Raw genomic sequence first — 49,599 nt, forward strand, 5'->3', positions numbered from 1 at the left:
CTTATCGGTGCCCTTTGTTTTTGGATCAGCACAAAGTTTGACCGACTTCGCTTTTTGATGATGTTGTCATCGCCATCTTTGATTTAAAGCAAATCTATCTTGGTTAGTGTTCGCACCGCGGCGAATTTCTACTATTCATATAAGCAGGCTCTAATTTAAAGCGATTCGTAAACGCTTAGAGCATAGATTCAGTTGCACATCAGGAGCCGTAACACATGTCAGCAACGTAAAGCCACAATAAAACCAATAACATAAAACAAGGAAGCCATTATGAAAGTCGTTCTTACCTCGCTGAGCTTAGCGATATCCCTCTCCTTCGCTGGGTATGCTTTGGCGGCATCGCCAAGAAGCGAACCTGTTTCCCCCATTTTACCTGCGCAGGAAATCCACATTGGAAAAGCCGAGTTGGGTAAAAAACTGTACTTTGATCCGCGCTTATCCAAATCAGGGTTTATCTCGTGTAACTCATGCCATAACTTGAGCATGGGCGGCAGTGATAACTTAAAAACGTCCATCGGTCATAACTGGCAACAAGGTCCAATCAACTCACCGACTGTGCTCAATTCCAGTTTGAATATCGCCCAATTTTGGGATGGTCGAGCGGCCGATCTGAAAGAGCAGGCGGGTGGGCCGATTGCCAATCCGGGTGAAATGGCTTTTACGCATACGTTAGCCATTGATGTGTTGCAATCAATCCCAGCTTACGTGAGTGAGTTTCGTCTAGTGTTTGGTAAGCCAACCCTCGATATCGATCAAGTGACCGAAGCGATTGCGGAGTTTGAAAAGACCTTAGTGACCCCATACTCACGTTTTGACCAATGGTTAATGGGGGATGATAGCGCGATAACGGCTCAAGAGCTGGCAGGCTATGAGTTGTTTAAAAACTCGGGCTGCGTGGCTTGTCATAACGGTAGTGCGTTAGGTGGTAATTCGTTCCAAAAAATGGGTTTGATTGAACCGTATCAAACCAACAATAAAGTCGAAGGACTCAGTGCGGTAACCGGCGCTGACGCCGATCGCTTTAAATTTAAAGTCCCGACACTGCGCAATGTGGCGTTAACGTATCCCTACTTCCATGACGGAGAAGCGGCCACGCTTAAAGACGCAGTGGATATCATGGGGCGTTTACAGCTAGGGCGTAAATTTACCGATGATGAAAACGGTAAGATAGTGGCTTTCTTGCATACCTTAACAGGAGAGCAACCAAGCTTTGCTTTACCCATTTTACCGCCATCCAACGACAATACACCTAAGCCTCAGCCTTTTGATTAGTTGAGGTAAGCGCCTGCTGGCTCGGTGTTTCACCTGCCAGCGGGCTTTACTATGTTTCGGGATGGCGATATCTAAACGGCTGCTACTTAAACGATCGGAGGTGGTTTAAATGGAAAAGCGAGCTGGTAAAAAAGTCCCCGCGCGCCATTGAGTATAAAAGGTAGCCCCTAAGGTAAAACCACGCAGTGCCATAAAGCTGAGCATGGCTAGCCACAGGGCGTGATTACCGTAGTGGGTCATGAACCCGTAAATGGCAAAGAAGGCGACGGCCGAAATAGCCATGCTATTTCGCATCTCTTTGCCTTTGGTCGCGCCGATAAACACACCATCCAATAGAAAACACCACACGGCGATTAATGGCATGGCGACCAGCCAAGGTAGATAATGTTCCGCCGTTGCTTGAACGCTCGGAATGTTAGTGATCATCTGGATCAGATCCGATCCAAAACCTAAGAAGATCAGGCTTAACAGCAAACAGATCATGGTAGCCCAAAAGGTACTGCTAATCATGGCAGTACGCAGTTGGCGATCATCCCTGGCACCTATTGCTTTACCGACCATGGCTTCCATCGCATAGGCAAATCCATCCATGCCATAGGAAATCATCATCAAAAAGCTCATCAGCACCGCATTAGCAGCGACGATGTCATCTCCCAACGCTGCGCCTTGAAAGGTCATAAAGCTAAATACGGCTTGCAGACAGAGTGAGCGGAGGAAGATGTCACGATTGAGCGCCACTAAACGGGAAAGCTCTTTGCTTAGAGAGGGGATAAAAGAGAAAGGGGCTGGGAGCTGATGCTGCCGCCAGTAACGCACCACGCACAGGAGGCCAAACAAGAGACCAGCATAATCGGCGATAACCGACGCAATGGCGGCTCCTTCGACTTTCAGCCCAAGCCCGAGTACCAACAGTAGATCGAGCACAATATTGGTCAGGTTAGTAATGATCACCATCCACATCGGGGCGCGGGCATTTTGCGTACCGAGTAACCAGCCCAATAGCACAAAGTTAAGGAGTGCGGCTGGAGCACTCCAAGCACGAAGGTAGAAATACGTTTCAGCGTAGGTTTTGACTTCGCTGCTGGCATCGCTGAAGTGAAAAATCAGTTCGGCGATAGGGCGATGAAACAGCAAAAACAGTGCGGCTAAACCCAGTGCAATGACGCTGCCTTGCAGTAAAACTCGAGCAAGCTGCTGTGAATTTTGCGCACCGTGCGCTTGGGCGGTTAAGCCTGTGGTCGACATGCGTAAAAAACCGAGCAGCCAGAATGTCACGCTAATCATAGTGCTGCCGAGTGCCACGCCGCCTAAATACCAAGCGTGTTCGAGATGACCGATCACCGCGGCATCGACTAAGCCGAGCAGTGGAACGGTAATGTTAGACAGCACCATAGGCAGCGCGATCGCCAGCACTTGGCGATGCACGTTCGGTTGTTTCAACGTTTGCAAAATCAGTGACACACAGAAAACCTCAGTAACGACTTGCGGTTAGTGTAACTGAGTGGGGATAGTTGGGCTATGACATGACCGAGATGGCGAGTTACCAATCCAGGTTAACAACAACAGGGGTTAAGCGTGTTTTGTAAATGCCGGAGCGTGCAATCGCGCGTTGCCAAAATTTCCAGCGATCACAATGGCGATCCAGTGGTGAGAAAGTGCGTACTGATTTCGCCCACGGCAAGCAATTGATGATGGCATCACCTGCGCAGGTAAACCCGTGGGCATAAGCTTCACAGCCCAGTTTTTGGCCTAGATAGCTGGAGGTTTTATCTCCCGCCACCACAAGGCAGGCGCTGGCTTTGGCAAAATGCAATCCGATAGAGCGCACGAAACGCGCCACTTGCTGAGCATCGCAATCGAGCAAGGCATGTTCACAGACCAACAGCACAGGAGCGAATTCAGGGATCGGCAGTTCGGCAAGTCCTTGTGGTTGCATCACATCACCACACACCAGTTGATAACGCTCACTGCGGTGAAATAGCTTCTCACGCCATAACAGGTTTTCAGTAATATCCCACTCAATCCAGTGGCAGCGGCCGTTATCAACCCGATAAAAGCGGGTGTCGAGGCCTGCGCCGACATTAATGATCCAGCCATCAGGATGAGTATCAAGAAAGTGGCGAACTTGTTGGTCACAAAGTTGAGTCAAAGTGACGTGGAGTAACTGCTTTTGAGCGATATCGCCCGTCAGGCAGTCTTGGGCTAAAGCGCAACGACGACAAGCATTGGCGGCAATCGGATCATACACCAAGCCATTATCGACCAAGCTTTCTCGGCTGCGCAGCCAAAGTGGCTGAACCAAATTCGCAGGAACTTGGTATGGGTCTGAGGTGGGTGAATCTGAGTGACGCATGCTCATCTTCCTATGCTGGGATAGGAAGATGATAATGAATCTCAAATAAGAAGGCAAGTTGTTGAGAATTTATCTCAACAAATCTTACATCCAAGTGCTGTTGCGAATGACGCCGACTGCAATGCCTTCAATGGTGAGCGATTGCGCGGCTAAATCGACTTCGATTGGCGCAAACTCTTCATTCTCCGCATGCAGGAAAACTTTGGAACCTTTGCGCTCCAGACGTTTCACAGTGACGTCATCTTCTACGCGCGCCACCACGACTTGGCCGTTGCGTACATCTTGCGTTTTGTGCACAGCAAGTAAGTCACCATCGAGGATACCGATGTTCTTCATACTTTCGCCATGTACACGCAGCAGAAAATCGGCTTGTGGGCGGAACATGCTTGGGTCTACTTGGTAGTGTGCTTCCACATGCTCTTGAGCAAGAATCGGTTCACCCGCGGCAACGCGGCCAATCAAAGGCAAGCCTATTTCGGCTTCTTCTTCGTTCGCGGCGTTATCGATGAGGATGCGGATCCCGCGTGAGGCTCCGGGCACCATTTCAATCACTTGTTTACGAGCCAGCGCTTTGAGGTGTTCTTCAGCCGCATTGGCCGAACGAAAACCCAGCTCTTTAGCAATTTCGGCGCGGGTTGGGGGCATTCCGGTTTCATCGATCTTGCTTTTGATCAGATCAAACACTTCTTGTTGGCGAGGGGTTAACGGCTTCATGAGTCACCTGTCTTTTTATACAGTTGACTGTGAGTATATCCAGTGCAATGAGAATTGCAAAGCCAATTGCTTGTTTTTTGTGTGATTGTGAAGTTAGCCACTGGATTGCGTTCTCCGTAATGGCTTCAAGGACGGTGTGGCAGCCACCCATTTCACTCGGAAATGCTGCGCATGTAAGCAATTAAATTAAAAGGTTTGACCAGTTTCTGGTATTCTTGGCGCGCAAAAAACGATACCGCACGATGGTGAGCTCTCACGTTGGCCGTGAAAGCAGACGTACTGTCGCGCTTATTTCAAGAATCTTGAGGCTTTGAACTCTATGTCTTCAGGACACCTATTATCCCGTTCACTACTGAAGTTGCCGATGTCGGTGCTGGTGAAAGGGACGGCGATTCCGTCTAATCCGATCCAAGATCTGGATATCGATACTCATAAACCGGTGATTTACGCCTTACCGTTTCGCTCCAACGTCGACCTGCTGACGTTGCAAACACATGCCAAAGAAGCTGGGCTGCCTGACCCTTTAGAGCCTTTGATGCTGAATGGCAAAGCTTTCCAGCGCTATGTGTTTATTGCTTCGCGCCCAACGCTGCTGAGTAGCGATCAGCATGTGCCGAGTGACTCTATTGCGCTGTTTTCTGAGCTGCTGACCGAACATAAGCTCGACAGTGAGTTGGATGTGCAGGTGATCCCAGCAACGGTATTATGGGGACGTAAACCGGGCAAAGAAGGGCAAGAAAGACCTTATTTGCAAGCGTTGAATGGTCCGGAGAAAGCGCTGGCCGTTTTGGCTTCTGGCCGTGACTGCTTGGTGCGTTTTAGCCCTGTCGTTTCGATGCGTTACATGGCGGATACCCACGGCACCGATGCCTCGATCGCGCACAAATTGGCTCGTGTAGCACGCATTCACTTCTCACGGCAAAAACTGGCGGCGTCAGGCCCCAATTTGCCGCAGCGAGCACAACTGTTTGCCCGCTTGATGAACTCTCCTGCGATTGAAAAAGCGATTGCGGACGAAGCGAAATCCAAACAGATCCCACTCGAAAAAGCGCGCAAAGAAGCGCACGACATCCTAGATGAAATCGCGGCGGATTTTTCCTATTCGCTGGTGAAAAAAGGCGATCGCATTTTAGGTTGGTTGTGGAACCGCATCTATCAAGGGTTAAACATCAATAACGCGGCCACCGTGCGTCGCTTGGCGCAAGATGGCCATGAAATTGTCTACGTGCCTTGTCATCGTAGCCATATGGATTACTTACTGCTTTCTTATGTGCTTTATCATGAAGGCATGGTGCCGCCGCATATTGCTGCTGGGATTAACTTGAACTTTTTCCCTGCTGGGCCGATTTTCCGCCGCGGCGGCGCGTTCTTCATTCGTCGCAGCTTTAAAGGCGCGCCACTTTATTCAACGATTTTCCGTGAATATCTTGCTGAGCTGTTTGCGAAAGGCTATTCGGTGGAATACTTCAGCGAAGGTGGCCGCTCGCGTACCGGTCGCTTGCTGCCAGCGAAAACTGGCATGTTGGCGATGACCATTCAAGCTATGTTGCGTGGTTTGAATCGTCCAGTGACTTTAGTCCCAGTCTACATCGGCTATGAGCATGTGATGGAAGTGGGTACTTACGCCAAAGAGTTACGCGGCAAACGTAAAGAGAAAGAGAATGCGGGTTTAGTGCTGCGCACGCTGCGTAAGCTGCGCAATTTTGGTCAAGGTTACGTGAACTTCGGTGAGCCGATCCCACTCAACCAGTTTTTGAATGAAACCGTACCGCAATGGACGCAAGATATTGACCCGATGGGCGAGAGCAAGCCGCAATGGATGACGCCAACGGTGAATAAACTCGCGACCCGTATGATGACGCACATCAACGATGCGGCTGCGGTGAATGCGATGACCTTGTGTGCGACGGCGCTGCTGGCTTCGCGTCAGCGTGCCTTGGCGCGTGACAACCTGATTAAGCAGGTGGATTGTTACTTATCACTGCTGCGCAATGTGCCGTATTCAGCCACTTCGACGCTGCCGAGTGAGAGTGCAGAAAAGCTGGTTGAACATGCGGAGTCGTTGGATAAGTTTGTGGTGGAAACCGACACCATGGGCGACATTATTTCGCTGGATCGCAACCAATCGATCCTGATGACTTATTATCGCAACAACATTATCCACCTGTTGGCTCTGCCATCGCTGATCGCTCAGTTGTTGATTCGTCAGCAAAGCGTATCGCTGGAAAAGGTGCAAGCGACCGTTGCACAAATCTATCCTTTCCTGAAACAAGAGCTGTTTTTGCGTTTTGAGCCAGAAGAACTCAACGATCTGGTACTGCGTTATGTGGCAGAGCTAGCCCGCCAAGGTTTGGTCACGGTGGAAGGGAAAACCGTCACCCTGAATCAAGCGCAAACTCAAGTGCTGATGCTGCTGGGGCGCATTATCTCCGAAACGCTGCAGCGTTATGCGATTGCGCTGAACCTGCTGGTGAGCTGCCCGCATTTGGGTAAAGCAGAGCTGGAAGAGAAGAGTCAGGAAGTGGCGCAGCGTCTTGGTCGTTTGCATGGCATTAATGCGCCTGAGTTCTTTGACAAAGGGGTATTTGCTTCGCTGTTCGTGACGTTGCAAGAGCAGGGATATCTCGATGATCAAGGCCGCTGCGTATTAGAAACGGCGAAGCCGCTCTCTCGCCAGCTTTATGCACTGATCTACCCAGAAGTGCGCATGACGATTCAAGAAAGCTTGTGTCAGGTTGACGCGTAGCGATTGTGTTCTAGCCAATCGAACCGAATGAAAAAGGCATCCTGCGGATGCCTTTTCTTTTACCTTAAGCTGGGATTACCAAACGCTGAGCAGAATGCCTGCGGTGATGGCCATTCCTACATAGTTGTTATTTAAAAACGCCTGAAAACAAGGCATACGTTCGCGATAACGGATCAAATGTTGTTGGTAAGCAAACAGCCCCGCTGCGATCAGTAGACCCCAGTAGTAACTGGTGCCAAGCGCTAAACCTTGGCCTAGAGCGACCAGTAAACTCAAAGTGGCCAATTGCAGTAGGCCAATGATGCGTTTATCCCAACGCCCGAATAAGATCGCAGTCGATTTGATGCCAATTTTCACATCATCATCTCGGTCTACCATAGCGTATTGGGTGTCGTAAGCAATTGTCCATAACGCATTAATCAAAAACAGTACCCAGACTTGTGGAGGCAGCGTATCTGCTTGAGCAGCCCAAGCCATAGGAATCGACCAACTGAACGCGAGGCCAAGCACCAGTTGAGGCAGGTGAGTGAAGCGCTTCATAAACGGGTAAATAAAGGCTAACAGAATGCCGATAAAAGAGAGCTGGATAGTTAGGGTATTCATAGTCAACACGAGTAAGAACGAGCTGACAGCAAGAAGAACAAATAACAGTAAGGCTTCTTTGGCCGAAACTAACCCTGCGGGCAATGGACGTTGGCTCGTGCGCTTCACATGGCCATCGACATGGCGGTCGGCGTAATCGTTGATCACACACCCAGCTGAGCGCATTAAAAAAACCCCTAACACAAACACGACTAAGACGCGAAGATCCGGCAAGCCTTGAGCGGCTAAAAGCAGCGCCCACAGAGTAGGCCAAAGTAAGAGTAGGGAGCCAATCGGGCGATCCATGCGCATCAGTTGCCAGTAAGCGCGCGCTTTAACAGCGGTCATTTACACTCTCTCCTTAGAGTAAATCGGGGATGTGGCGAGAAACAGCTCCGTCACTAACATGGGTTTGTTGTTCATCCATAAGCGAGAGCGACGGGCTAATAGTCGTCCGAGTTCTGTCTCTACCCAGCCAACTTGCAGTGCATCTCGCTTAACATTATCCGCACTAAATACGGTGAGACCTAGTGGAATTTTCCCTTGTTGGGTGAAATCAAACGGCTGATTGTGCATGGATGAGCGCGGGATCAAGGTATGGCCAAATACCCAAGGTTGTTGGTCGCCATAAATAATCACTTGGCGCAGAAGATACTCTTCAGAGGCGAGCAACTGAGTCTCATCATAGCTCAGGGTGTCCGCCGGCATGATTTGGTTACTTAATAAGTCTACGGTCAGATGCTCACACTGCGTCGCCATTCGGCGCGAAAGAGAGCCTTGTTCGAGTAGCCATTGCTGAGCTAAAGGGGCTGGAAATTCAATGTCATCAGGCTGTTGCCAAGTGACGCGATTCAGTGCGGCTAAATAGAGCGAAGTTAATTGATTCATACTATTATTCAATTTGACGCTTTACCCGATTACCCTAGCTACCTGCAATACCACCGAGTTTGGGTATACAATAAAGCTCAGATTTTGATTCCAAACCAAAGAGTTCGAACGCGGAAAGCATTTTATTTACCAAATGGATGCTCTATTGTAACAAGACTCCGGCGGTTCGAGTATTGCGAACAGAATAAAGAGCAGACAGAAATATGCTAAAACGTTACGTCGTCCAAATAATGCTCGCTTTGAGCTTCATTGTTCCTTTTCATAGCCATGCGGAAGAGAAATCTGCTGTACCTCAGTTGGCTTATTTCACTTTAGAACCTGATCTCACCACCAATTTTTTTACCAAAGGTAACAAATTGGGTTATATCCAAGTACGGATCGATATTATGGTCGCCAATGCTGCAGATCTCCCCGTTGTGGAGCAGCATCAACCTTTGATTCGTGATGCCGTGGTTGAGCTGCTCGGTAAGCAAACCGAAGACACCATCAAATCCTTAGCAGGCCGTGAGGATTTGCGTAAGTCGCTTGTCAATCGCCTCAACAACATCCTGTTGCCAGAGGTAGGGCGTACTGTGATCGCGGATCTGCTGTTTACGAAATACATCTACCAATAATCGGCTTGTGTTGGGTGCATCGCTCAGCGACGAGTCAGTAAACAAAAAGCGGCGGTTGCCGCTTTTTTACTCTCAGAGTATCGATGTCTGCTGCATCATGGTTTCACCCAACTCAGGCTCAAAAACTCTCCCATTCTTCATCGTGCGCGACCTGCATAACGGGTTGTGCTCTCGAGCTGGCTTTGGCCGTGATTTTTGCTGGCGTTTTAGCGATGTGGCTGGCCGGATGTCGAGTCACAGGTGCGGATTGCGGGCGCTTATTGACCGCTTTCAGCGGTGATGGGGCGCTCGTGTCCTGATCTGGCAATCTGAACATAGCGACATGGTCATAGAGCTGCTCGGCCTGTGCTAATAGGCTTTCTGAAGCCGCGGCTGCCTCTTCGACGAGTGCGGCATTTTGCTGGGTCATCTCATCCATCTGATTGACCGCTTGGTTCACTTCATTGATCCCCGTTGCCTGCTCGGCTGACGCAGAGGCGATATCGGCCATCAAATCATGGACTCGTTTGATCGACACGACTATGTCTTTCATGGTGCTGCCGGAGCGATCCACCAATTCATTCCCATTGCTGATTTTACTCACTGAATCTGAGATGAGCGCCTTAATATCTTTCGCTGCATTGGCTGAGCGCTGTGCGAGTGAGCGTACTTCGGAGGCGACAACGGAAAATCCGCGGCCTTGTTCACCGGCTCTAGCGGCCTCTACCGCGGCATTGAGTGCCAGAATATTGGTTTGGAAAGCAATACCATCGATCACACCTATAATATCGGCGATCTTTTGCGCGGATTCGTTAATCGAGGCCATAGTCACTACCACTTGCTCAATCAGTTCTCCACCGCTGGCGGCGATTTCCGTGGCTTTACCCGCAAGGATGTTCGCCTGCATGGCGTTATCCGAGTTTTGTCGCACCGTGCTGTTTAGCTCTTCCATGCTGGAGGCCGTTTGCTCAAGATTGGAGGCTTGTTGCTCGGTTCGGCTAGAGAGGTCGGTATTGCCATTGGAAATCTCCGTCGCTGCTAGCTTGATGGTCGCGGCGACGCTGTTGATGTCAGTAATGATTTGACGCAATGTGACAATGAATTGACTGATCACCTCACCGAGCTCAGCAAATTCACCTTCAAAAGGATGCGTGAGTTGTGCACTGAGATCGCCGCTGGAGAGCGCCGTCATGACGCGTTTGACTTCATTGACCACCATCTTACGCTGAGTCACGTTGGTGGCATATTTGACAACCTTATACGGTTTACCCTCGCTGTCCATAATCGGGTTATAGCTGGCTTGGATCCAGATCTCTTTCCCCCCTTTGCCGAAACGTTTGTATTCGTCGACAAAAAATTCGCCGGAGCGCAAACGTTGCCAGAAATGTTGGTACTCTTGACTCTGTTTATACTGCTCATCGACAAACATGCTGTGGTGCCGCCCTTGGATCTCATCCAACTGATAGCCCACCGTTTGCAGAAAATTCTGATTTGCAGTCAGAATGGTACCATCGAGCGTAAATTCAATCACGGCTTGGGTGAGATTGACCGCATTCATTTGACCACTACGGTCAATTTTTTCCAGCTTGGCCGCAGTGATATCTTGCAACAGTACCACCACGTTTTGTAATTGACCGTTTATCGCCTTGATGGGATACAGATCCGCTTTTATCCAGATTGCCTCTTGCGAGCGGCTGAGCTGTAATTCGGCAGAAACAGGGTGTCCTTTTTTGGCATCCTGCAGCAAGCGCTGCACAGATGGCTGCTGATGAGTGCGCCATAAGTTCGCAAAATCCGCTCCGACCATAGCCTCAGCCGATACCCGACAGAGATGAGCAAACGCATCATTGGCATAGCAAATCGTGCCGTTGGGCTCACATTCTAACAGTGCCAGATGCTCACGAATCACCTGAACAAAAGCTTGATTGACTTGGGGTGTGAGGTCTGATTCTGGCGTGGTGAGCGCAAGGTCAGTTTGATAAGGCGCAACCTGTGGTTCTTGCTGTAATGCCGTCGTCTCGGTTGTTACCGGAGATTGCATCAGCGGGTCTGGCTTAACCTCCGCTGGCTGCGTCGGATGATGTGGTGCTGTAGAGAAAAGACGTGCCAATAAACCCATAACCTGCTCTCCTTGGATGGGACCAACTGATGTTTTTATTTCCCTTTTCTACTTGAAGCGGTCACGCTGGAGGCCGTGTTCGTTTCGTCCAGTCACAGAGTTTATCTATGCTTGTAACGATGGTCTCACTGGCCCTCTGCCGTCGCAGCAAGTTGTTAGGGCATGCGATCATTGATCGCGTGATCTTATGGCAACACTAAGGCACAACGCAGTCAGGACAGCACAGAACTGACAAGCATTATGTTGCACATTCGATACTAACTCATAGCAGAGGTTTGGTGATTAGTACAAGTCGGTGAGCCGTTTTACGATCAGCATACGTGCTGACCTTGATCACGACTCAAAGAGAAGCGGCGCAAGAAAAGAGGAAATGCTTAAGCTTGTTGGTCGCGTTGGCTGTCGAACCATGCCAGTACGACACCGCTGATTAAGCCAGCTAAATGAGCGGTATTGGCAATCGCCATAAACGGCTGCACATAACCTAACACTAACCAGATCAGCATAAAGCCCATCAAGGATCTTGGAATGGATAAACCCAGTTGGGGGGCGCGCTGACCAAGAATCCACAGGTACCCAGCCAAAGAATAGACAACACCGGATAGGCCTCCAAAATTCACGCCTTCAACCCAGTATTGACCGGCACCAGAGATAATCGCGGACACCACAAACAGCTTAATCAGTCTGACACTGCCAAGGCGCTGTTCAAGATCGCCCCCAAATTGCCACCACCAGAGTAAGTTAAAGGCAATATGCATGACGGAAAAGTGCAGTAAAGCATGACTGACCCAGCGCCAAATTTGCCATTGCTGGCTAGCAAGAGCGGGAAAATGTAATGCATTAAACACCGCATCTCCCGCACCAAACGTTTGCAGAGTAAAGATGATGATGCACAGCGCCATAATAAACAGCGTAAACACTCCAGCTTTGGCTTTAATCAGACTGAGTAAATTGGGCGATGCGTAATGAAATTGGGGGCGCTTTTGATCAGCGACTTCCCATGAGGCGGCTTGGTATTTTTCCGCATAAGGGTTCTCTAAAAACAGCGCGAGTTCAGCTTGTGCGGTTTCGATGTGTTGATCTTGGATTATCCAAAGAGTGAACTGACCACCTGCATCCGGCATCATCTGAATTTCAATGTGGTGGGCGGCCATGTAATCGATAAAAGCTTGTGCCGCACGCGGATTGTTAAAAGTGGTCAGTAAATGCATTAGTCCTTAACTCGCTTCGATGGGGAGATTGGCACGATGCCAGGCTTCAAAGCCGCCATCGACACTATACACCTCTTCAAATCCTTGGTTAACCAGATATTGGGCTGCGCCTTGGCTACTTACCCCGTGATAACACATGACTAAAACCGGCTGATCAAACTCAGCTTGTTCCATGAATTGAACCATGGATTGGTTCGTCAGGTGGTAAGCGTTTTTAGCATGAGCGAGTTGAAAAGATTGTGGGTCGCGAATATCGACTAAATGAGCCTGTTTCTGCTCCATCATGGCTTGTGCTGCATTAACGTCGATGTGTAAAAAATGGTCCATAGGTTTGCTCTCATTTGGCATGCCGAATCGGACTAAGTGTAACCTATTCAAGTTTAGACAAGTACTGGACAAGAGTAGGGTTATCCACTTGTGATTAAAATGACAGCACCTGTGGGTAATCCTGTGAATTGCGTTGATAAAGTGGTTTTGTGATTTTCGATCCACAATATGTAGCGATGATCCTGATTTTGCTGTGGGTAATTTTGAAAGTATCCCCAATCGATGAATTGTAATAAAGCCTTGAAATAGGCGGTTTGATGACAGTGAATAAAGAAATTTGTCACAGAGTTATCCACAGGTCGATTTGCGCAACGAGATCCCGAGTGCGATCTAAAATCGGATCACTGCAGCGCGATTGAACGTTTGAGTGGAGTCTATTTCGTGTGAAGTCACAGGAAGGGGGAAAGGCACAAACCAAGAATGACCTGCACGGGCAAGTCATTCGCTCACTTATCGAAGCTTGAGTGACGATGAGCTTAGTGCAAAAGAGAGGTTAATAAGGCCACTATGCTCTCGCAGCAAAGCAGCCACTATTTGATCTTGATGATATGTCCGCACTCTCTGCAGATGTAGACTTCTTTAATACCAATCAGCTTTTGCCACAGTGTGCGCCGTTTACGTTGCAAATGATTCGTGTGAGTACAATTGAGCATAATATATAAGTTAACCATGAAAAATTGTTACGAATATTACATTTGCTGCATAGGAAATGAAAGTGATCTTGGTTCAATAAAATGCTATGAAATTAAATTAATAAAATTGTCATTTATCTATTCTAAACAATACCTTAGAGTTGTTGTTGGTAATTTTGATAACCTCGCCGAGAGGGAGTGAACGAAGCTGTGCAACTTTCTCACTGATGAGATGGGTGAACATAGGTTCATTGCGTTTTCCACGGTGGGGGACGGGGGCTAAATAGGGACAGTCCGTTTCTAAAATTACGTAGTTGAGATCGAGTTGCGGGATCACTTGATCCATGCCGCTATTTTTAAAAGTACTGACTCCGCCAATGCCGAGATGAAAACCAAGATCATTGATCGCTTTTGCCTCGTCGACACTGCCGCCAAAGCAGTGAAAAACACCGCGTAAGCGACCATCTTGCGCTTGCTTGAGTAATGCTAATGTCTCGTTGAGCGAATCTCGGGTGTGAATGACCACGGGCAAATCCAGCTCTTTTGCCCAGTTGAGTTGGGTTAAAAACGCCATTTCTTGTTCGGCTTTAAAAGTCTTATCCCAATATAGGTCGATACCGATTTCGCCTACGGCAATAAAAGTGTGGCGAGAAAACCACTCATAAATGGTCGCTAAAGTCTGTTTTACATTGGCATCCACATAGCAAGGGTGGAGTCCCATCATCGAATGGCAAAGATCTGGGTAGGCTTTTTCTGTTGCCAACATGGGCGCAATGGAATTGAGGTCAATATTAGGCATCAAGATTTTTTCAATACCGACTTGTCTAGCGCGAGCGATCACCTCATCGCGGTCATGGTCAAATTCACTGGCATAAACGTGGGCATGGGTATCAATCATCGCATCATCTCAACATTCGGTTTTGTGGCGAGTATACGTGAGTGTGAGCACGAGGTCATTTTTGGCTTTTTCCTGCTTTGCCGCTAGCATGCCGAGCCGAGAGTGATATGATTTTGCCCAGCACTTCCCTCAGAACCTGATTTTTCAGGCACTGACCACATAAGAAGGAGAATAGAGTGTCGGTATCCATTCAAGGTCAATTTCCTGGGCGTCGTTTACGCCGCCTGCGTAAACATGATTTCAGCCGTCGCCTTGTGGCCGAAAACCAGTTGTCGGTGAACGATCTGATCTACCCGATGTTTATTTTGATGGGTAAAGATCGCCGTGAAAAAGTCGATTCCATGCCGGGCGTAGAACGTTTATCCATCGATTTAATGCTGGAAGAAGCACAATACCTCGCTAACCTCGGTGTGCCTGCGATTGCTCTGTTTCCTGTGGTCAATCAGGATGCGAAAAGCCTATGTGCTGCCGAAGCTTACAACCCTGAAGGCTTAGTTCAACGCGCAGTGCGTGCGTTGAAAGAGCATGTGCCGCAAATGGGCGTGATCACTGATGTGGCGTTGGATCCATTCACAACTCATGGACAAGACGGCATCATCGATGAGCAAGGTTATGTGTTGAATGATGAAACAACGGAAGTGCTAGTGAAGCAAGCACTGTCGCATGCTCAAGCTGGTGCGGATGTAGTTGCCCCTTCCGATATGATGGATGGCCGCATCGGGCGTATTCGTCAAGCATTGGAAGAGGCGGGGTACATTCATACTCAAATCATGGCTTATTCCGCTAAATATGCCTCGAATTACTATGGGCCATTCCGTGATGCGGTCGGGTCATCTGCGAATTTAAAAGGTGGCAACAAGAAAAACTACCAAATGGACCCCGCCAATTCCGATGAAGCTTTGCATGAAGTCGCGATGGACATCAATGAAGGCGCGGACATGGTGATGGTGAAACCCGGCATGCCCTATCTGGATGTGGTGCGTCGAGTCAAAACCGAATTGCAGGTACCGACCTTCGCTTACCAAGTTTCCGGTGAGTATGCGATGCACAAAGCGGCAATCATGAATGGTTGGTTGAAAGAGCGGGAAACGGTATTCGAATCTTTACTCTGCTTCAAACGTGCAGGTGCAGATGGCATTTTGACTTACTTTGCGAAAGAGGTGGCTGAGTGGCTGGCGGAAGACAGCGCAAAAGCCGCGCAGTTCTTACCTAAAAAGTAAAGAATACACCGCGCTAATAAAGCAAAGCTCAAGGCTGACGTAAGTCAGCCTTTTTAACATCTCTAAACCACTGTTTTTAGCGATGGCGATTGTTTGAGGAAAAATGATGTTAATTCGTGAAGGTTCCCTGAGTGAAATTGTACAAATCGTTGAAAAAATTCATGAGTTTGCGCAGAAAGAGACGGAACAGAGCTTACAAGCTCGGCTGAACGATAAGACTTGCTTAGTGCTCGTTGCAGAAAATGAGAGCGAATTGCTAGGTTTTAAAATGGGTTACGAGCTCGATAATAAAACGTTCTACAGCTGGTTTGGTGGTGTGACTCCTGCCGCACGAGGGCATGGTGTCGCGCAGCGCTTACTTGACGTTCAAGAAAAATGGGCGTTAGAGCAGGGGTATCAACGTATCAAAGTGAAATCGCGCAATCAGTTTCCCGCCATGTTACGGTTGTTGATAAAAAATGGTTATCTCATTGAAAATTATGATAAAAAAGAATCCATCGTCGAGAGCCGAATCCACTTTGTTAAAGTGCTCTAAAAAATAAATGAGATTTTTTCTCATTTGGGTGTTGACTATTAAATGAGAACTATTATTATTAACCACGTCTTAGGGAACAAGTGAAGGTTCACCAGGACGTTAAGTCACCCTTTATCGAGTCATCGATATGTGGTAGCGAAACGGCCGAACTTAAGCAGGTTCTTTTTGACACGACATTGCTCACATTGCTTCCAGTGTAATTTTTAGCTTTTTGGTAAAGCGAATCAAAAAATTGGCTTTGACCTTGTTTGCTAGGCGACATCTTCGGGTGTCGCTTTTTCTTTTTGTGGCTCTCGCCCATGAAGTTATCCACTGAAGCTTAATATTATCCCAGCAACGAGTGGACAAGTATGAAGTTTCACTGCACTCATCCACTGGTCAATCCATCACGTAAGCAGAGTGAGCAAAAGGGCAGCGAGTGTCTTTTCCACAATTTACGATCCGCAAAAGATCATTTTATTTTCAGTCGATCCTTTTTTTTATTTTTTAAAAACATTAACTTAAAAATTAATCATGCAGTAAATTTATCGGTTTTAAATCGACGTAAATAAATCTATAAACAGAGTTATCCACAGAATGCAGGGTTGGGTAAGTGGGTCGGATATCCCCTGAATGAGCCAAAATCGGTAACAACATGGAATCCAAGCAGTAGTCGTGGCATCCTAGGCTCATTTACTTACGTTTGGATAATCCTTCTATGGCTCATATACCTGACAATCCATTGATTTTGATCGACGGCTCCTCTTACCTTTATCGCGCATTTCATGCTTACCCGGGCACCATGAGTAATGGTGAAATCCCAACCAACGCCATCTATGGTGTGGTAAACATGATTCGCAGCATGATGCGCCAGTTCGCTTCGGATCGTATGGCGGTGATTTTTGATGCCAAGGGAAAAACCTTCCGTGATGAGATGTACGATCAATACAAGGCGCATCGTCCTCCTATGCCAGATGAGTTGCGCTGTCAGGTTGAACCTTTACACCAAGTTATTCGCGCTATGGGTTTACCGCTGTTGGCGATTGAAGGTGTAGAAGCTGACGATGTGATTGGTACGTTGGCGCGCCAAGCCTCACAAGCTGGTATGCCTGTTTTGATCAGTACCGGCGATAAAGATATGGCGCAGTTGGTGGATGATAATATTACCCTGATCAATACCATGACCAACGTCGTGCTGGATCGCCAAGGTGTGATTGAAAAATTCGGTATCCCGCCAGAGCTTATTATCGACTACCTCGCCTTGATGGGCGATAAAGTGGATAACATTCCCGGCGTACCCGGGGTGGGTGAAAAAACCGCGACCGCACTTTTGCAAGGGATTGGCGGCTTAGAAGCGCTGTACGCCAACCTCGATAAAATCGCTGCTTTAGGCTTCCGTGGCTCAAAAACCATGGCACAAAAGCTGGAAGAGAACCGCGATAATGCCAAGCTCTCTTATCAACTCGCCACCATCAAATGTGATGTCGAGCTTGAGGAATCTCCGCAAACCCTGCTAAAGCAAACGCCAGATCGTGACGCCTTGATGTCGCTCTACGGTAAGCTCGCCTTTAAATCTTGGCTGACCGAATTGCTTGATGGTGGTACAGGTGTTGTGACGGCGGACGAGCAAACGAAAACCTCTTCAGTTACTGTGTCAACCGCAGCAAGTCATGCGGCTGCGATTCCTGAAAGCCCTGCGGCCCACATCGATCGTAGTCAGTATCAAACCATCCTAAACGAGCAAGACTTCCAGCTTTGGTTAGAGAAGTTAAAACAAGCCGAGCTGTTTGCCTTTGATACGGAAACCGACAACCTTGATTACATGGTCGCCAATTTGGTGGGGATGTCGTTTGCAGTTGCCGAAGGTGAAGCGGCTTATCTGCCAGTCGCGCACGATTATCTGGATGCGCCGCAGCAGTTGGATCGCGACTGGGTGATTGCCCAGTTGAAACCTCTGCTTGAAGATGAAAGCAAAGCCAAAGTGGGCCAAAACCTCAAATACGATGCGAGCGTGATGGCGCGCTACGGCGTTGAGCTGCGTGGTATTCGCCACGACACTATGCTGCAATCCTACGTTTATAACAGCGTGGGCGGCAAACATGATATGGATAGTTTAGCGCTGCGTTTTTTACAGCACAGCTGTATCTCGTTTGAACAAGTGGCAGGTAAGGGTAAGAACCAGCTCACCTTTAACCAAATCGCTTTAGAAGAAGCGGCACAATACGCGGCAGAAGATGCGGATGTGACGTTGCGTTTGCATCAGCGTATTCATCCGTTGATTGAGCAAGACGCTAAGCTTGAGCAAGTGTATCGCGAAATCGAAATACCGCTGGTACCTGTGCTATCACGTATTGAACGTACGGGCGTGATGATCGACGACATGCTGCTCAGTGCCCAATCGCAAGAAATTGCGTTACGTTTAGATCAATTAGAACAAAAAGCTTATGAGTTGGCAGGTCAGCCGTTCAACTTAAGCTCGCCGAAGCAGCTACAAACCATTTTGTTTGAGCAAATGAAACTGCCTGTCTTGCAAAAAACGCCATCCGGTACACCTTCAACCAATGAAGAAGTGTTGCAAGAGCTGGCTTTGGATTACCCACTGCCGAAAGTGCTGATTGAGTACCGTGGTCTGGCCAAACTCAAGTCGACCTATACCGATAAGCTGCCGAAGATGATTAACCCCAATACAGGGCGTGTACATACTTCTTACCATCAAGCTGTCACGGCAACGGGGCGTCTTTCATCGACAGATCCTAACTTGCAGAACATCCCTGTGCGTAATGAAGAAGGACGCCGTATTCGCCAAGCGTTTGTTGCTCCGCATGGTTGGAAAATCATGGCGGTCGACTACTCGCAAATCGAGCTGCGTATCATGGCGCACCTGTCGGGCGATCAGGCGTTATTGGATGCTTTCCGTGATGGGAAAGATATCCATGCGGCGACAGCGGCAGAAATCATTGGTGTGCCGATTGATCAAGTGAGCAGTGAGCAGCGTCGTCGAGCGAAAGCGGTGAACTTTGGTTTGATCTACGGCATGAGTGCGTTTGGTCTGGCAAAACAGCTCGGTATTCCACGCGGTGAAGCACAAGAGTATATGGATAAATACTTCGAGCGTTATCCCGGCGTGATGCAGTACATGGAAGATACGCGTAGCCGTGCTGCACAATTGGGTTATGTCGAAACCATCTTCGGTCGTCGCTTACATTTGCCGGAAATTACCTCACGTAACGCTATGCGCCGCAAAGCGGCTGAGCGGGCAGCGATCAACGCACCGATGCAAGGCACTGCGGCAGACATCATCAAAAAAGCCATGTTGTTGGTGGATGAGTGGATTGAGCGAGAAGGCGATGGCCGAGTCAAATTGCTGATGCAAGTACACGATGAATTGGTCTTTGAAGTTAAAGAGTCATCTTTATCCGAAATTGAAAGTAAAGTACAACAGCTGATGGAGTCAGCGGCCGAGCTTGCAGTGCCTTTAGTGGCCGAAGCTGGTCACGGCGACAACTGGGATCAGGCACACTAGCTCGATTTTCCAGCGAAACTGAAGAAATGCATGAGCCAGCGCACGTTCGCTGGCTTTTTTTATCACTAAAAAAAGTTTACCTAGCTCAGACAGTTATGTTGTTTAACTAAAATTTAATGAAAAAAAACTACAAAAAATATTTTCAATTCTGACCAATTGTTGTACATTAGCTCGCGTAGGGTACAGAGGTAAGATGTTCTATCTTTCAGACCTTTTGTTTCACGTTATTGGATTAGGCTGATTCAGCCGCCCCAGTCACCATTTGACTGGGGCGTTTTTTATTGGGCGCTATTCCACGTTGGCACTTCTGCTTTTAGCCTATATCTCTGCTCATTTTGTGGTCGGTCGCTTATGTACTTTAAGCGGATTGATTCGACAAAAAACACTCCATTCTGTAACTAAACACCATTCACACTTTTATTATTTCTAACGAGAAATCAAGTCTCTAAAACACAGCATTTAGGCCTTCGAACGATGCTGAAAGCCAAGAGCAGAAAGGGTTAAGCTATCTTGAGTCATCTGATCTTGAGCGTTTTGTGCCGACTTGAAAAAGAGCCGCGTTTGCGGAATGCTTGGGCCATAACAATAAAAACCGTTTTCTCTCCCGTTGCCCCACCAGGATGGTGGGGATTTTGTTGCTTTCCCTCATATTTGTTGGCCTACCATCGACAATCCTGAGTGACATCTCTGAATTGTGGTAATAAAAAACCCCGCATGAGCGAGGTTTGTCGTGACATAGTGTTAAGACTATTGGTCGGTAGACGATTCAGGCTGCTCGCCTTCTTCTTGTTCGGCAATAGCTGCCAACACCGGTGCATACCACTCATCCAGTTTGGCGCGCAGAGTATCGACACCAATTCCGCTTAATGAAGAGAAAGCATCAACGGCCACATCGCCACCAAAGGTTTTTGCCTCTTCACGCACTTTCAATACTTGTGCTTTACGAGCGCCACTTTTTAGCTTATCCGCTTTAGTCAGCATCACTTGTACTGGAATTCCGCACTCTACCGCCCAGATGATCAGTTGCTGATCGAGGTCTTTCATCGGATGACGAATATCCATCAGTACCACTAAGCCTTTTAGGCTTTGGCGCTTTTGTAAGTATTCACCAAGGGCTCGCTGCCACTTGAGCTTCATCTCTAGCGGGACTTGAGCAAAGCCATATCCGGGCAAATCGACGATATGACAGCCGTCTGCTACTTTAAAAAGGTTAATCAACTGCGTACGACCCGGAGTCTTACTGGTTTTGGCCAGATTTTTCTGGTTGGTCAGGCGATTAAGGGAACTTGACTTACCAGCATTAGAGCGTCCTGCAAACGCAATTTCGATACCTTCATCTTCAGGAAGATGGCGAATATCAGGCGCACTGGTAATGAAATGCGTGTTTTGGTAATGAATTTTTACGCTCACTGTGTTAACTCCATCTCGACTTTGTGTAGTCGATTGATTACTTTTTTGTGAAATTGTGTAAAATAACCGTGCTCGGCATAAGGTCGCCTATTGTACCATGAGAGGTACCCCAGAGTGGTACTGGAAGCTTGATAATTATAAATGGAATGTCATGAAGAAATTAGCGCTAATCTTGAGTGTTTTAGCCAGCTGCTCTGTATGGGCCCAAGGTAGTATCGAAGCTGGTAAAGCCAAATCTCTAACCTGTGCTGCCTGCCACGGTGCAGACGGCAACAGCCCGTTAACCATTTACCCTAAACTGGCAGGGCAACATGAGAAGTACCTTGAGAAACAACTCAAGGAACTGAAATTGGGTGCTTCCAGCGGTGGAAAACAGGGCCGTTATGATCCTGTGATGAGTGCAATGGCGATGCCACTGAGCGATGAAGATATCGCTGACTTGGCGGCATACTATGCCTCTATGCCTATCTCTGGCAATACCACACCAGAAGATGTCGTGGCCCAAGGTAAAGTACTTTATACCGCTGGCGATGCATCACGTGGGTTGACCGCTTGCATTGCGTGTCATGGTCCGCGCGGTAATGGTACGGAGTTATCAGGCTTTCCAAAAATTTCAGGCCAGCATGCTGACTACATTAAAGCGCAGCTAGAAAAGTTCCGTTCCGGAACTCGTGCGAACGATATGAACGAAATGATGCGTGATGTGGCACATAAGCTGACCGATGCGGATATCGATATCCTATCTAAATACGTAGGTGGCCTACACTAATTAGGCAAAACGAGCAAAGATGACTAAACAGCCCTAGTGACCTTACTAGGGCTGTTGCTTTTTATGGCTTGCCCACCTCTTTTGGGGTAACGCATCGAGCAATTCAGCGTTTTTTGTTTAGGCTGATGAGAAAATCGCCTTTTACACTCCACTCTCAAGGCAGTTTCTGGTATGTTGCGCATCCCGTTGGAGGAGGTCAGCATGCATCTATGCCCGTTATGTCACAGTGAAAATAGCCAAGCGTATTTTGCTGATAAGCAGCGCGACTATTTTCAATGTCAGCAGTGCGAACTGGTGTATGTGAATCCTGAGCAACGCTTAAGTGCGGAGCGCGAAAAGGGCTTCTATGACTTGCATCAGAACATTCCGAGTGATGAGGGCTATCGACGCTTTTTATCACGCGTCTGTTCTCCTATGCTTGAGAGAGTGCCTCCCCAATCACAAGGGCTAGATTTTGGCTGTGGGCCAGGTCCAACCTTGTCTCTCATGTTAGAAGAGGCGGGACACAGCATGGCGTTGTACGACATCTTCTATCATCCAGATACGCAAGTGTTGAACCGTCAATATGATTTTATGACTGCGACCGAGGTGATTGAGCATCTGCACGATCCGCACCGAGTGTGGCAGCAATGGTTAAATTTAGTTAAGCCAGGCGGCTGGATTGGTCTGATGACAAAAATGGTCAAAGACTTAGACGCGTTTGCTGGTTGGCACTACAAGAATGATCTCACCCATGTGATCTTTTTTAGTCGTGCTACGTTTCAGTATCTGGCGGAGCGGGATCAGCTCGAACTTGAATTTATTGGTAATGATGTAATTTTACTGAGGAAAACCCAGTAATGAGTCGCTCAAAAAAATCGAGAAAACCGGGTACCAACAGTAACGATCAACTGGTCGTGGTACGTACACGCAGCGAATCCGAATTGGAAAGCCGCCTGCGTAAAAAACTGAAAAAGCGTAAAGGCTTAAAGTCAGGCAGCCGCCATTCAGAAGGCAGTGAAAGCCAAGTGCGCCAAGCGGCGCAAAAGCGCGACCCGCGTTTGGGTAGCAAAAAGCCGATTCCATTGATTGTGGCAGAGCCGAAGAAGCTCAATAAGCAAGAGCGCAAACAGGCGGCTGAGCAAGAGCTAGCGATGCTAGAGAAAGACGCGCAACTCAACGTGCTGCTCGACCGACTCGACAACGGCGAAAAGCTCGGGATTGGCTTGCAGAAATACGTGGATGAGAAGCTGGATCGCATTGAAGTGCTGATGGAGCAGTTGGGCTTGCTCGACGATGAACCAGAGCCAGCGCCTGCACCACAGTCAAAACCGACTAAAAAGCGCAAAACTGAAGACGATCTATTGTCTGAGTTTGAGCAGCTGGATGTGGATAAGTACCAAGATTAAGGAGCGGTGATGAACGGGATGCTACTGGCTAGTGTGGGCGGTGCCATTATCGTGGCATTGGCCAGCTATGCAGCTTACTTGCTGTGGCAAGTGAAAAAGCAGCAGGCGCTACAGCGGCAACAGCAACAGTTAGCGATTGAAAAGCGTAACGCCAACATCTTTGACAGCGTTAATATCCTTTGTATGGCGGGGATTCAGGGGCAGTGTGATCTCTCTGAAATCAGTATTCGCGTCTATTGCATTATGGATTACGTACAAGGTGAGCAGCGCATCAATTTTGAACAAGAGTATCCCGCCATCAGCGAGCTGTACCATGTGGTGAAAAATATGCCGCGTGGCGAAGCGCGCCAACAACTCCCCAAACAAGAGCGGATGAAACAGAATCTGGAGCGCACCAAAGCAGAAAGTCGTCTGCAAGATGCGATCATTGTCGAACTCACTGCACTCAAGCAGCGCATTCAGCCGCTGAATAATCAAATCGCGATTCAGATGGTGTGAAACTAACCCGAAAGGGGGAGTGATCGCGCTAGCAGAATCGAATATTTTGTTGCCAGATCCTGTTCTGCCGCCCGACGTTCGTCAATGTCGTGTGGCAGAATAGCCCGTCAAGAATTGAGCAAAACGGAAAGATTCATTATGTCGTCGTATGTCGTACCCAGCCAACAGATCGTATGGGATCAGGCCATTCTGGATAAGTACAACTACTCCGGTCCGCGTTACACTTCATACCCGACTGCGGTTGAGTTCCATGAAGCCTTTACCATCGCTGACTTTGATATGGCCTGTACTCAGTACCCAGAGCGACCATTATCGCTGTACATTCATATCCCGTTTTGCCATAAGCTTTGTTACTACTGTGGTTGTAACAAGGTGATCACTCGTCATTCGCACAAAGCGGATGAGTACCTTGATGTGCTTGAGCATGAAATTCGTCAACGCGCCTCACTATTAATCGGAAGAAACGTCACTCAACTCCACTTCGGTGGTGGTACGCCGACGTTCTTGACCAACGCTCAAATCAGTCGTTTGATGACGCTGCTGCGTAGCGAGTTTCACTTCGCCGATGAGGCGGAAATCAGTATTGAAATCGATCCGCGTGAAATCCAGTTAGAGGTGCTTGATCACCTGCGCCAAGAAGGCTTTAACCGAGTCAGCATCGGGGTGCAGGATTTCAATAAAGAAGTGCAGAAGCTGGTTAACCGTGAGCAAGATGAGCAGTTCATTTTTGATCTGGTTGAGCGCGCTAAACAGCTGGGTTTTCGTTCGACCAACCTTGACCTCATTTACGGCTTACCTAAGCAAACCGCAGCAACCTTTGCCCAGACGTTGCAACAAGTACTGACCATGCAGCCGGGGCGTTTGTCGGTATTTAACTACGCGCACATGCCGCAACTGTTCGCGGCGCAGCGCAAAATTAAAGAAGCCGATTTACCTGCCGCCGAAGAAAAACTGGCGATTTTACAGCAGACAATCACCACGCTAACGGGCGCGGGGTATCAGTTCATCGGTATGGATCACTTTGCCTTGCCGGATGATGAGCTAGCGATTGCTCAGCGCAGCGGTATTTTGCACCGTAATTTCCAAGGCTACACCACCCAAGGTGAGTGTGACTTAGTCGGCTTTGGGGTTTCGGCGATTTCCATGGTGGGTGATGCCTATGCACAAAACCAGAAAGAGCTGAAAAAATACTATGCGCAAGTCAATGAGATGCGTCATGCCTTGTGGAAAGGTGTGGCACTAGATAAGGATGATTTACTGCGCCGTGAAGTGATTAAGCAGCTGATTTGTAATTTCAAGCTTGATAAAACAGCGATTGAGCGTGAGTTTAATCTGCGTTTCAATCACTACTTCCGCCAAGATTTAGCTCTGCTACAAACCTTTATCGACGATGGGTTGGTGACGGTGGATGAACGCATGATTGAAGTGACGCTGCGTGGGCGTTTGTTAATTCGCAACATCTGTATGTGTTTTGATAAATACTTGCGTGAGCGGGCGCGTCAGCAGCAGTTCTCGCGAGTCATTTAAGACCGCATTCAACAACAAGGCCACCGCATGCGGTGGCCTTGTTGTTTGTGCTCTGATTTTAATTCAGGATGACTGAGCGGAAGGTGACTCCAGCAAAGAGAGTGCTTTACGAGAAACATCGTGTGCGGCACGCGTGAAATTCTGCTTTTCCAGCGCATCAGCCAAATAGGCATAGTCGGAGACGCTAGAGCGCAGTGACAGCGCTTTTTCGAGATGTTTCTGCGCATCAGCCCAATGTTTCTCACGCAGATACAGTTGACCCAAAGCGCTATGTGCTTCGGCATTATTGCCATCACGACGCAGCGCTTCTTGCAGCAAGGCAATCAGGGGATGGCGATCGCTGATATTGAGCTCCGGCAGTAGCGCGTACAGCTCAGGAGTCGCTTGTTTCTTCAAGCTCTCTTTGATCATTGAGAAGGCCTCATAGTCAGCTTTGCGTTGAATAAGCTGAGTGATAAAGCACATCAAAAGTTCCGGCTCCGCTTTCAGTTTACGTGACAGTTGAGCCCAATGTTGCATCAAGCCTTCACTGCCTTTTTGGCTGGCAATGTCTTGCAAAATGCCACGCTGAGCGGTGATTTCCAGTTGCTGCGCTTCCTCATTGCTTAGACGTTTCGCTTTGACCAGTTTGGGTAGCAAGGCCAACAGTGGTTGCCACTCGCCAAGGGCTTGATAACACTGCTTGAGCAAGTTGAGCACCACCGTATTGTGCGGGTGATTGCGCTGCAGTTGAGTTAAGGTTTCTAGGGCCGCTTGGTTATCGCCATCACCCAGTTGTTGTTTGGCGCGCGTCAGCTCCACCGCCAAAGTCGAGTTATTTTGCTGAGCGGCCAGCGCTAAGTAATGATCGCGCTTAGCTCGATCGCCCATACCATTGGCGGCTTCTGAAGCGACAAGATAGCAAAGCAGCGGCATATCGTGATGGTTGGCCCAACGAGTCACTTTCTTCTCGGCTTGTGTCCAATCGCCTTCCAGCAGTTTGATGATCCCTTCATTGGTATAACGGCGTGAGCGACGCTGCTTACGCACGCTAAACCAGTTCCAAGTGTGAAAGCTGGTGTAGAGGATTTTTTTCACCAAAAACTCTAGAGCGAACAGAGCAGCCAATGCTCCAATGATAAAAATCACTAAAGTGGTGACACTCATTTCAATGGTGCGATTGGCGATCGAGATCAGCACATAGCCTTGTTGGCCAGCGTATTGCGTTCCCACAAACAGGCCAAGTCCTAAGACAACAAAGAGGAATATGAGACGAATCATTGCTCAGCCCCCGTGGTCAGTGGTGAAACACTGCGGCGCAAGCGTTCGTTGATCACATCGGCGAGCTGTTGCTGAGCCTGTAATTTAACGGGGTATTCCACTTGCACTTGCTGCTCGGCGAGCTGGGCCAACGCTGCGTTAAAGCTTTGTACGGCTTTATCGTCTGGATTGAAGAACGATGTTGACCACTGGGCGGCTGTGTCGAGAGCTGTGCGGTAGAGTGTTTGTTGTTCCGTGTACACCCCTTTGATCGCCGTTTCTAACTTGGCTTGCAGATTTTCTCGCAAATAAAAATGCTGAGTAGGAGAGAGAAGTGGGATCACATTGCCATCACGTGAGCGGAAAGTGATGAAGTTATCGGCAAACGCTTTGAGCGAATTTTTCAGGTTGGTTTGCCAGTCATCGATGTTTTCTGATACCGCTTGGCTTGTTTGTGGCTGATCGGCAGGCAAGATGGCATTGGCCAGCGGTAAGCTATCGATCTGCTGTTGCAAGCTGATGAGGCGCAGCACTAAGCCATCGCGGTCAATGAGCGGTATATTTTTCAGGGTAGTGATGTCATTGGCCATCGCTTTACGCAGCGGCGTGAGGCTAGGGTCATTAAGCGCAGCGATGCGCTGGTCGGCACTTTCCATCAATTGAGTTGCGGTTTCCACATCGTGCTCAAGAAACAGCTTGCGACCCGCGAGCTTGACCAAGTAATCCGCTTCTGCAAGTAGCCAATCATTTGGGCGGCGGCCTTTAATATCCGCCACGGCGAGCTGCAAGCTTTCAATACTTTTTTGTTGCTGTTCCAACACGGTTTCTGCGCGATGAGTAATCTCAGTGGCTTGTGATGTGGCTTTCGATACCGTTTGTTCCAACTGCGCATTGAGCGCATCACGAGTTTGTTTCAGCTCTGCGCTTACGGCTTGCAACTGGTTGTTAAATTGACTTTTTTGCTGCTGATGCACATAGGCAAAACTTGCGCCGAGCGCTAACACCAGCAAAAGCGCCACGCTTGCCAACTTTTTCCCTTGCGAGTTTGGTTGCGGCGGCGGAGTTTGAGCTGGTGTGCTGTCCAAGGTTTTTTTGGCCGCCGGTTGGTTTGGCGCTGGGCTATCTTGTTTGTCGGGCGCGGTCGGGGGAGTCACCGCTGCCGAACTTGGGTTTACTGTGGTTTCAGGTTCTTGTTGCGGTTTATTGTTGTTGGTCATTGCTCAGAGTTCCTGTTGGTTTTTCGGGCATCAATGCCGCGACTAAATCGCGATTAGCAGCACTTAGCGTGACCACGATGCGATGAAATCCTAGTTGATGGGCGAGAGTGGCAATCCGTTGGCTGGGTACGAGCAAAGTTAACTGCTGCACCCATGGCAAGTGTGATGTCTCGAACTGACGGATAAAAAAAGCCAACTGCTCACTGCTGGTGATCACCAGTGAGTCGACCTTCGCCAACTGCCATTTTTGGACACACTCGGCGGCGGCAAAAAGCCGCTCATGTCGACAATACGCTTCTTGATAGCGCACTGTCGCTCCTCTTTCCACTAAGGTGGAATAAATCAGCTCACGACCACCATTACCACGTAAGATCAATACCTTCTTACCTGCAACATCCCGCAGCATACTGAGTGCCAGCAGATGTTCACTATCGCTTATTTCTGGATAGTCTACTGATTGTTGGCAGGCTTTGCTGAAAACATGCGCGGTTTTTTGACCAACGGCAAGGTAAATAGCGTTATTTGGCCAACAAATTCGGCGATGTTGCAGAAATTGGTCACTGAAGATGACGGCATGTTGACTGACGGCAATGATGATATCGAATGAAGATAAATCTTCTGCCAGCGCAGTAAGTTGAGGGCTGGCAGAGATGGCGATCAGCGGATGATGCAGGGCGGGGATGCCCTGCTGGTGCAGCAGTTGGCACAGCTCTGTGCCTTGTTCATCAGGACGAGTGACCAGTACTGTCATAACACCCTCAATCAATGCGAGATAAGCAATCAGTCTATGCGTGCGGACATAGGCTTACCATTATTCGTGGTCACCATTATTCGTGGTCACCATTATTCATGGTCACAGTAGAGACGCTCCAAGATCTCTTTGGCTCCTTGGCTAAGCAGTTGCTCAGCCAGCGTGATGCCAAGTTGTTCCGCTTGTGTGCGAGGTCCGCGAATTTCGCCGCGCACGATTTTCGAACCATCGGGTTCACCCACAAGAGCGCGTAGCCAAATAGTGTCACCCTCCAGCAGTGCATAGCTACCAATCGGCACCTGACAGCCACCTTGTAACGTGAGATTCATCGCGCGTTCGCAGCGCACTCGATCGGCGGTATCAGCATGGTTAAGGGGCGCGAGTAGGGCGCGCACGCGTTGATCATCTACGCGACATTCAATACCGACGGCACCTTGGCCAACTGCAGGTAGGGACTGTTCCGGTTCAATAAAGCTACGAATGCGGCTTTCGAGCTCAAGGCGTTTTAGGCCTGCTGCCGCTAAAATGATGGCATCGTATTCGCCCGCATCAAGCTTACTTAGGCGAGTCCCCACGTTGCCGCGCAGCTCTTTAATCACTAAATCTGGCCGTGCTGCTTTGAGTTGGCATTGGCGGCGTAAACTGCAGGTACCGACGATAGCGCCCGAGGGCAGATCTTCAATCTTGGCGTAGGTATTTGAGACAAACGCATCACGCGGATCTTCTCGTTCGCAGATGGTGACTAAGCCTAGACCGTCAGGGAAATCGACCGGAACATCTTTCATTGAATGCACGGCTAAATCGGCGCGCCCTTCGAGCATGGCAATTTCCAGCTCTTTCACGAATAAGCCTTTACCGCCCACTTTAGCCAGTGGAGTATCCAGAATCACATCGCCGCGCGTGACCATAGTCACCAACTCCACCTGCAGTCCGGGGTGGGCTGCCATTAAGGCGTCTTTAACATAGTTGGCTTGCCACAAAGCCAGTGGACTCTGGCGGGTTGCAATGCGAATCGGCGTCTCGGTCATTATGATGTTCCTATCCATCTGTTTTAAAATCGCCTAATCCTATCACTTAGGGCTTAAAATGCTTACAACTAGTTCGAGCCGGAACGATTTTGCGCAGAAGAATGTCGTTTTCGCGCTTGATTGTGTGATTCGACTCGCATTTATTATCTTGGCGATACTTACAAAACGGCAATTTGCAACAACACTGTAATCATTTATGCTGTTTTGTGTTGATAAGTGTTTAGTTTGGTGTGATGTGCTTCCAAGAGCGCTTTACCAAACCGGAAAGAAGTGTTAGATTGATCACGTTTTGTTGGCATGGTCGCGTAAAACATAACCAAAAAGCGGCTTTTATCTGTCATATCAGGGAAGCAAACTTGCAGGCTTATACTCAGACCTTAATCCATAGACTTGATAAGTTAAACCGGCAACGTATTGAACGTGCGCTGGCTCTTATGGATTTGCAAAGTCAACGTGTTTTCCACCTCATTCCTGCACTATTTCAATTTAATCATCCCCTGATCCCCGGTTATTTTTCTGCTGATACGCCTTTCGGTATCCATCTGTTTGAAGCCAATCCTATCCAGCAGCAATTCATCGATGATGCGCAGTTGACGCTCGGCGAGCCATTAACGCCAACTGACAATCCGGCAATTTTAGGCTTGTATACGATGGGCAGCACCTCATCGATCGGTCAAAGCACATCGAGCGATCTGGATATTTGGGTCTGTGTCTCTGCTCACATGAGTTGTGAGGCGCGCGATAACCTCTCCAGTAAATGTCTGCTCATTACCGATTGGGCGAAAAGTCAGGGTGTTGAAGCCAATTTCTTCATCATGAATGAAGAGCGTTTTCGCCATAACCATTCCGAAGCGTTAAGCGGTGAAAACTGTGGTTCATCACAGCATTTATTGTTATTGGATGAGTTTTACCGCTCTGCGGTGCGCTTAGCGGGCAAGCGACTGCTGTGGCAAATCGTGCCACCAGAAATGGAAGAGTGCTACGACGAATATGTTCACGAGCTCTGTTCAAATGGGTATTTGAACTGCACTGAGTGGATCGATTTTGGCAAGTTAAACCGCATTCCGGCTGAAGAGTACTTTGGCGCGAACTTGTGGCAACTGTATAAGAGCATTGACTCGCCTTATAAATCGGTACTCAAAGCCATTTTGCTTGAAGCTTATTCGTGGGAGTACCCGCACACTCAACTGTTGAGTATCGACAGCAAGCGCCGCTTCTTTGCCGATGAGCCGGATCTGTACGGCATGGACTCTTACTATCAGATGTTAGAGAAAGTGACGCGCTATTTGGTGCGAATTGGTGATAGCACGCGCCTTGATTTAGTGCGCCGCTGTTTCTATCTCAAAACCCATGAGAAGTTGTCGCGTGAGCCGGGCGTCGGCTCGATGCCTTGGCGTCGTGAAGCTTTACGGGAACTGACCAGCGAATGGCAATGGAGCGCAGATTTGATTGCCGAGCTCGATAACCGTCGTCACTGGAAAGTCGAGCAAGTGAAGGTCGTGCACCACGCACTGCTTGATGCCTTGATGCTCAGCTATCGTAACCTGATCCAGTTTGCGCGTCGTAATGACATCACCTCGGCCATTAGCCCACAAGATATCTCGATTTTGGCGCGTAAACTGTACGCGGCGTTTGAAGTGCTGCCGGGGAAAGTCACACTGCTCAACCCACAAATTTCCCCAGACCTGCATGAGCCCGATTTAAGTTTTATTGAGGTTTGTGCTGGACGCACCAATAAGCCCGGCTGGTATCTCTACAAGCAGCCGCTGCAGGCGCAGCGCTTGATTGGTCAGCCGTATCTTGAGCACAACGAATACTTGAGTAAATTGGTGGCGTGGGCCTTTTTTAATGGCCTGATCACTGAGTCGACTCGATTGCATGCGGTGGTGCGTGAAGCGCAGCTAGACATCGACAAGTTCTACCAAATGGTCAGCGATCTGCGTAATACCTTTTCGCTGCGTAAGCGTCGCCCTACTATGCAAGCGCTAGCCAATCCTTGTGAGATTAGCCAGCTTGCCATGTTCATCAATTTTGAGCACGACCCAACCAGTGAATTGAGTGGGAAAGCGCTGAAAGTCGACCTGAAAAATATCGATATTTTTAGTTTTGGTGCTGAGCAGAAATGCTTAGTCGGCAGTGTCGATTTGGTGTATCGCAACTCGTGGCAAGAAGTGCGTACCCTGCATTTTGAAGGCCAGACGGCCATGCTTGATGCGTTGAAAACCGTGCTTGGAAAAATGCATCAGGATGCGCTGCCGCCAGAATCGGTGGATGTGTTCTGCTACAGCAAAAACTTGCGCGGCGTGATGCGTAACTTGGTTTATCAACTGTTGGCTGAGTGCATCGATTTGCGCCTCAAGCCGATGGAGCAAGAGAAACGTCGTCGTTTCAAAGCGCTGCGCATGGGCGATCAGATGTATGGTTTGTTCTTTGAACGCCGTGGTGTATCGGTTCAGAAGTTGGAAAACTCGGTCGATTTCTATCGCAGCATCTCAACCAATAAGCTCAAGGGCTCGCCTTTACTGATGCTCGATCGCGATCAAGATTACCCATTGCCAGCGGTGGTGGATAGTTTTGCCAGTGAAGGTTTGGTGCAGTTCTTCTTTGAAGATACCGAGAAAGGTTTCAACATCTATGTGCTTGATGAGGCCAACCGCGTTGAAGTCTATCACCAGTTTAATGGCGAAAAAGACGAAATGATTGCCAGCGTCAACAGCTTCTACACCTCGATGTTGGATGACAGCAATAAACTCGGCGCGAAAAGCATCAATTTTAACTTGCCGCAGTATTACCAAATCATCCACCCTGAAGAGGGAGAAACGTACGTGGTGCCGTATCGTAACGACAGCGCTGTGTATTCCAAGCCTTCGCAAGTGGTCAATGCCTAACTCGTTGACGTCTCAGGTTTTCTAAATCCTTATCAATAAAAAAGAGCACAATCGTGCCCTTTTTTATTATGCGTCAGAGACAGCATGCCTAAGCGACTTTCGTGCTTAAACCCAATCAATCGGCTCATCGGCGTGCTTATCACACTCTTGCTTGAGCAGAGTGAGCAGCTCAAGCCCAGTTTTTGAACAGATCCATTCGCCATCAATCGATTTAAAATGGTAGCCACCTGATTTGGAGGCTAGCCAGATTTCACGCATCGGTTCTTGGCGGTTAATGATGATTTGGCTGCCATCATCAAACTCGAGTGTCATCACATTGCCTGACGTTTCGTAGTCGATATCTGCGCCGGCCTCATCAATCGCGGCCTCTATACGCTCTAGCTGGCTATCGACGAGTTGATGAAATTCAGTTTCGTTCATCCTATCTATCCTATTGCTTTTCCTAATCGTGGTGCGATTATAGGGGGCATTGATTCAATAAGCACGATATGCAAAATGAAAAAGAAATTCACTGCACTGTTTTTGTTGTCGGCTCTCGCGTTAGCGGGATGCGGGCAAACTGGGCCACTGTATATGCCTGATGATGCAAAACAAAGTGAGCAAAGTCAGTAAATCACGCTACTAAGAATAAAAGGGAAAGCATTTTGGATTACTTCAATTATCAGGAAGATGGTCAGTTGTGGGCTGAGCAAGTTCCACTCGCCGATTTGGCAAACCAGTACGGTACACCGCTTTATGTATACTCAAGAGCGACACTTGAGCGCCATTGGCACGCGTTTGATAAATCAGTCGGTGATTATCCTCACCTAATTTGTTATGCGGTGAAAGCCAACTCTAACTTAGGGGTATTGAATACTTTAGCTCGTTTGGGTTCCGGTTTTGATATCGTCTCCGTTGGCGAATTAGAGCGTGTATTGGCCGCCGGTGGTGACCCAAGCAAGGTGGTATTCTCTGGTGTGGGTAAAACCGAAGCTGAGATGAAGCGCGCCCTGCAATTGAAGATCAAATGCTTTAACGTGGAATCGGAGCCTGAGCTGCAGCGCCTGAATAAAGTGGCTGGCGAGCTTGGTGTTAAAGCGCCGATTTCACTGCGCATCAATCCTGATGTGGATGCCAAAACTCACCCTTATATTTCAACGGGCCTGCGTGATAACAAATTTGGTATCACCTTTGACCGCGCGGCGCAGGTATATCGCTTAGCGCACAGCTTACCCAACCTCGATGTACATGGTATTGACTGCCATATCGGCTCACAGCTAACCGCTCTCGCACCGTTTATTGATGCGACTGACCGTTTACTGGCACTGATTGATTCGCTGAAAGCGGAAGGCATTCATATCCGTCACTTGGATGTCGGCGGTGGTTTAGGGGTGGTTTATCGTGATGAACTGCCTCCGCAGCCTTCGGAATACGCCAAAGCATTGCTGGACCGCCTAGAGCGCCACCGCGATTTAGAGCTGATTTTTGAACCGGGACGCGCGATTGCGGCTAACGCGGGAGTATTGGTGACTAAGGTGGAGTTTCTCAAACACACTGAGCACAAAAACTTCGCGATCATTGATGCGGCGATGAACGATTTGATCCGCCCTGCGCTATACCAAGCGTGGCAAGACATCATTCCACTGCGTCCGCGCCAAGGCGAAGCGCAAACCTATGATTTGGTTGGCCCGGTGTGTGAAACCAGTGATTTCCTAGGGAAAGATCGCGACTTAGTGTTGCAAGAGGGAGATTTACTGGCGGTGCGCTCTTCAGGTGCGTATGGGTTCTCCATGTCGTCGAATTACAATACCCGTCCGCGAGTGGCTGAAGTCATGGTTGATGGCAATAAAACCTATTTGGTGCGTCAGCGTGAAGAGCTTAGCAGCTTGTGGGCGTTAGAATCGGTATTACCGGAGTAAAGTTATCTTCTATGCATTTCCATTTTTCTAAAATGCACGGTTTGGGCAACGACTTTATGGTCGTGGATTGCATTACCCAAAACGTCTTCTTCTCTCCGGAATTGATCCGCCGTCTGGCGGATCGCCATACGGGAGTCGGCTTTGATCAACTGTTGGTGGTTGAAGCGCCTTACGATCCAGAATCGGATTTCCATTACCGCATTTTCAATGCCGATGGCAGCGAAGTGGAGCAGTGTGGCAATGGCGCGCGCTGTTTTGCCCGTTTTGTACGCATGAAAGGGTTAACCAACAAGTACACCATCCATGTCAGTACCAAGAAAGGCAAAATGGTACTCAATGTGGAAGAGGAAGATCTGATCACCGTGAACATGGGTGTGCCGGAGTTTGAGCCGAACAAGATCCCATTTCGCGCCAAACAGAGCGAAAAAACCTACATTCTGCGTGTCGGTGAACACACCTTGTTTTGCGGCGCGGTGAGTATGGGCAACCCGCATGTAGTGACTGTGGTGGACGATATCCGCACTGCTGCGGTAGAAACCTTAGGGCCGCTTTTGGAATCGCACGAGCGTTTCCCTGAGCGGGTCAACGCCGGTTTTATGCAGGTCGTGAGCCGCGATGAGATCAATTTGCGCGTGTATGAACGTGGTGCGGGCGAAACTCAAGCTTGTGGCAGTGGCGCGTGCGCCGCGGTTGCGGTAGGCATTTTGCAAGGTTTACTGGATGAGCAAGTTCGTGTCCACCTTCCCGGTGGTGAACTGGAAATCCACTGGCAAGGCCCCGGCAAACCGTTGTATATGACAGGCCCGGCTACTCATATCTACGATGGCCAAATCTCTTGCTAATTGAGGTTCAATTTTGTCTCAGGTAACGGCGGATGCTCTGACTGCCCAAGTGGTGGCAGAGTATCTTTATGAACATCCCGATTTTTTTCAGCATCATCCTCATCTGGTCGAACGTTTAGCCTTACCGACCCAAACGGGCGCGGTATCGCTCGCTCATGTGCAGTTAGCGCGTCAGCGCCAGCGGATAGACTCTCTCGAAGAGGAGATCACCGCCTTGATGTCGCTCGCGGCAAATAACGATCGTACTTTCCATGAGTTTATGGATCTGCAAGAGCAGATTCTAAAATGCTCGTCGCTGCAAGCGGTGTTACACGCGATTGAAGCCAAAGCGCGTGAACTCAATCTGCGTGCTTACGTGCGCCTGCTGCAGCGTCATGATGAAAAATACGGTTTAGCCAGTGAGGATTGGCAGCGCTTTGCGACCAATCATTTTAATGGCAAATCGGCTTATTTAGGCCGCTTACGCCAAGCGGATCGGCAACGTCTGCTGGGGGATAGGCCCGCGCCAGAAATGGGTTCGTATGTGGTGTTACCTTTGCAGCGCCAAGCGCCGTTGGGAATTTTGGCCTTCGCCAGTGAAGATGGCGGCCACTTTCAGCCGAGTATGGATACCTTGTTTTTGCGCCATCTGGCGTTAGTCTTAGCTCATCTGATCGAGACATTACCTTGGCAGTCACACGATGAAGAACGACGAACTCACCCCGCTTCCTGATGCGTTGGCTCAACCGCTGGAGCGTTTTTACGCCTACCTGCATACGGAAAAAGGGTTGAGCCTGTATACCCAGCGCAACTATAAGCAGCAGTTGGAAACCATGACCCAGTACTTAGTACAGGTTGGGCTCACCCACTGGACACAGCTTGATTCGGCGTGGGTGCGCCAATTGGTGATGCATGGGAAAAGGCAGGGGATGAAAGCCAGCAGTATCGCGACGCGTTTGTCTTCATTGCGCAGTTTCCTGGATTTTCTGATTTTACGTGGCGAGCTTGAGGCTAACCCTGCGAAAGGCGTCTCTGCGCCGCGCAAGCAGCGTACTTTACCGAAAAATCTCGATGTTGATGAAATGGCGCAGTTACTGGAAGTGACCGATGATGATCCGCTTTCGATTCGCGATCGGGCGATCATGGAGTTGATGTACGGCGCGGGTTTGCGTTTGGCTGAGCTAGTTTCGATTGATGTCAAAGACGTTAATCTAAGCGAAGGTGAGATCCGCGTCATCGGTAAAGGCAACAAAGAGCGCAAAGTGTGGTTTGCTGGACAAGCACAAGAGTGGGTCGGTAAATGGCTCAAATTGCGCAGTCAATTGGCAGATAGCGCAGAAACGGCGCTGTTTGTTTCCAAACTCGGTACCCGTATTTCACACCGTAGTGTACAAAAACGCATGGCCGAATGGGGTCAAAAACAGGCGGTTGCCAGTCATATCAGCCCACATAAATTGCGCCATTCGTTTGCCACCCATATGCTGGAATCGAGCAATAACCTGCGTGCGGTGCAGGAGCTACTTGGGCACGAGAACATCGCGACAACGCAAATCTATACCCACCTCGATTTTCAACATCTGGCTCAGGTGTATGACCAAGCGCATCCTCGGGCGCGCAAAAAGAATAAGGATGACTAACCATGCTGTTTTACCGCCCATTGGCTTCGATTCAAGCACTGACGTTTGATTTGGACGATACCCTTTACGATAACCGTCCGGTCATCAAACAGGTCGAGGAAAAAGTCACTGAGTGGTTGTTAAGTGAGCATCCCATTACGGCGACGCGTCCTTTGGCTTGGTGGCTGGCGATGAAGCGTGATATAGCGCGCCGCTTTCCGGAGCAGTGCCATGATGTGAGCCAATGGCGTTATTTACAGGTGCAGCATGGTTTACTGGAATTAGGTTATGCGCAGCCAGAGGCGGAGCAAGCGGCGAGCGAGACGCTTGAGCAAGTGATGCGCTGGCGTAATCAAGTCGATGTGCCTGCCGAAACGCATCGGGTGTTGGCTCAGTTAGCGGCTAAAGTGCCGCTGATTGCGATCACCAATGGCAATGTCCAGATAGAAAAAATTGGTTTAAGTGGCTATTTCCAAACGGTATTGCGCGCAGGGCCAGACGGCCGTGCCAAACCGTATCCCGACCTCTTTGCACAAGCAGCACAACAGCTTCAGCTTGAGCCCCGTTCAATCTTGCATGTCGGGGATCATTTACAAACCGATGTGCTAGGGGCGCGGCAAAATGGTTTTCAAGCCTGCTGGTTTAACGATCAAGGGCAGAGTATTCGTCGGCTCGCCAAAGCGAGCGTATTACCCGACGTGGAGATCGAGCGTCTCTCGGAATTACTTCTGATAGTTAACTAGGTGCATAACATCGAGTCACAAAAATCACATTGCATGGTTATTGAGTATAGTCTGCGGTAACGATTGCATTGCATAATGCCTAAACATTTCACCGGCTTATCAGCTCTTTATGTTTACGGTCTCGCGTCTCATCCCAGATTTAGCATCGGCCAATCAGGTGCTCGAAACGATGGATCTTCCTCATGGGCAATCCATCTTAGTGCAAATTTTCTCTCCTTTGAGTCGCGAGCATGTTGTGCAGCTTGCGCGGCTCATCCGTAGCCGTCATCCACAAGCTTGCCTGCTTGGATGCAGTACCGAAGAGGTGATTTTCCAAGGGGAAGTGCACCATCAGGTGACGTTGCTGCAAATCACCGTGTTTGAGCAAACTTATCTTAGCCGTGCTGTTGTGGATTACAGTGACGATGAGGCTGCCGACGCGGAGCGTTTAGCTCGCCAGCTCGAGCTCACTAGCACGTCTCGAGCAGTGGTGTGTTTTTCTTGGCAGATGGATACCTTGCAAGCCGCACGATTTGCCTTACGCGACACGCAGGGATCGCCAGTGCCCGTCGCTGGTGGAGCCGCCAAACAAACTCCCAGTGGTCGCTGGGTTTTGCTCGATGAGGCTTGTTATCAGAACGCCAGTGTGGCTATTGCGCTGCATGGCGAAGCGCTTTATGTCGAAACGGGTGGTTACACGGAGTGGCAGCCTGTTGGGCGCACCTATCGGGTCACAGCCGTGGAGGGAGATCGGGTCTTACGTTTGGATGATGAGCCGATAGAGGCGATTTATCAGCGCAATTTGGGCGCGCAAGCCGACTTACCCCATGACTGGCTGATCAGTTTTCCACTGATGAAAGGGGAATGCCGCCATCAAGATCTTTATCTGCCGCTCGGGCTGGCGGAGGAAGGCGGACTGAGGTTTAACCGCCCACTGGCGCTGCAAGATGAAGTGCGCTTTTGTTTTGATCACCCGAGTTTAACTCTAGAGCGGGTCTATCTCACCGCTCAGCAGCTGCAAGCTAAACAGTGTCAACAAGTATGGGTGTTTAACTGTGCGCTGCGTTTAAACTTCATGCATGAGAATCACGAGTTACAACCGCTTCAGGCGGTGGCGCCGACCGATGGTTGTTACTGTTGGGGAGAGCTGCTGTATGAGCATGGTCAGCAGCAAGTGATGCACCATAGCATGACGTTTCTTGCCTTGCGTGAAGGGGCGGTGCGTGACGATCTTGTCCCAATCCCCTTGCCGAGTTATCCGGAAGGGATGACGTCCCCTCTGTTTAATTTGATCCGCCATGCGTTTCACGATTTGGATGCCATGACGGACAATTTGGCACAGCAGATCCGCGCTCAAACCTCATTACTTACTGCGAGTTACCGGCGTGACCGACGTACCGGCTTACCCAATCGAGTGGTGTTACGTGAGCGATTGGCGAACTTCGCGGCCAATGAGCACCTAATCGCCCTGAAAGTGACCAACTTCAATCAGATCAATGAGAAGTACGGTTATCCGGTAGGCGATAAGCTGCTTCGTGATTTGAGTGAACAGTTTCAGGTCTTTTTGGATCAGAAATTGGCAGGGCAGAGCGGTTTGTATGCGATTGGGGTCGGTGAGTGGGCAACGGTTTTTCGTGCCAAGCTGGACGGAAAAAGTATTCATAGCCATTTCTATCAGTTTGTGGAGCAGTTGGAGCACGTCAACTTCGAGCCCTACGGTTTACCGAATGTGGATTATCTGTCGATCTCGTTGTGCGCTGGGTTAGTCAGTCAGGGCGATTTTGCAGAGCATTCGCCGGATGAGCTATTGCTGCGTGCTATCGAAGCGCGCCGCTACGCGTTTAATAACAACCACCATTTCTGTAATGCAGCGCGTTTAAAAGTGCAAGAAAGTGTTCGTCAGGAGCGGCTGAATTGGTTATCGCGGGTTAGCCGCGCGGTGGTGCGTAATGATGTGGTGGTCTATGCACAACCGATTTGTCAGGCGCGCAGCCACATTGTGGCTTCTTACGAATGTCTAGTGCGGATTGAAGATGAAGGGGAAATTATCCTGCCTGGGAATTTTCTGCCGATCATCACCGACACTCACCTCTACACTCGTTTGAGCCGGCAGATGATTACGCATACCTTCAATATGATGCGTCATCGTCCGGAAGCGTTTTCGATCAATCTTTCACCGCAAGATTTGATGAGCGAGCGCACTTTGCAGCATTTGGAAGCGGCAATCAAATCGGTGGCCGATCCCGCCCGTGTCGGGCTCGAAGTGTTGGAGAGCGAACAAATCAAAGATTACGGGCGGATGATTGAAGTGTGTAACCATTTCCGCACGCTGGGTGCGACCATCATTGTCGATGATTTTGGCAGTGGTTATTCCAATATTGATGAGATAGTGAAGCTTGAGCCGCAAGTGATTAAGCTCGATGGCAGCTTGATCCGCAATATTGATCAGGATGTGAAGCAGCGCCGGATTGCCGAGCAGCTGGTGAAACTGTGTCAGGTTCTGAATGCGAAAACCGTGGCGGAGTTTGTCCATAACCAGACGGTTTGTCGCATCAGTGAAGATATGGGGGTGGATTATTTACAAGGCTATTTCTTGGGTCGACCTTCCCGCTTGGGTTAACGCAAGATAGATGCGTCATCCCATCTTGATATTTACCGTTCAATCCAACGATGACCGCTTTTGTCGGCTTTAAAAGCGTTCATCGAATAGTGATAAAACTGCTCCAAGGCCTCGGCTGAAACCTCGGCGTTGAAATGGCGCAGTAGCATTAATCCCACCTCAAGGGTGCAGAGATTGCCCGGCTGTTGATTGCGCCTGAGCCGATACGCCGACACGTGATCGGTGGCAAGGTGAACTCTCGGAACATCGGCCAGCCAAGGGCTTTTACGCTCCATTTTGCGCGCTTCCTGCCAAGTGGCATCGAGCACAATAAAATGCGCGATCTCATCTTCGCGTAGCGAGCGGAGTGCATCGGTTAATTCCACGCTCTCTTCGGATGGGTAAACCAGAAACGAGCGAGCGTTGGGTTGGGTGAGGCGCGCTTGTAACTCAGTATTAGCCGCGACTCGGCTCCATGTATAGGCTTGGCACTCGGCCATGGATTTCACCAGCCAGCGCCCAGTATTGGTTTCGCGCTGCCACTCATTATCGTGAGTGAGCAGCGAGAGTTGAAACGGCGCGCGGAAGCTAGGGACGGCGGAGCAGAGGCATTGAAATTTAAGCCCGCAGTCCGGACACGCCGCATTCATAGTTTAATGCCTGACTGTCTTGGCGATAGGCCATCGGCAAACAGTACCACTTGGCTGATCTGCTCGGCGTTGGCTTCTGGGGCCACACTTGGGTTCGTCGGGTAGCTGATGCCGTTGTATTGTAGACGGTGTATAGCGGGTTTCGCGCCGCCGCCACTGACACTGAACAGTAAGTCTTGCCAGCCATGATGGGTCTGTTTGCCTAAACGGATCGGGTTTTGTACGAGAGTGATGCGGCTATTGAAACGCCACTGCTGATTGTGTTGATCGAAAATCAGCAAAGTACAGCCGCCAGTGCCACACCAGTCTAGTTGCACCAGCAGTTCCGGTTGTTCATCACCATTGAGATCGTACTTCAACCAGCGATATTGAGTATTGTCTGGCGACGTTTGGTGCAGGTTAAAATAGCGGCGAATCGCCTGATCGACATCCTCTTCATAGTCAGCGCGTCCTGCGATTTGCTGAGCGTGAATGGCCGCTTGTCCTACGGCAGGGGGTACAGCGCTTTCATTCAACTCGACCAGAGTGCGAAACAGCACTAAACCCCCATCTGCGATGTTATAAACCGATTGACCAACCTTCTCTTGTGTCGCTGTTAGCTGATAACCCTCACGAGTGAAAATGCGCTCGGAGAGCAAGTACTGCTGCTGGTGGCGAGTCATCACCACTTGGATCTGATTGGGGTTGAGCTGCTGCCAGTAGCCTTGCTCCACGACAGCCGGTTCGCCATTGGCATACTCATAGCGAGTCTGCGCGGTGTGATCTTTTTCCAAGGTTAAGCTGACACTAAAGCCCGTCTGTTCAGTCGAGCTGGCAAAGTAGACGCCGCTCCATTCAAGGGTAGGATCAAGATTAGCTAAGGTCGCACAGCCTTGGTATTGGCCGCCTTTTAGGGTGAGTTTAGAGCGCCATTGGTAAAGGTTATCGCTCATACCATCGCGACATTGCCCTTGTTCTAGCAGCAGTTCACCACCATCAAATTGGTAGCGTCGTTTATCTTGGCTCAGTTGACTGCGTGTGATCGAAAATTGTTGCTTGTCACCGCCCATAGGTTGGAATTGCAGCCCGCCATCTACAAAGCGCATTGACCAAAAAGGCTCATTGCCAAACGCACGGGTTGGGCTAAGAGGCTGCTCACAGCCGCGGCTTTCATTGCTCAGTTGATTGATGCTCTGCACCTCAATCCGCGCCACATAATCACCGTTAAACCCCGTTTGGCTTGGTGGCGTGAGTGTGCCGACAAGCTCACCATACAGAGGTTGGTAAGGACTACGATTCAGCGCCATCGCTTCATTCAGTTGCTCTGGCGAGAGATTGAGCCAGTATTGCTGATGGCTACCACACGGTGTAAAGCGTCGCACCTCATGGCCCACGACCACCTCGCCACGCAGCATAAAGCTCTGTGGTTGAATGGTTTCCGGTTTATCGAGGGTCGCTGGAATAATTGGAGCGGAGTCAGGCTCGACACTGACGGAGGTGGTGTTGGAGCACGCTTGCAATAGCATAGCGAGCGACATGGCGCAGAAGGGCAAAGCTCTCATTGATCAATTCCTTTGGCTCGAGATGGAATGGGGGATGTTTGGTCGCAAAAATTATCGCACAAACTGAAAGACAAGCTAAACCGTCACAGGGTTCAATTGACAGAGTGCAAACAAAGGAACGTATTGTTTGAGATCGGTTTCGCCATTTTGCGCGGTGAGTGGCTAAGGAACGGTGCAGAAAATAGCCAACGGCAGCGTTAGGCTGCCGTTGAGTGATGCTCAGGTGATGCGCTTTTACGGCTTAACCTGAGCGCAATAGGCACCGAGTGAGACGTGAATCGGGTTAAAACAGATGCTGATGCAGGTAATGCGCTACCGCATCATCGGCGTTACTGCCGATCACTTCATTATCCGGCAGGGCGTTAAACACTTTTTCATGGGCTGTACCCATGACTAAGCCTTTTCCGGCCATTGAGAGCATTTCGACATCATTCATGCCGTCCCCAAACGCGATACAGTTTTCAAGGCCAAGGTGAAGAGATTCGGCCACAGCTTGCAGCGCATCGCCTTTTGATACGCCCGCACACATGACTTCTAGGCACCAAGGTGTTGAAAAAGCAACGTTGAGTTTATCGCCAAAGCGCTGATTCAGTAAGGTTTCGTACTGCACCAAATGTTCGTGATCTTGGTCTTCTTGAGTGAAGAAAATTTTCGCGATGCCATCGGTTGGGGCGTTATTGACATCAAAGACGCGATAGGTAAAACCAGAGTCTTCATGGAAGTCGCGCAGGATCTCATCTTCTTTATTGAGCATCCATTCGTCATTACGGTACAGATGCACGAACAACTGCTCATCGTGTTTAACGACATCGATGATGGCTTGCACCAAATCTTGCGGTACGTTTTTGCTGTACATCAGTTGGTCATTCTGGTCATGCACTCGCGCACCGTTTGAGGTGATCATATACGCAGGAATCCCTGCGATTTCACGAATCCCCGCGACATCAATGTGGTGACGGCCTGTCGCGAAAATAAAGGTAAATCCTTTATCGTGCAGCTGTTTCAAAGTCTGTTTCGAAAATTCGCTCAACTGATGGTTCGGGGCGAGTAAGGTGCCGTCGAGATCCGACGCCACGATTTTATACGGATGTTTGTGTGCTGAAGTGGTCATAAAACTCTCTGTTTCTCGGTTGGCCGGATGAGCCGTCACCCTTAGGTTGCCTAGTGTAGTGGAATTAAATGCGGAAAAAGAGGGTAAACCTCTCTTTGCGTTTTTCCTCAATTTCTATGGTCGATGGTGCTGTCTGTTATGGTCGATAGTACTGTCGGCGAAAAAACACAAAATATGGTCTAACGTCTGATTTCGGTAGGCATCTTGTTCAAAAAGCAGTTCATGTCTGGCACCTGCTATGCGGCATAAAGCGGCACGTTTTTGGGTGCGAGACAGCTTTTTGAAGAGCCGGTTTTGCGCCCGATTACACACAATCGCTTCTTCGCCAGCTTGTAAGATCAGCATGGGGATTTTGATTTGTCGGGTTAACTGCAAACACTGTTTGGTCGCCATTAAGCTTTGCCAAACCCAGCGGTGACTCGGCCCTCCAATTTGCAGTTCAGGGTGCGCTTCATACAGTTCACGAAACAACTGATAGCGGGTTTCACTGTGGGTGAGCAGGTTGAGATGAAAGGGTTTAGCGTGATAAGGGCCATAACCCGGAGCGTAACTGGGTTTTGGGGTAACGGCAGCCATAATTTGAGTGATGAGCAAAGCCCATGGCCTTAAATACCAAGGCATATTCACGCCAAACATCGGAGCACTCAGGGCCAGTGCGCTAAAGGGGTGCGCTGGAGTGGTCTGGATATAGCGCGTCGCAATCGCGCCACCCATAGAATGGGCTAATAAAAAGCGCTCTTGGTAGTGACCGAGATCGAAATGCTCGACTAAGGCTTTTAAGTCAGTCACGTAATCTTGAAACTCATGTACATGGCCTATTTGTCTATCTTCAGTCAGACGTTCTGACCGTCCTTGACCACGGTGATCATAGGTATAAACATCAAAACCTTGGCGGAATAGGTCATAACACAGCTCCTGATATTTCCACGCAGATTCAATCCTGCCATTCACAATCACTACGGCTTTTTGATGCTCAGGATGCTTGAGACTACACCAATAAATGTGCGTTTTATCAAAACTGCGATAGGTTCCTTCGCTTCGAGTGTGCCACACTTGAGCTATCTCAAAGTTGAGAGCTTGCTCCAAACTCGACTCTTGCGTATAAGGATAAAGATTTTTTTCAGGGTTCATAAGTTGGCAATGGGGTTGTGCGCATCAGTGTTTGACCTCATTGGGCTAGCATAAGTCAGGAATGAGGAATTGCAATGGATATCCATGTTTGGCTTGCCTATCTATTGACCGCGGTGGTGTTTAGTCTGGCGCCCGGTTCAGGCACGGTCAACTCGATCAGCAATGGTTTAAGTTATGGTACACGCCACTCATTAGGGGCGATTATCGGCCTACAAATCGGTCTTGCTTGCCATATAGTGTTGGTCGGCATCGGAATTGGCGCTTTGGTGGCACAATCTGCGTTGGCGTTCACTCTGATCAAATGGATTGGTGCAGCTTATTTAGTATGGCTGGGTATTCAGAAATGGCGAGATAGAGCCCCCTTAACGGCTACCACAGCTTCTCATGAACTCTCACAAGCCGCCCTGCTGCGTAAAGCAGTACTGATTAACCTGACTAATCCCAAATCAATCGTTTTCTTAGTGGCATTATTCCCGCAGTTTATTGAACCCACTAGAGATCATTGGCCGCAGTTCTTGGTTCTGGGTATCACAACCGTTACTATTGATGCGATTGTCATGTTCGGATACACGGCGCTGGCTGCGCAGCTAGGTCGCTATATTCGTTCACCTAACATAATGACCAGAATGAATAAACTGTTTGGTTCGATGTTTATGGGCTGCGGAATGCTGTTGGCTACCGCCAAAGCGTAAGCAACCCTTTGAGGACACCATGTACACAACTTATGTAGCACGCCAACCGATATTGAATGCAAAGCGACACACGCTAGGTTATGAGCTGCTGTTTCGAGATGGAGAGAAAAACGCGTTTCCTGAGTACATGGATGCCGATCGTGCTACCTACCGTCTGATCGTTGAAAACTTTTTATCCCTTGGTACCAACCCGAGAATTGCCCGCTCGCGCTGTTTTATCAACTTTCCCCATAAAAGCTTAATTCGGCGTTTGCCTCTGACTCTGCCGCGTGAGCAGATCGTGGTAGAAATTTTGGAAACGTGCCAACCGACCGATGATCTTTTTGAGGCGGTACAAGAGCTGAGTCAGCGAGGTTATCTGCTCGCGTTAGATGATTTTGTGTATTCACCCGCTTGGGAGCGCTTTTTACCCTACGTACAGATAGTCAAAATCGACATCATGGCAATGGGGCTCGATAAAGCGTGTGAATTTGTGCGTGGTCGACTGGCTCAGGGAAGTCGTCGCCGATTTTTGGCAGAACGAGTCGAAACCGAAGATGAGTTTCATCAAGCGCGTCATGCGGGTTTTACCTTCTTCCAAGGCTATTTTTTCAGTAAGCCAGAAATCATTAAACAGCGCTACGTCAGTCCAGAGCATGTGATTGCCATGCAGCTGTTTCGCGAAGTCTGTCAGCCTGAAGTCGATTATGTGCGAGTAGAGCGCTTGGTCGCGCAGGACATTGCGCTCTCTTACAAGCTGCTGCGTTTCGTAAACACTATGTCGGATCGGATCTCGGTCTCCATCTCCTCATTTCGCCAAGCCTTGGTTTATCTTGGACAGGACAAACTGCGCATTTTCGTCTCTTTGGCGGTCGCGTCTTATATCTCCTCCAAAAAGCCCAAGGAGCTTTACAACTTGTCGTTACAAAGAGCGCAGTTTTGCCAGTTGATGGCGACGCATCCACATTTTAAAGCGCATCGTGAACAAGCGTTTCTGATTGGCATGTTTTCTGTGCTGGATGCCTTGCTCGATACCTCAATTGAGCAATTGGTGGAGCAACTGCCGCTGGCCGATGATGTGAAGTTGGCACTGCGAGAGCGTGAAGGGCCACTGGGTACTTTGCTCGATCTTGAGGAGTGTTTTGAAAAAGCCGATTGGCAAGGTGTGGAGCAGCACTGCCTAGAACTGGGTTTTGATCTGGAAGATGTCCGTCAGGAATTGATTGAAGCCCAGCGTTGGAGCCAGGACATCAATCGATTAATTTAGTGATAAGTTAATGTACCTTTTCGACTTGACGCGGCAGCGATGTTGGCTGCAACGGCAAGTCATTTGGTAAGAGATGGTCGGCCAGCCCGACTCTGAGGGTGTAGGATGATAAAGGCTGACCGACCAAATAGATTAACCTTCCTGCACCTTAGATTTAGTGAGCGTGTCAGAGCGGTGAGTTATTTCAGCCAAGCGTTAAGCATCCACACCAATTTCTCTTGCTCGCGGATGTAATCACTCATCAGCGCTGACGTCCCTTCATCCCCGGTTTCGCCGGCAAGCTCAAGAATGTCTCGTTGTTGGTGGAGCAGAATGCTAAAGCCATCCACCAATCCCTGCATGCTGCTACGGCCATCAATTGAGTCGGTATGCTCTTTGATTTGCGCCGCTTTGAGGTAACCGCTAAAGCTGTGCATGGGTCGAGCGCTCAGCGTTAAAATACGCTCTGCCAGTTCATCGATTTTTAGCTGTAAGTCGGTATAAATCTCTTCAAACTTAGCGTGCAGTTCGAAAAATTCCTTACCTTGAATATTCCAGTGGTAACCGCGAGTATTCATATAGAACACTTGATAGTTGGCCAGCAAGTTGTTGAGCGCATTCGCCAGTTTTTGACTTTGTGTGGTATCAAGACCAATCAAATTCGTTGCCATTTTTACACCTCTCAGTTTTTTATTTCCCCTATCGGGATGAACAAAGAATAGTGTAGTTCAGACATGGAAGAAATTTGGATTATCTGATTTTTCTGATAGGCATAGACTATTAATCCATTATAAACAGTATGGTTTAATCGTCTTAATGGCTGTTCTCACGAATCAGATTTTAACGCTTCAAAGCAAAGTGCAAAAAGCGTTGTCCTTGGTAAGTTAGTACGCCTTTGTCTCCCGGATTGAGTGCATGATAGTAATGAATGCCAACCTGAAACTCGCGTTTTGGCCCTAAACGTCCTTTTTGTACGTAAATCCAAAACTCTTGGTCATCTTGACCGGGAAGGGGGTGAGGTATGTCGATCGCTTGCTTATCCAGTATGGTCACTTCGGCACTACGCTGTGGAGCATTTTCTCCTTGCATGTGGCGGCGGTAGAAGTGGCTAAAAAACCAAACGGCCGCAATAATCAATAACGCTAAACTGATCAATAAAGTGAAGGGCATAACAGCCTCCTATTCTGAATACGCCGCTATTTTAGCGAATGGCGTATTTTTCCAAGCAGTTTGTGGTGAGAAAGAGATGTGCGGCAGTAATCAAAGGGATTTTTTCGGCTTATCTCACACTTTATCAGCCATTGAACGGCTAACAATTGGATAATGTGACTCTGGCTGCTAGAAAATAAAGAGAGAAGGCGCAGGAGGGCGGAAATGTCAGAAATTGAGCAAGTTGTTCTACGAACGCGCAAACTCGAAACCTTATTGCGCGAACAATACCATGCAGAAGGCAAGGGATTGCATCAATTAATTACCAGTTGTGAAGAACGTTTACCCCATGACGTGATTAAAAAGCTGCGTTATGTGGCGACGATTCGTAACAAAGTGGTGCATGAAGATGATTATCGCTTAGATGATCGCAAAGCTTTTCTCGCGGTATGCCAAGAGTGCGAAGATGAGCTCACGCCAAGAAGTGGGAAGTTTGTGTGGCGGATTGCTTTTATGCTGATGATGTTGATGACCTTAGGAGCCCTATTTTTCTATTACTGGCATTGGGAAGAGTTATCTCAACATTTTCAGTAATCGAACATTGAACCAATAAAAAAGGACGCGATGCGTCCTTTTTTATTTTAAAAACATTAACTTAGTACATCATGGGCAGTGTCATTAAACCAATGATTACTGCGATCATAACAAGTCCTTGTTTTTGAGATGAAGAAATCATAACACTGCTCCTTTGGTTGATTACTCATTCTGTAAAAAAAGAATAGATCATTTACCCAGCTTGATCAATAGATCGTTGATTAAAGTTTAAAAAACACAGTTCTTTTGCTCGTAGGGGGCTTTTTAACGTAAGAAAAGTCACACTTTTACGCTGTTTTAATCATAAGCTAAATGCTGATTTTTAATTCAATATTGTATTTATTTTATTGATTTTATAGTGTTTTTTATTGTTTGTTGGTAGGTTGATATTTGTTCTGGTTGTGGTTATTACGGTTTGTTTTGGATCGATTGTCAGGTTTTAGTAAATTACCACTTTATGAGAATTATTTTCCTGTTGTTGAGATTGGTTATCAATTGAGTTGTGTTTTTATCCTTTATTTGGTTTTGTATATTTAAAAATAGCAGTTATTTTTCATTTATCTGTTTAGTTGGTTATTTTCAATTTTTTTACTGTTTTGTTGTTGTTTTTATTGGTTTTTTGTTTTTGTATTATGCTTTTATTTTGGTAAGTTTTCCGTTTTTTTATTTTATTTTGATTGGTTTTCGTTTGTTTGGTGTTGGTTTGTTGTCTTGATTTGGTTGGTGGCAAGTTTTCTTGTTTTGTAATTTTATTGAGTAATTACTATTTTATATAGCAGCTCAAGTAAGGATTCGCTAGCAAGATCCAACTTTTTACTTTCATAACTGGACATCAAAAGTCAGATCCCTACACTGGCGGCAGTTTGAGTTAGGGGTATGAGCATGTTGAGCTGGATTTCTGTCGTGTTGTCGGGGTTTATCAGCATTTCTGCTTATGAAAATCAGAAGCTTAAGCAAGCGATATTCTTTCGAATCTTCAGCCTCCTGTTACTGACAATTATTGTGTGGGAGCAGCACAGTCATGCTACGCCAGAGGTAATTTTCATCTCTCTTGGTTTGGCGGTGTCGATGTTTGCGCATGGACTGCGGCTAAATCATCGCTACCACAAAGCTAGCTTTGTGCTGTTTTTAGTCGCGCAACTGCTGTTTAGTAAAGCATTCTGGGTGCAATTGTCGGGGAGTATGGTGTGGTGGTTGCCCGCATTACTGGTGGCGGCAAGCATAGTGGCGTTTTTTTTGTTACTGCCACAAATTGATACCTTAATCTTCCCTGTCACCATTATGGGGTTGATGTTAGTACAGATGACGTGGGCTGCGGGTGAACTGTGGCTACAAGAGGCCTCCGTGGCTTCTGGCGCTGGTTTCTTAGGATGTCTGGTTTATATCCTCTCGGCCACGTTATTAGCCATACACGATTATCGGCGTTCACTTCCTTGGGGGCACACTCTTATCTCCAGCTCCTACTTGATTGCCCAAGCCTTGATCTCAGCGTCGATCGTGTTTTAGTCATATTCACGGTCTGTGATGTAAAAAAAAACCGCCTCGC

The 49,599-nt window shown here is 48.7% G+C and carries 45 protein-coding genes; 24 read left to right on the top strand and 21 right to left on the bottom strand.

Annotation, left to right across the window (positions count from 1 at the left end):
- Positions 1–270 precede the first annotated feature (270 nt).
- Positions 271–1,272, top strand: coding sequence for a cytochrome-c peroxidase (locus GOU96_RS06615; RefSeq protein WP_002162628.1), 1,002 nt, complete (start codon positions 271–273; stop codon positions 1,270–1,272).
- A 105-nt stretch (positions 1,273–1,377) separates the two neighbouring features.
- On the opposite strand, the gene dinF is transcribed toward GOU96_RS06615, so the two are convergent.
- From dinF to lexA, 3 genes are all read right to left on the bottom strand, one after another.
- Complete coding sequence (dinF, locus tag GOU96_RS06620) at positions 1,378–2,733, bottom strand: MATE family efflux transporter DinF (protein WP_267781631.1); 1,356 nt, start codon at positions 2,731–2,733, stop codon at positions 1,378–1,380.
- Positions 2,734–2,812: 79 nt separating this feature from the next.
- Complete coding sequence (locus GOU96_RS06625) at positions 2,813–3,625, bottom strand: class I SAM-dependent methyltransferase (RefSeq protein ID WP_001216392.1); 813 nt, start codon at positions 3,623–3,625, stop codon at positions 2,813–2,815.
- A gap of 84 nt (positions 3,626–3,709) precedes the next feature.
- Positions 3,710–4,339, bottom strand: coding sequence for a transcriptional repressor LexA (lexA, locus tag GOU96_RS06630; RefSeq protein WP_069647603.1), 630 nt, complete (start codon positions 4,337–4,339; stop codon positions 3,710–3,712).
- A 319-nt stretch (positions 4,340–4,658) separates the two neighbouring features.
- On the opposite strand from lexA, the gene plsB reads away from it, so the two are divergent.
- A complete protein-coding gene (gene plsB / locus GOU96_RS06635; RefSeq protein WP_114762556.1) occupies positions 4,659–7,085 on the top strand; it encodes a glycerol-3-phosphate 1-O-acyltransferase PlsB in 2,427 nt (808 codons plus the stop codon).
- A gap of 75 nt (positions 7,086–7,160) precedes the next feature.
- Here plsB and ubiA read toward each other — a convergent pair whose 3' ends face one another.
- Together ubiA and GOU96_RS06645 are read right to left on the bottom strand one after the other, a co-directional pair.
- A complete protein-coding gene (gene ubiA / locus GOU96_RS06640; protein ID WP_076008321.1) occupies positions 7,161–8,015 on the bottom strand; it encodes a 4-hydroxybenzoate octaprenyltransferase in 855 nt (284 codons plus the stop codon).
- Positions 8,016–8,555, bottom strand: a complete 540-nt coding sequence (locus GOU96_RS06645) for a chorismate lyase (RefSeq protein ID WP_001072876.1) — start codon at positions 8,553–8,555, stop codon at positions 8,016–8,018.
- A gap of 203 nt (positions 8,556–8,758) precedes the next feature.
- Here GOU96_RS06645 and GOU96_RS06650 point away from each other — a divergent pair, with 203 nt between their 5' ends.
- Positions 8,759–9,169 carry a flagellar basal body-associated protein FliL gene (locus tag GOU96_RS06650; protein ID WP_000920145.1) on the top strand — a complete coding sequence of 137 codons (411 nt, stop codon included), beginning with the start codon at positions 8,759–8,761 and terminating at the stop codon, positions 9,167–9,169.
- A 118-nt stretch (positions 9,170–9,287) separates the two neighbouring features.
- Here the strand turns inward: GOU96_RS06650 and GOU96_RS06655 are convergent, their stop codons facing one another.
- From GOU96_RS06655 to GOU96_RS06670, 4 genes are all read right to left on the bottom strand, one after another.
- Positions 9,288–11,267, bottom strand: coding sequence for a methyl-accepting chemotaxis protein (locus GOU96_RS06655; RefSeq protein ID WP_258503124.1), 1,980 nt, complete (start codon positions 11,265–11,267; stop codon positions 9,288–9,290).
- A gap of 374 nt (positions 11,268–11,641) precedes the next feature.
- Positions 11,642–12,475, bottom strand: a complete 834-nt coding sequence (gene glpG, locus GOU96_RS06660) for a rhomboid family intramembrane serine protease GlpG (RefSeq protein ID WP_267781635.1) — start codon at positions 12,473–12,475, stop codon at positions 11,642–11,644.
- Positions 12,476–12,481: 6 nt separating this feature from the next.
- Positions 12,482–12,802 (bottom strand): thiosulfate sulfurtransferase GlpE, encoded by a 321-nt coding sequence (gene glpE / locus GOU96_RS06665; RefSeq protein ID WP_000349529.1) that lies wholly within the window; start codon positions 12,800–12,802, stop codon positions 12,482–12,484.
- 762 nt (positions 12,803–13,564) lie between these two features.
- Positions 13,565–14,332: a TatD family hydrolase gene (locus GOU96_RS06670; RefSeq protein ID WP_033928967.1), complete on the bottom strand. Its 768-nt coding sequence runs from the start codon at positions 14,330–14,332 to the stop codon at positions 13,565–13,567.
- 176 nt (positions 14,333–14,508) lie between these two features.
- On the opposite strand from GOU96_RS06670, the gene hemB reads away from it, so the two are divergent.
- The 3 genes from hemB to polA all read left to right on the top strand — a co-directional run bounded on the left by hemB (position 14,509) and on the right by polA (position 19,589).
- Entirely contained in the window at positions 14,509–15,552 is a 1,044-nt protein-coding gene (hemB, locus tag GOU96_RS06675) for a porphobilinogen synthase (protein WP_000116550.1), read from the top strand.
- 106 nt (positions 15,553–15,658) lie between these two features.
- Positions 15,659–16,087, top strand: coding sequence for a GNAT family N-acetyltransferase (locus GOU96_RS06680; protein ID WP_042989729.1), 429 nt, complete (start codon positions 15,659–15,661; stop codon positions 16,085–16,087).
- Positions 16,088–16,784: 697 nt separating this feature from the next.
- Positions 16,785–19,589 carry a DNA polymerase I gene (gene polA, locus GOU96_RS06685; RefSeq protein ID WP_175229719.1) on the top strand — a complete coding sequence of 935 codons (2,805 nt, stop codon included), beginning with the start codon at positions 16,785–16,787 and terminating at the stop codon, positions 19,587–19,589.
- A 747-nt stretch (positions 19,590–20,336) separates the two neighbouring features.
- On the opposite strand, the gene yihA is transcribed toward polA, so the two are convergent.
- Positions 20,337–20,999: a ribosome biogenesis GTP-binding protein YihA/YsxC gene (gene yihA / locus GOU96_RS06690; RefSeq protein WP_000111629.1), complete on the bottom strand. Its 663-nt coding sequence runs from the start codon at positions 20,997–20,999 to the stop codon at positions 20,337–20,339.
- A gap of 151 nt (positions 21,000–21,150) precedes the next feature.
- Between yihA and GOU96_RS06695 the strand changes: the two genes are divergently transcribed.
- From GOU96_RS06695 to hemN, 5 genes are all read left to right on the top strand, one after another.
- Positions 21,151–21,768: a c-type cytochrome gene (locus GOU96_RS06695; RefSeq protein ID WP_000731839.1), complete on the top strand. Its 618-nt coding sequence runs from the start codon at positions 21,151–21,153 to the stop codon at positions 21,766–21,768.
- A gap of 201 nt (positions 21,769–21,969) precedes the next feature.
- Complete coding sequence (locus GOU96_RS06700; protein ID WP_000549852.1) at positions 21,970–22,608, top strand: class I SAM-dependent methyltransferase; 639 nt, start codon at positions 21,970–21,972, stop codon at positions 22,606–22,608.
- Positions 22,608–23,156: a Der GTPase-activating protein YihI gene (gene yihI / locus GOU96_RS06705; RefSeq protein ID WP_071179815.1), complete on the top strand. Its 549-nt coding sequence runs from the start codon at positions 22,608–22,610 to the stop codon at positions 23,154–23,156. Before GOU96_RS06700 ends, yihI begins: the two co-directional genes overlap by 1 nt.
- A 9-nt stretch (positions 23,157–23,165) precedes the next feature.
- Complete coding sequence (locus GOU96_RS06710) at positions 23,166–23,654, top strand: DUF2489 domain-containing protein (protein WP_001013982.1); 489 nt, start codon at positions 23,166–23,168, stop codon at positions 23,652–23,654.
- Between the two features lie 138 nt (positions 23,655–23,792).
- Complete coding sequence (gene hemN, locus GOU96_RS06715; RefSeq protein ID WP_000100647.1) at positions 23,793–25,181, top strand: oxygen-independent coproporphyrinogen III oxidase; 1,389 nt, start codon at positions 23,793–23,795, stop codon at positions 25,179–25,181.
- Between the two features lie 63 nt (positions 25,182–25,244).
- Here hemN and GOU96_RS06720 read toward each other — a convergent pair whose 3' ends face one another.
- The 4 genes from GOU96_RS06720 to hemC all read right to left on the bottom strand — a co-directional run bounded on the left by GOU96_RS06720 (position 25,245) and on the right by hemC (position 29,416).
- Entirely contained in the window at positions 25,245–26,441 is a 1,197-nt protein-coding gene (locus GOU96_RS06720; protein ID WP_000620218.1) for a heme biosynthesis protein HemY, read from the bottom strand.
- Positions 26,438–27,637 carry a uroporphyrinogen-III C-methyltransferase gene (locus tag GOU96_RS06725; RefSeq protein WP_267781640.1) on the bottom strand — a complete coding sequence of 400 codons (1,200 nt, stop codon included), beginning with the start codon at positions 27,635–27,637 and terminating at the stop codon, positions 26,438–26,440. Before GOU96_RS06725 ends, GOU96_RS06720 begins: the two co-directional genes overlap by 4 nt.
- Positions 27,621–28,388 carry a uroporphyrinogen-III synthase gene (locus GOU96_RS06730; protein ID WP_032477143.1) on the bottom strand — a complete coding sequence of 256 codons (768 nt, stop codon included), beginning with the start codon at positions 28,386–28,388 and terminating at the stop codon, positions 27,621–27,623. Before GOU96_RS06730 ends, GOU96_RS06725 begins: the two co-directional genes overlap by 17 nt.
- Before the next feature lie 92 nt (positions 28,389–28,480).
- Complete coding sequence (hemC, locus tag GOU96_RS06735) at positions 28,481–29,416, bottom strand: hydroxymethylbilane synthase (RefSeq protein ID WP_162811994.1); 936 nt, start codon at positions 29,414–29,416, stop codon at positions 28,481–28,483.
- A 356-nt stretch (positions 29,417–29,772) separates the two neighbouring features.
- On the opposite strand from hemC, the gene GOU96_RS06740 reads away from it, so the two are divergent.
- The gene (locus tag GOU96_RS06740) at positions 29,773–32,304 is read left to right on the top strand and encodes a class I adenylate cyclase (protein ID WP_032468119.1); all 2,532 of its coding nucleotides are present in this window, start codon (positions 29,773–29,775) and stop codon (positions 32,302–32,304) included.
- A 105-nt stretch (positions 32,305–32,409) separates the two neighbouring features.
- On the opposite strand, the gene cyaY is transcribed toward GOU96_RS06740, so the two are convergent.
- Complete coding sequence (cyaY, locus tag GOU96_RS06745) at positions 32,410–32,724, bottom strand: iron donor protein CyaY (RefSeq protein ID WP_001005953.1); 315 nt, start codon at positions 32,722–32,724, stop codon at positions 32,410–32,412.
- A gap of 75 nt (positions 32,725–32,799) precedes the next feature.
- Here cyaY and lptM point away from each other — a divergent pair, with 75 nt between their 5' ends.
- The 7 genes from lptM (at position 32,800) to cdpA (ending at position 39,981) form a co-directional block, all read left to right on the top strand.
- Positions 32,800–32,916 carry an LPS translocon maturation chaperone LptM gene (gene lptM / locus GOU96_RS18615; RefSeq protein ID WP_000726424.1) on the top strand — a complete coding sequence of 39 codons (117 nt, stop codon included), beginning with the start codon at positions 32,800–32,802 and terminating at the stop codon, positions 32,914–32,916.
- 32 nt (positions 32,917–32,948) lie between these two features.
- Positions 32,949–34,202: a diaminopimelate decarboxylase gene (gene lysA / locus GOU96_RS06755; RefSeq protein ID WP_267781644.1), complete on the top strand. Its 1,254-nt coding sequence runs from the start codon at positions 32,949–32,951 to the stop codon at positions 34,200–34,202.
- Between the two features lie 11 nt (positions 34,203–34,213).
- Positions 34,214–35,044, top strand: coding sequence for a diaminopimelate epimerase (dapF, locus tag GOU96_RS06760; RefSeq protein WP_000545404.1), 831 nt, complete (start codon positions 34,214–34,216; stop codon positions 35,042–35,044).
- 13 nt (positions 35,045–35,057) lie between these two features.
- Positions 35,058–35,756: a DUF484 family protein gene (locus GOU96_RS06765; RefSeq protein ID WP_000084657.1), complete on the top strand. Its 699-nt coding sequence runs from the start codon at positions 35,058–35,060 to the stop codon at positions 35,754–35,756.
- A complete protein-coding gene (gene xerC, locus GOU96_RS06770) occupies positions 35,725–36,660 on the top strand; it encodes a tyrosine recombinase XerC (protein WP_174500324.1) in 936 nt (311 codons plus the stop codon). Before GOU96_RS06765 ends, xerC begins: the two co-directional genes overlap by 32 nt.
- A 2-nt stretch (positions 36,661–36,662) precedes the next feature.
- A complete protein-coding gene (gene yigB, locus GOU96_RS06775) occupies positions 36,663–37,382 on the top strand; it encodes a 5-amino-6-(5-phospho-D-ribitylamino)uracil phosphatase YigB (RefSeq protein WP_000899908.1) in 720 nt (239 codons plus the stop codon).
- 109 nt (positions 37,383–37,491) lie between these two features.
- Positions 37,492–39,981 carry a cyclic di-GMP phosphodiesterase CdpA gene (cdpA, locus tag GOU96_RS06780; protein ID WP_267781646.1) on the top strand — a complete coding sequence of 830 codons (2,490 nt, stop codon included), beginning with the start codon at positions 37,492–37,494 and terminating at the stop codon, positions 39,979–39,981.
- Positions 39,982–40,013: 32 nt separating this feature from the next.
- On the opposite strand, the gene GOU96_RS06785 is transcribed toward cdpA, so the two are convergent.
- From GOU96_RS06785 to GOU96_RS06800, 4 genes are all read right to left on the bottom strand, one after another.
- Positions 40,014–40,610: a tRNA-uridine aminocarboxypropyltransferase gene (locus GOU96_RS06785; protein ID WP_069730465.1), complete on the bottom strand. Its 597-nt coding sequence runs from the start codon at positions 40,608–40,610 to the stop codon at positions 40,014–40,016.
- Positions 40,607–42,151 (bottom strand): COG3650 family protein, encoded by a 1,545-nt coding sequence (locus GOU96_RS06790; RefSeq protein WP_267781650.1) that lies wholly within the window; start codon positions 42,149–42,151, stop codon positions 40,607–40,609. Before GOU96_RS06790 ends, GOU96_RS06785 begins: the two co-directional genes overlap by 4 nt.
- A 283-nt stretch (positions 42,152–42,434) precedes the next feature.
- Positions 42,435–43,262 (bottom strand): Cof-type HAD-IIB family hydrolase, encoded by an 828-nt coding sequence (locus GOU96_RS06795; RefSeq protein ID WP_000213460.1) that lies wholly within the window; start codon positions 43,260–43,262, stop codon positions 42,435–42,437.
- Between the two features lie 114 nt (positions 43,263–43,376).
- On the bottom strand, positions 43,377–44,393 hold the full coding sequence (locus GOU96_RS06800) for an alpha/beta fold hydrolase (protein WP_258503136.1): 1,017 nt from the start codon (positions 44,391–44,393) through the stop codon (positions 43,377–43,379).
- Positions 44,394–44,467: 74 nt separating this feature from the next.
- Between GOU96_RS06800 and rhtB the strand changes: the two genes are divergently transcribed.
- Both rhtB and GOU96_RS06810 read left to right on the top strand, forming a co-directional pair.
- Complete coding sequence (rhtB, locus tag GOU96_RS06805) at positions 44,468–45,085, top strand: homoserine/homoserine lactone efflux protein (RefSeq protein WP_042989751.1); 618 nt, start codon at positions 44,468–44,470, stop codon at positions 45,083–45,085.
- Between the two features lie 19 nt (positions 45,086–45,104).
- Positions 45,105–46,331, top strand: coding sequence for an EAL and HDOD domain-containing protein (locus tag GOU96_RS06810; protein WP_000288840.1), 1,227 nt, complete (start codon positions 45,105–45,107; stop codon positions 46,329–46,331).
- A gap of 179 nt (positions 46,332–46,510) precedes the next feature.
- On the opposite strand, the gene GOU96_RS06815 is transcribed toward GOU96_RS06810, so the two are convergent.
- Together GOU96_RS06815 and GOU96_RS06820 are read right to left on the bottom strand one after the other, a co-directional pair.
- Complete coding sequence (locus GOU96_RS06815) at positions 46,511–46,981, bottom strand: Dps family protein (RefSeq protein ID WP_000224703.1); 471 nt, start codon at positions 46,979–46,981, stop codon at positions 46,511–46,513.
- Between the two features lie 169 nt (positions 46,982–47,150).
- The gene (locus tag GOU96_RS06820; RefSeq protein ID WP_001117042.1) at positions 47,151–47,480 is read right to left on the bottom strand and encodes a DUF2500 domain-containing protein; all 330 of its coding nucleotides are present in this window, start codon (positions 47,478–47,480) and stop codon (positions 47,151–47,153) included.
- Between the two features lie 204 nt (positions 47,481–47,684).
- Between GOU96_RS06820 and GOU96_RS06825 the strand changes: the two genes are divergently transcribed.
- The 3 genes from GOU96_RS06825 to GOU96_RS06835 all read left to right on the top strand — a co-directional run bounded on the left by GOU96_RS06825 (position 47,685) and on the right by GOU96_RS06835 (position 49,559).
- Positions 47,685–48,053 (top strand): DUF4145 domain-containing protein, encoded by a 369-nt coding sequence (locus GOU96_RS06825; RefSeq protein WP_001289435.1) that lies wholly within the window; start codon positions 47,685–47,687, stop codon positions 48,051–48,053.
- Positions 48,054–48,555: 502 nt separating this feature from the next.
- Positions 48,556–48,768, top strand: coding sequence for a hypothetical protein (locus tag GOU96_RS06830; protein WP_258503139.1), 213 nt, complete (start codon positions 48,556–48,558; stop codon positions 48,766–48,768).
- 161 nt (positions 48,769–48,929) lie between these two features.
- Entirely contained in the window at positions 48,930–49,559 is a 630-nt protein-coding gene (locus GOU96_RS06835) for a lysoplasmalogenase (RefSeq protein WP_148498007.1), read from the top strand.
- Positions 49,560–49,599: the final 40 nt, after the last annotated feature.

It is taken from the genome of Vibrio sp. R-1, assembly GCF_035615595.1.
Taxonomy (GTDB): Bacteria; Pseudomonadota; Gammaproteobacteria; order Enterobacterales; family Vibrionaceae; genus Vibrio; species Vibrio cholerae.

What these genes read in the sequence shown, in the direction of transcription:
- rhtB (WP_042989751.1), top strand. Translation starts at nt 44,468, where the DNA reads ATGGATATCCATGTTTGGCTTGCCTATCTATTGACCGCGGTGGTGTTT.
- yigB (WP_000899908.1), top strand. Translation starts at nt 36,663, where the DNA reads ATGCTGTTTTACCGCCCATTGGCTTCGATTCAAGCACTGACGTTTGAT.
- yihI (WP_071179815.1), top strand. Translation starts at nt 22,608, where the DNA reads ATGAGTCGCTCAAAAAAATCGAGAAAACCGGGTACCAACAGTAACGAT.
- GOU96_RS06670 (WP_033928967.1), bottom strand. Translation starts at nt 14,332, where the DNA reads ATGATTGATACCCATGCCCACGTTTATGCCAGTGAATTTGACCATGAC.
- hemC (WP_162811994.1), bottom strand. Translation starts at nt 29,416, where the DNA reads ATGACCGAGACGCCGATTCGCATTGCAACCCGCCAGAGTCCACTGGCT.
- xerC (WP_174500324.1), top strand. Translation starts at nt 35,725, where the DNA reads ATGAAGAACGACGAACTCACCCCGCTTCCTGATGCGTTGGCTCAACCG.
- GOU96_RS06645 (WP_001072876.1), bottom strand. Translation starts at nt 8,555, where the DNA reads ATGAATCAATTAACTTCGCTCTATTTAGCCGCACTGAATCGCGTCACT.
- cdpA (WP_267781646.1), top strand. Translation starts at nt 37,492, where the DNA reads ATGTTTACGGTCTCGCGTCTCATCCCAGATTTAGCATCGGCCAATCAG.
- GOU96_RS06835 (WP_148498007.1), top strand. Translation starts at nt 48,930, where the DNA reads ATGAGCATGTTGAGCTGGATTTCTGTCGTGTTGTCGGGGTTTATCAGC.
- GOU96_RS06720 (WP_000620218.1), bottom strand. Translation starts at nt 26,441, where the DNA reads ATGATTCGTCTCATATTCCTCTTTGTTGTCTTAGGACTTGGCCTGTTT.
- GOU96_RS06695 (WP_000731839.1), top strand. Translation starts at nt 21,151, where the DNA reads ATGAAGAAATTAGCGCTAATCTTGAGTGTTTTAGCCAGCTGCTCTGTA.
- GOU96_RS06795 (WP_000213460.1), bottom strand. Translation starts at nt 43,262, where the DNA reads ATGACCACTTCAGCACACAAACATCCGTATAAAATCGTGGCGTCGGAT.
- cyaY (WP_001005953.1), bottom strand. Translation starts at nt 32,724, where the DNA reads ATGAACGAAACTGAATTTCATCAACTCGTCGATAGCCAGCTAGAGCGT.
- plsB (WP_114762556.1), top strand. Translation starts at nt 4,659, where the DNA reads ATGTCTTCAGGACACCTATTATCCCGTTCACTACTGAAGTTGCCGATG.
- glpE (WP_000349529.1), bottom strand. Translation starts at nt 12,802, where the DNA reads ATGGACCATTTTTTACACATCGACGTTAATGCAGCACAAGCCATGATG.
- GOU96_RS06785 (WP_069730465.1), bottom strand. Translation starts at nt 40,610, where the DNA reads ATGAATGCGGCGTGTCCGGACTGCGGGCTTAAATTTCAATGCCTCTGC.
- lexA (WP_069647603.1), bottom strand. Translation starts at nt 4,339, where the DNA reads ATGAAGCCGTTAACCCCTCGCCAACAAGAAGTGTTTGATCTGATCAAA.
- GOU96_RS06615 (WP_002162628.1), top strand. Translation starts at nt 271, where the DNA reads ATGAAAGTCGTTCTTACCTCGCTGAGCTTAGCGATATCCCTCTCCTTC.
- GOU96_RS06800 (WP_258503136.1), bottom strand. Translation starts at nt 44,393, where the DNA reads ATGAACCCTGAAAAAAATCTTTATCCTTATACGCAAGAGTCGAGTTTG.
- GOU96_RS06650 (WP_000920145.1), top strand. Translation starts at nt 8,759, where the DNA reads ATGCTAAAACGTTACGTCGTCCAAATAATGCTCGCTTTGAGCTTCATT.
- GOU96_RS06730 (WP_032477143.1), bottom strand. Translation starts at nt 28,388, where the DNA reads ATGACAGTACTGGTCACTCGTCCTGATGAACAAGGCACAGAGCTGTGC.
- GOU96_RS06725 (WP_267781640.1), bottom strand. Translation starts at nt 27,637, where the DNA reads ATGACCAACAACAATAAACCGCAACAAGAACCTGAAACCACAGTAAAC.
- dapF (WP_000545404.1), top strand. Translation starts at nt 34,214, where the DNA reads ATGCATTTCCATTTTTCTAAAATGCACGGTTTGGGCAACGACTTTATG.
- GOU96_RS06625 (WP_001216392.1), bottom strand. Translation starts at nt 3,625, where the DNA reads ATGCGTCACTCAGATTCACCCACCTCAGACCCATACCAAGTTCCTGCG.
- polA (WP_175229719.1), top strand. Translation starts at nt 16,785, where the DNA reads ATGGCTCATATACCTGACAATCCATTGATTTTGATCGACGGCTCCTCT.
- lptM (WP_000726424.1), top strand. Translation starts at nt 32,800, where the DNA reads ATGAAAAAGAAATTCACTGCACTGTTTTTGTTGTCGGCTCTCGCGTTA.
- GOU96_RS06820 (WP_001117042.1), bottom strand. Translation starts at nt 47,480, where the DNA reads ATGCCCTTCACTTTATTGATCAGTTTAGCGTTATTGATTATTGCGGCC.
- GOU96_RS06790 (WP_267781650.1), bottom strand. Translation starts at nt 42,151, where the DNA reads ATGAGAGCTTTGCCCTTCTGCGCCATGTCGCTCGCTATGCTATTGCAA.
- GOU96_RS06825 (WP_001289435.1), top strand. Translation starts at nt 47,685, where the DNA reads ATGTCAGAAATTGAGCAAGTTGTTCTACGAACGCGCAAACTCGAAACC.
- GOU96_RS06710 (WP_001013982.1), top strand. Translation starts at nt 23,166, where the DNA reads ATGAACGGGATGCTACTGGCTAGTGTGGGCGGTGCCATTATCGTGGCA.
- GOU96_RS06655 (WP_258503124.1), bottom strand. Translation starts at nt 11,267, where the DNA reads ATGGGTTTATTGGCACGTCTTTTCTCTACAGCACCACATCATCCGACG.
- GOU96_RS06700 (WP_000549852.1), top strand. Translation starts at nt 21,970, where the DNA reads ATGCATCTATGCCCGTTATGTCACAGTGAAAATAGCCAAGCGTATTTT.
- GOU96_RS06680 (WP_042989729.1), top strand. Translation starts at nt 15,659, where the DNA reads ATGTTAATTCGTGAAGGTTCCCTGAGTGAAATTGTACAAATCGTTGAA.
- hemN (WP_000100647.1), top strand. Translation starts at nt 23,793, where the DNA reads ATGTCGTCGTATGTCGTACCCAGCCAACAGATCGTATGGGATCAGGCC.
- glpG (WP_267781635.1), bottom strand. Translation starts at nt 12,475, where the DNA reads ATGCATTTACTGACCACTTTTAACAATCCGCGTGCGGCACAAGCTTTT.
- ubiA (WP_076008321.1), bottom strand. Translation starts at nt 8,015, where the DNA reads ATGACCGCTGTTAAAGCGCGCGCTTACTGGCAACTGATGCGCATGGAT.
- GOU96_RS06815 (WP_000224703.1), bottom strand. Translation starts at nt 46,981, where the DNA reads ATGGCAACGAATTTGATTGGTCTTGATACCACACAAAGTCAAAAACTG.
- GOU96_RS06810 (WP_000288840.1), top strand. Translation starts at nt 45,105, where the DNA reads ATGTACACAACTTATGTAGCACGCCAACCGATATTGAATGCAAAGCGA.